The 44,159-nt window shown below is 65.2% G+C and carries 38 protein-coding genes and 2 pseudogenes (1 of these 40 running past the window's edge); 23 read left to right on the forward strand and 17 right to left on the reverse strand.

From position 1 onward, the window contains the following. Positions 1-111: the beginning of a nitrate/nitrite transporter gene (locus ACFVJ3_RS20920; RefSeq protein ID WP_378453835.1), read on the reverse strand. 1,161 nt of this gene lie to the left of the window's left edge; 111 of the gene's 1,272 nt are visible here — the first part of the coding sequence; it begins with the start codon at positions 109-111; its stop codon lies beyond the left edge, outside the window. A gap of 378 nt (positions 112-489) precedes the next feature. Between ACFVJ3_RS20920 and ACFVJ3_RS20925 the strand changes: the two genes are divergently transcribed. From ACFVJ3_RS20925 to ACFVJ3_RS20970, 10 genes are all read left to right on the forward strand, one after another. After that, positions 490-1,344 (forward strand): PaaX family transcriptional regulator C-terminal domain-containing protein, encoded by an 855-nt coding sequence (locus ACFVJ3_RS20925; protein ID WP_378453836.1) that lies wholly within the window; start codon positions 490-492, stop codon positions 1,342-1,344. 157 nt (positions 1,345-1,501) lie between these two features. Next, positions 1,502-2,383, forward strand: coding sequence for a hotdog domain-containing protein (locus ACFVJ3_RS20930; RefSeq protein WP_378453837.1), 882 nt, complete (start codon positions 1,502-1,504; stop codon positions 2,381-2,383). Beyond that, positions 2,380-2,832, forward strand: a complete 453-nt coding sequence (locus ACFVJ3_RS20935) for an acyl-CoA thioesterase (RefSeq protein WP_378453838.1) — start codon at positions 2,380-2,382, stop codon at positions 2,830-2,832. The genes ACFVJ3_RS20930 and ACFVJ3_RS20935 overlap by 4 nt, the downstream gene beginning before the upstream one ends. A 70-nt stretch (positions 2,833-2,902) precedes the next feature. Beyond that, positions 2,903-3,682 carry an IclR family transcriptional regulator gene (locus ACFVJ3_RS20940; protein WP_378453839.1) on the forward strand — a complete coding sequence of 260 codons (780 nt, stop codon included), beginning with the start codon at positions 2,903-2,905 and terminating at the stop codon, positions 3,680-3,682. A gap of 219 nt (positions 3,683-3,901) precedes the next feature. Next, positions 3,902-5,149: a cytochrome P450 gene (locus ACFVJ3_RS20945; protein WP_378453840.1), complete on the forward strand. Its 1,248-nt coding sequence runs from the start codon at positions 3,902-3,904 to the stop codon at positions 5,147-5,149. 24 nt (positions 5,150-5,173) lie between these two features. Next, complete coding sequence (locus ACFVJ3_RS20950) at positions 5,174-6,412, forward strand: NAD(P)/FAD-dependent oxidoreductase (protein WP_378453841.1); 1,239 nt, start codon at positions 5,174-5,176, stop codon at positions 6,410-6,412. Positions 6,413-6,423: 11 nt separating this feature from the next. Beyond that, a complete protein-coding gene (locus ACFVJ3_RS20955; RefSeq protein ID WP_378453842.1) occupies positions 6,424-6,744 on the forward strand; it encodes a 2Fe-2S iron-sulfur cluster-binding protein in 321 nt (106 codons plus the stop codon). 78 nt (positions 6,745-6,822) lie between these two features. Further along, the gene (locus ACFVJ3_RS20960) at positions 6,823-7,593 is read left to right on the forward strand and encodes an SDR family NAD(P)-dependent oxidoreductase (protein ID WP_378453843.1); all 771 of its coding nucleotides are present in this window, start codon (positions 6,823-6,825) and stop codon (positions 7,591-7,593) included. Positions 7,594-7,643: 50 nt separating this feature from the next. Further along, on the forward strand, positions 7,644-9,014 hold the full coding sequence (locus ACFVJ3_RS20965) for an MFS transporter (protein ID WP_378453844.1): 1,371 nt from the start codon (positions 7,644-7,646) through the stop codon (positions 9,012-9,014). Next, positions 9,014-10,420, forward strand: a complete 1,407-nt coding sequence (locus tag ACFVJ3_RS20970; RefSeq protein WP_378453845.1) for an aldehyde dehydrogenase family protein — start codon at positions 9,014-9,016, stop codon at positions 10,418-10,420. The genes ACFVJ3_RS20965 and ACFVJ3_RS20970 overlap by 1 nt, the downstream gene beginning before the upstream one ends. 69 nt (positions 10,421-10,489) lie before the next feature. Here ACFVJ3_RS20970 and ACFVJ3_RS20975 read toward each other — a convergent pair whose 3' ends face one another. The 4 genes from ACFVJ3_RS20975 to ACFVJ3_RS20990 form a co-directional block, all read right to left on the reverse strand. Next, complete coding sequence (locus ACFVJ3_RS20975; protein WP_378453846.1) at positions 10,490-11,611, reverse strand: CaiB/BaiF CoA transferase family protein; 1,122 nt, start codon at positions 11,609-11,611, stop codon at positions 10,490-10,492. Positions 11,612-11,639: 28 nt separating this feature from the next. After that, positions 11,640-13,292 carry a class I adenylate-forming enzyme family protein gene (locus tag ACFVJ3_RS20980; RefSeq protein ID WP_378453847.1) on the reverse strand — a complete coding sequence of 551 codons (1,653 nt, stop codon included), beginning with the start codon at positions 13,290-13,292 and terminating at the stop codon, positions 11,640-11,642. 51 nt (positions 13,293-13,343) lie between these two features. Next, a complete protein-coding gene (locus tag ACFVJ3_RS20985) occupies positions 13,344-14,210 on the reverse strand; it encodes an enoyl-CoA hydratase-related protein (protein WP_378453848.1) in 867 nt (288 codons plus the stop codon). 114 nt (positions 14,211-14,324) lie between these two features. Beyond that, positions 14,325-15,119, reverse strand: coding sequence for a FadR/GntR family transcriptional regulator (locus tag ACFVJ3_RS20990; protein WP_378453849.1), 795 nt, complete (start codon positions 15,117-15,119; stop codon positions 14,325-14,327). Between the two features lie 191 nt (positions 15,120-15,310). Here ACFVJ3_RS20990 and ACFVJ3_RS20995 point away from each other — a divergent pair, with 191 nt between their 5' ends. Genes ACFVJ3_RS20995 through ilvA form a run of 5 tightly spaced genes read left to right on the forward strand, consistent with a single transcriptional unit; the run spans position 15,311 to position 23,124 of the window. Continuing rightward, positions 15,311-16,558 carry a CaiB/BaiF CoA transferase family protein gene (locus tag ACFVJ3_RS20995; protein ID WP_378453850.1) on the forward strand — a complete coding sequence of 416 codons (1,248 nt, stop codon included), beginning with the start codon at positions 15,311-15,313 and terminating at the stop codon, positions 16,556-16,558. 11 nt (positions 16,559-16,569) lie between these two features. Beyond that, positions 16,570-17,757, forward strand: a complete 1,188-nt coding sequence (locus ACFVJ3_RS21000) for an acyl-CoA dehydrogenase family protein (RefSeq protein WP_378453851.1) — start codon at positions 16,570-16,572, stop codon at positions 17,755-17,757. Further along, positions 17,754-18,998, forward strand: coding sequence for an acyl-CoA dehydrogenase family protein (locus ACFVJ3_RS21005; protein WP_378453852.1), 1,245 nt, complete (start codon positions 17,754-17,756; stop codon positions 18,996-18,998). The genes ACFVJ3_RS21000 and ACFVJ3_RS21005 overlap by 4 nt, the downstream gene beginning before the upstream one ends. Further along, a complete protein-coding gene (locus tag ACFVJ3_RS21010; protein WP_378453853.1) occupies positions 18,995-21,724 on the forward strand; it encodes a LuxR C-terminal-related transcriptional regulator in 2,730 nt (909 codons plus the stop codon). Before ACFVJ3_RS21005 ends, ACFVJ3_RS21010 begins: the two co-directional genes overlap by 4 nt. Positions 21,725-21,750: 26 nt before the next feature. Beyond that, positions 21,751-23,124: a threonine ammonia-lyase IlvA gene (ilvA, locus tag ACFVJ3_RS21015; protein WP_378453854.1), complete on the forward strand. Its 1,374-nt coding sequence runs from the start codon at positions 21,751-21,753 to the stop codon at positions 23,122-23,124. Positions 23,125-23,187: 63 nt separating this feature from the next. Here the strand turns inward: ilvA and ACFVJ3_RS21020 are convergent, their stop codons facing one another. Further along, a complete protein-coding gene (locus tag ACFVJ3_RS21020; RefSeq protein WP_378453855.1) occupies positions 23,188-23,826 on the reverse strand; it encodes a TetR/AcrR family transcriptional regulator in 639 nt (212 codons plus the stop codon). Between the two features lie 83 nt (positions 23,827-23,909). Continuing rightward, on the reverse strand, positions 23,910-24,995 hold the full coding sequence (locus ACFVJ3_RS21025) for a zinc-binding dehydrogenase (RefSeq protein WP_378453856.1): 1,086 nt from the start codon (positions 24,993-24,995) through the stop codon (positions 23,910-23,912). A 292-nt stretch (positions 24,996-25,287) separates the two neighbouring features. Here ACFVJ3_RS21025 and ACFVJ3_RS21030 point away from each other — a divergent pair, with 292 nt between their 5' ends. After that, positions 25,288-26,748, forward strand: a complete 1,461-nt coding sequence (locus ACFVJ3_RS21030; protein WP_378453857.1) for an aldehyde dehydrogenase family protein — start codon at positions 25,288-25,290, stop codon at positions 26,746-26,748. A gap of 386 nt (positions 26,749-27,134) precedes the next feature. Here ACFVJ3_RS21030 and ACFVJ3_RS21035 read toward each other — a convergent pair whose 3' ends face one another. After that, on the reverse strand, positions 27,135-27,659 hold the full coding sequence (locus tag ACFVJ3_RS21035; RefSeq protein WP_378453875.1) for a hypothetical protein: 525 nt from the start codon (positions 27,657-27,659) through the stop codon (positions 27,135-27,137). A gap of 45 nt (positions 27,660-27,704) precedes the next feature. Further along, a pseudogene (locus ACFVJ3_RS21040) lies at positions 27,705-28,168 on the reverse strand (UbiD family decarboxylase domain-containing protein); the annotation flags it as partial. Between the two features lie 502 nt (positions 28,169-28,670). Here ACFVJ3_RS21040 and ACFVJ3_RS21045 point away from each other — a divergent pair. Continuing rightward, positions 28,671-29,078: a response regulator gene (locus ACFVJ3_RS21045; RefSeq protein ID WP_378453876.1), complete on the forward strand. Its 408-nt coding sequence runs from the start codon at positions 28,671-28,673 to the stop codon at positions 29,076-29,078. Positions 29,079-29,390: 312 nt separating this feature from the next. Here ACFVJ3_RS21045 and ACFVJ3_RS21050 read toward each other — a convergent pair whose 3' ends face one another. The 5 genes from ACFVJ3_RS21050 to ACFVJ3_RS21070 all read right to left on the reverse strand — a co-directional run bounded on the left by ACFVJ3_RS21050 (position 29,391) and on the right by ACFVJ3_RS21070 (position 35,530). Then, positions 29,391-31,040: an AMP-binding protein gene (locus ACFVJ3_RS21050; protein WP_378453858.1), complete on the reverse strand. Its 1,650-nt coding sequence runs from the start codon at positions 31,038-31,040 to the stop codon at positions 29,391-29,393. Between the two features lie 191 nt (positions 31,041-31,231). Continuing rightward, a complete protein-coding gene (locus ACFVJ3_RS21055) occupies positions 31,232-32,032 on the reverse strand; it encodes an SDR family NAD(P)-dependent oxidoreductase (protein ID WP_378453859.1) in 801 nt (266 codons plus the stop codon). Beyond that, positions 32,029-32,985 (reverse strand): acyl-CoA dehydratase activase, encoded by a 957-nt coding sequence (locus tag ACFVJ3_RS21060; RefSeq protein WP_378453860.1) that lies wholly within the window; start codon positions 32,983-32,985, stop codon positions 32,029-32,031. The genes ACFVJ3_RS21055 and ACFVJ3_RS21060 overlap by 4 nt, the downstream gene beginning before the upstream one ends. Before the next feature lie 3 nt (positions 32,986-32,988). Next, on the reverse strand, positions 32,989-34,329 hold the full coding sequence (locus tag ACFVJ3_RS21065) for a 2-hydroxyacyl-CoA dehydratase subunit D (RefSeq protein WP_378453861.1): 1,341 nt from the start codon (positions 34,327-34,329) through the stop codon (positions 32,989-32,991). A gap of 28 nt (positions 34,330-34,357) precedes the next feature. Further along, the gene (locus ACFVJ3_RS21070; protein WP_378453862.1) at positions 34,358-35,530 is read right to left on the reverse strand and encodes a 2-hydroxyacyl-CoA dehydratase subunit D; all 1,173 of its coding nucleotides are present in this window, start codon (positions 35,528-35,530) and stop codon (positions 34,358-34,360) included. 159 nt (positions 35,531-35,689) lie between these two features. Here ACFVJ3_RS21070 and ACFVJ3_RS21075 point away from each other — a divergent pair, with 159 nt between their 5' ends. From ACFVJ3_RS21075 to ACFVJ3_RS21085, 3 genes are all read left to right on the forward strand, one after another. Further along, complete coding sequence (locus ACFVJ3_RS21075; RefSeq protein ID WP_378453863.1) at positions 35,690-36,796, forward strand: CaiB/BaiF CoA transferase family protein; 1,107 nt, start codon at positions 35,690-35,692, stop codon at positions 36,794-36,796. A gap of 47 nt (positions 36,797-36,843) precedes the next feature. Then, entirely contained in the window at positions 36,844-37,713 is an 870-nt protein-coding gene (locus ACFVJ3_RS21080) for a PaaX family transcriptional regulator C-terminal domain-containing protein (protein ID WP_378453864.1), read from the forward strand. A 530-nt stretch (positions 37,714-38,243) separates the two neighbouring features. Further along, on the forward strand, positions 38,244-38,774 hold the full coding sequence (locus tag ACFVJ3_RS21085) for a pyridoxamine 5'-phosphate oxidase family protein (protein WP_378453865.1): 531 nt from the start codon (positions 38,244-38,246) through the stop codon (positions 38,772-38,774). A gap of 196 nt (positions 38,775-38,970) precedes the next feature. On the opposite strand, the gene ACFVJ3_RS21090 is transcribed toward ACFVJ3_RS21085, so the two are convergent. Both ACFVJ3_RS21090 and ACFVJ3_RS21095 read right to left on the reverse strand, forming a co-directional pair. After that, positions 38,971-39,351 carry a hypothetical protein gene (locus ACFVJ3_RS21090; protein ID WP_378453866.1) on the reverse strand — a complete coding sequence of 127 codons (381 nt, stop codon included), beginning with the start codon at positions 39,349-39,351 and terminating at the stop codon, positions 38,971-38,973. 326 nt (positions 39,352-39,677) lie between these two features. After that, a complete protein-coding gene (locus ACFVJ3_RS21095; protein ID WP_167344014.1) occupies positions 39,678-39,827 on the reverse strand; it encodes a hypothetical protein in 150 nt (49 codons plus the stop codon). 493 nt (positions 39,828-40,320) lie between these two features. Here ACFVJ3_RS21095 and ACFVJ3_RS21100 point away from each other — a divergent pair, with 493 nt between their 5' ends. Beyond that, positions 40,321-41,823, forward strand: a complete 1,503-nt coding sequence (locus tag ACFVJ3_RS21100; protein WP_378453867.1) for a carboxylesterase/lipase family protein — start codon at positions 40,321-40,323, stop codon at positions 41,821-41,823. A 278-nt stretch (positions 41,824-42,101) separates the two neighbouring features. On the opposite strand, the gene ACFVJ3_RS21105 is transcribed toward ACFVJ3_RS21100, so the two are convergent. Further along, positions 42,102-42,908 (reverse strand): hypothetical protein, encoded by an 807-nt coding sequence (locus ACFVJ3_RS21105; RefSeq protein WP_378453868.1) that lies wholly within the window; start codon positions 42,906-42,908, stop codon positions 42,102-42,104. A 95-nt stretch (positions 42,909-43,003) separates the two neighbouring features. Between ACFVJ3_RS21105 and ACFVJ3_RS21110 the strand changes: the two are divergent. Both ACFVJ3_RS21110 and ACFVJ3_RS21115 read left to right on the forward strand, forming a co-directional pair. Continuing rightward, positions 43,004-43,285 (forward strand): annotated as a pseudogene (locus ACFVJ3_RS21110) (VOC family protein); the annotation flags it as partial. Between the two features lie 201 nt (positions 43,286-43,486). After that, positions 43,487-44,068 carry a hypothetical protein gene (locus ACFVJ3_RS21115; RefSeq protein ID WP_378453869.1) on the forward strand — a complete coding sequence of 194 codons (582 nt, stop codon included), beginning with the start codon at positions 43,487-43,489 and terminating at the stop codon, positions 44,066-44,068. Positions 44,069-44,159 lie beyond the last annotated feature (91 nt).

The raw sequence follows: 44,159 nt of genomic DNA on the forward strand, positions 1-44,159 counted from the left end.
CAGGACCAGGGCCAGCCAGCACAGACCGAGGACGACCCACCGATACCGCGAGATCGCTGTCGAGGCGCCGGTCAATCGTTCAGCCATGTCGAGGGAGGTATCGCTTTTCACGGCGTTGATCCTTTCGGGACTGTCGAACCGGACTCGGCTCGGATACGGGAATCGATGCGGCGGGTCAGTGGATGCCGGCGCGTGCAGGGCCGTGACCGGACTCCGCTAGTTGTGTGAGTCACAGTAGGCCTGGAAAGTGAAATGGTCAACAATGAACTTGCGAAGCGCAAAGAATTCGTAGCATGTCGGCATTCGGCTGCGACACGGCGTCGGATGGTGACTGACAGCCGCCATGTCGTCGGGAGGTCGAACGGTTTGTAGATTGGGATCGGTAGGCGCCCACTCGTCGGGCCCGTCGAGACGGGCTCGGCCCGACGAGTGCGGGATGCGTGGGAAGGTGAGATACGACCGACGTCGACATCCAGTATCCGCAATCGCGTGCGGCGACCCTCGAGATCGCCGGAGGTACTCGCCCCGTTCGGCATTGGATCGGCCGGTGCGAGGTCCGCTCTCCTCACCATCCTCGGTGAGTTCGTCCGTCCCCGAGGGCACGCGGTCTGGACCTCGACGTTACTGCGGGCGCTCGCGGAAATCGGCGTGGAGCAGAAGGCGGCGCGACAGGCCATCTCACGGATGGCGCAGGAGGGTCTGCTGGTGTCCGAGCGTTCGGGCCGGCGGGTACGTTGGTCCCTGACCGAGGCGGGCGCCACGCTGCTTCGCGACGGCGCCGACAGAATCTATGGCTTTCTCCGCGCAGACCGGGAATGGGACGAGCGCTGGCTGGTCGTCACGGTCGCCGTTCCGGAGGCTCAGCGCAGTCTGCGGCATCGCCTGCGGACGCAACTCGCGTGGCTCGGTATGGGATCGCCGTCGCCGGGTCTCTGGGTAATTCCCGACGCGGGCAAGGAAGCCGCTGTCTTGGCTGTCCTCGAAGAACTGGGCCTGCGTGCCAAAGTATTTGCCTGGGTCGGAACGTGGGTTCCGGTCGATGATGTCCGGACCCTCATTTCTGCGGCGTGGGATCTCGACGAGCTGGCGGAGAAGTACCGTCACTTCACCGATTGGACCACGGAGATGGCACCGCTGACGTCGACCGAGGCCTTCGTCGCTCAGGTGGAGCTCGTGCACGAGTGGCGCCGCTTCCCGTTTCTGGATCCCGACCTGCCTGCGTCGCTCCTGCCCTCCGATTGGCCTGCGGTGCGCGCGGTGGACGCGTTCGACGCGAGCCACAAGCGCTGGCACGACACCGCGCAGGCCCAGTGGGACGTGTGGGCTGAGCAGGAAGGCGGCTGATTCGCGCGCTCTCCGAGAGTAACGGTCGACACTCGGGAAAAGTCTACAGGAAATTTGACTATCGCCAGAAATGTGTTGACTATTGAGGTGCGCCCTGGAGAGCGCGTCGTGTGGCGGGTCGAATCTGTCGAGTCTCAGCTTCTGAAAGGAGCCGGAAGTGGCACCGTTGTCCGTGAGTGCGCGTGGTTCCGAGATCGGTCGTCACCGCGCTCGCCACCCGGCCGAGGTGCTCACCGGTTGCCGTGTGACGGCCCGCGGCGACGACTGGGCCACGGCCGCGATGGTCCTTCCCCGCTTCGCCACGGGGCTGGACGTTCCGCTCGGGTGGTTGGGTGTGGCGGCGGACTCCGCGGCAGCCCAATCGCTCGGCGGCCTGTTTGCGCAGGGGCTCGACGTGCGCACGGTCGACCTGCGCCTCGATGCCGTCGGCCCGGTGCCCTCGCCCGGAACCGTGGTGACAGCGCGAGGGGATCTGATCTCGTCGGATCACCGAACCGGGTTGAGCCGTATCCGGATTCACGGACCCGACGACGCCGACATCGCCGTGGGAACCGCACGCTTCATCGTCGTTCCCGGACCGCCGCCCTCGACGCCCTCGACCCCGACAATGACGGGCTCGGCATCGGCTACCGGTGGTGTCCCGTTACTGCCGTCCCTCGACGAGATCTTCGGCATCACGGACACCGCCCGGCACGAAAATTCCTCGGTGCTGACCGCCGAACTCGACCCGGCGCTGTGCAACAGGCACGGAGTGGTGCACGGTGGACTGCACGTCAGCCTGATCGACCACGCGATGCGCGCGCTGGTCGGACATTCCGGAACCCACGGAGATCCGGGGGCTCCGGAACTGCTCGACCTCACGCTGGCATACCAGCGGCCCCTTGCGCCGGGAGTCGACGGCACGGTTCTGCTGTGTGCCACGGTCGAACGCCGGGGTCGACGGATCACCACAGTGAACGCCACGCTGCAGACCTCGACCGGCCGGGTCCTGACCTCGGCGCAAGGCACCTTCTTGTCCGCTACGGAGGATCGGCCATGACACACGACACCGATACGCAGTTCCCGCCACGATCGGCGACGATGTCCACTCTGGTGGAATGGTCCGACACCGATGCCGCAGGGCATCACCACAATTCATCGATCTTGCGGTGGGTGGAAGCGTGCGAGGTGCGGTTGTACCGCCAGTTGGGTCTGCTGGAGCATTTTCCGAGCATGCCCAGAGTCCAGCAAGTGGTGAACTACACGTCGAAGCTCTGGTTCGGCCAGGAGGTCACCACGACGGTCCGCATTCAAGCGGTCGGGCGAACCTCGATCACCTTCGAATTCGACGTCTACGGAGAAGAATTCGACGGCGCGGCCCGAGTTCGGGCCGCGCACGGGGCGTTCACCTCCGTGCATGTTCTCCCCGCCGAAACCCGTGCGACGCCCTGGCCGGACGACATTCTCGAGCTGGTGGACCCACATCGGGTCTCGCCGGTCGCCGTGTGACCAACACGGGCCGAACCTGAGGGGACACGCACTAGACTGCACGTGTATCGGTCGGAGAGGTGTTGCGATCATGCCGGACAGCGGTGGAGACTCGGTGATCGGACGTGTGGTGCGTTTGCTCAGTGCATTCGACCGCAATTCGCGCTCACTTCCGCTCACGACGCTCGCCAATCGTGCCGACCTTCCCCTCACGACGACGCACCGGTTGGTAAACGAGCTGGTCAAACACGGTTTACTCGAACGCGCTCCCAACAAGGAGATCAGCATCGGGTTGCGTCTGTGGGAAATTTCCGCGCGCGGCTCGCATACGATGACGTTGCGTGAGGCGGCGCTGCCGTTCATGGAGGACCTTCAGACGATCCTGCGCCAGCACGTCAGTCTGGCGGTCTTGGACGCCGGATCGGTGTTGTTTCTCGAACGTCTGGCGAGTCCCGACTCGACGCTCGATGCCGGCCGGATGGCCGAACGATACCCCTTGCATGGATGTTCGACCGGGCTTGTACTGCTGGCCTTTTCGCCTCCGGACTACCAGGGCAAGGTTCTGTCCGGGCCACTGGACAAGCTCACCGACCGCACCGTCACCGACCCGGTACTACTCCGTCGAATCCTGGCCGAGGTGCGTCAGCAACGCTTCTCCTACGCGGCAGGTTTCGGGATCGAGCGGTGGTCCGGACTTGCCGTGCCCATCATCGGCGAGCACGGTGCGGTGATCGCGGCGCTGAACGTGGTCTACCCACGGGGTGAGGAGAACGTGTTGACGGCAATCCCTGCCATGCAGACTGTCGCCACCAGTATCGCGCGCGCCGTCGCAGGCACCCCGGTTGCACGCGACGGTAACCGCAGCTCATAACACATTCTTGTACTAATTCTTCCGCCTAGCGGAAGTGCTATTTGTGGCGCGCTTCACTCCTGGGAATCTTAAATGCAGCAGAGCACAGAAACCGGAGCGAGAACAGGATCCACTCCCTCCCCGACGGCCAACTCCGTCGAGTGCTCACACCCAGACCGGACGCCGAGCGCTATCGATCCGGTGCCCCGTGTCCACGCCAGCTTCCACGAAAGGACGCCGATGTCTACCGTCACCGAGTCCACCGCGATCTTGCCTCCCTACTCCCACGAGTTGAATTGGCGGACAGACCTTCCCGCGTTCAAAGTGATCGACGAGAACGGCAGTCAAGGTGTGCCGTATGCGCACTACGCGTGGATGCGTGAGCATGCCCCGGTGCTCCGCGCACAGACGCCCGGCGAGGACGTCTGGTTCGTCAGCCGGTACCAAGACGTGCGCAAAGCTCTGCGCGCACCCAAGGTCTTCTCCTCCCAGGTGACCGAGCCGGTGCCGCTGACGTTCCTGACCCTGTTCGATGCGCCCAACCACACCCGCCTCCGGCAGGTGGTCGCCCGCGCCTTCACCCCGAAATCGGTGGCCATGGTCGAAGACCGCGTCCGCGAGAATGCCGCCCGGTATCTCGACGAGATGATCGCGGCCGGCGGCGGCGAGGTGGCGACGTCCTACTCGATGCCGCTGAGCATGTCGACCATCAGTGCCATCCTCGACGTTCCGGCCGCGGATATCGACAAGATGAAGTTCTGGTCGGACGAGATGTTCACGTACTTCGCACGCGTCGCGCGGAATGCGCCGGGATCGGGCGAGGACGAGAAGAACACCATGGAGTTCTTCGACTATCTCCAGGAGAACCTCGAGCGCCTCTACCGCGAGGACAGCGAGGCCGTCGGCGGTCACATCGCGCGGATGTGGAAAGAAGGACTGCTCTCCGACAAGGAGGCCCGCGAACTGTGCGGGTTCATGTTCGTTGCCGGCCACGACACCACCACACTGTTGATGACGATGGCCTTCCAGGAATTCGCACACCATCCGGATCTCCTGGGGCGGATCCGCACCAACCCGGACGAGGCCGACAAATTCGTCGAGGAACTTGCCCGTTTCCGCGGTTCGGTTCACCGCACCGTGCGACGCACCAAGGACGACGTCGAGATCGCCGGAACCATCATTCCGAAGGGTGCGGTCGTTCGGCTGCTCATCGCATCGGCCAACCGTGACGAGACGAAGTTCCCCGGCGCGCACGAGTTCGACATGGACCGGGACACCGAAGGGCACTTCGGGTTCGGATACGGCATCCACAGCTGCATCGGTTCGCCCCTCGCGCGCCTCGAGTTGCGGGTGACGACCAAACTCCTGTCGGCTCGGCTCGAGGCGATAGCGATCGATCCCGACCACGCGATCGAGTACATGCACGGCAACAATCTCACCGTCGGACCCGAGCGCATGCGCGTCCTGCTGCGTGCCGTGGGTGCCTGACCGGACCGCACGAGAGGCAGCACAATGTCCATACCCATCGTTGTCGTCGGCGCCGGGCACGCCGGTGTCCACACCACCTCGCGCCTGGTCGAACTCGGATACCGTGGCGAGCTGATCCTGATCGACGAGGAAGACGGTCTCCCCTACGAGCGGCCGCCTCTCTCGAAGGACGTGCTCGCCAGTGCGGAATCACATGAGCCGCCCGTGCTCCGGAAACAGGACTACTACGAGAACAAGGGAATCCGGCGAATCGCTGGGTCCGCGGTGACCGCTGTCGATCGATCCGCCCGGGAAGTCTGCCTTGCCGACGGATCCGCGATTCCCTACCACCGTCTCATCCTCGCCGCCGGGTCGCGGGCACGGACACTCGACGTTCCGGGCGCGGCACTCCCCGGCGTGCAGGTCTTGAAGACCCGCGCGGACGGCCACAACCTGAAGTCGATGCTGCGCCCCGGCGTGCGGTTCGTGATCGTCGGTGCCGGATACATCGGGATGGAAGTCGCAGCGGCGGCGGTGAAATCCGGCTGCAGCGCAACCGTACTCGAATACCAGAATCGATCGATGAGCCGCGTCACCTCGGAAGACGTGAGTCACTACTTCGAGGACCTCCATGTCGCGGAGGGAGTACGGTTCGCCTTCGGTAGCTCCCTCGCAAGGATCGAGGGGTCGGACCGGGTCGAAGGCATTGTCACCAGCGCCGGAGAGGCGATCCCCGCAGACGTCGTCGTGGTGGGAATCGGCGTGCTACCCAACCAGGAACTCGCCGAGGCGGCCGGACTCGACTGTTCCGACGGAATCGTCGTCGACGAGCACGCCCGCACCTCCGATCCCGAGATCTACGCCGTCGGCGACGTCACCCGCTTCACCTGCCCCCGGGAAGGTGTCAGCATGCGCCTCGAATGCGTTCAGAACGCAATGGCGCAGGCAGACAGCGCCGCTCGCCACATACTGGGTCTCGACGCCGCGGCCACGGAGGTGCCGTGGTTCTGGACCGTCCAACACGGTGTCCGACTGCAAACCGCCGGGGTGCGCTCGCCGGAAGACCAGATAGTTCGGCGCGGCGATCCTGCCGACGGCAAGTTCGCGGTTCTCTACCTGCGCGACGGTCGTCTGGCCGCACTGGACACGATCAATGCGCTCGGCGACTTCGCCGCGGGAAAGAAGCTCATCGCCGCCGGCGCCCGGCTCGATCCCGTACTCGCGGCAGACCGAGCGGTGAAGCTGGCGACCACCCGAACCGACGCTCTCGCTACATCACGTTAGGAATTCACGACATGTCCAACAACATCACCGTCATCGACCGTGCGGGATCACCCAGCCAGGTGGAGTGGGAACCCGAACAGACCCTCATGGAAGCTCTGCGGGACAATGATTTTCCACTCCTTGCTTCCTGCGGCGGAACCGCGTCCTGCGCCACCTGCCATGTGTACCTGGAATCGCAGGTCGTCGCGGGACTCGGCGAGCGCTCCGAAGACGAGATCGAACTCCTCGAGGAAGCGGAAGGATTCGACGCGGAGACGTCACGACTGTCCTGCCAGATCGCGCACGCGCAGTCGCTCGACGGAATCACCGTGACGCTTGCACCGGAGGAATGACCGGATCGGGGAAGGCCGACCGGCCCATCCGTGCGAAACGAACAACCGTGCGAAACGAACAACTTTGAGGAGATGACGATGAGACTGCAAGGCAAGCGCGTGGTCGTGACCGCGGCCGCGTCGGGAATGGGCCGAGCCGGGTGCGAACTGTTCGCGCAGGAAGGCGCCCGGATCGCGGCAGTCGACCGGGACGAGGTTCGGTTGAAGGAGGTGGTCGACGGAATCAACACGGCGGGCGGTAACGCACAGGGATTCGTCGCCGATCTGTCCGACGCCGACATCGCGGGGACCGTCGCCGACGACGCGATCGCATGGCTCGGCGGAATCGACGTCCTGTGGAGCCATGCGGGAATGCCCGCTCCCGGCGACGTGGAAACACTCGACCTCGACGAATTCCGTACCGCCACGGACGTGAACCTCACGCAGTCGACGGTGATCGCGGCACGTGCGATCACGCACATGCGACAGCAGGGGAGCGGCTCGATCATCTTCACTGCATCCACCTCCGGACTCGTCGGGTCTGCACTCAGCCCGATCTACTCCGCCCTGAAGGCGAGCATCATCGGTCTGGCCAAGGGATTGGCCGTGCGTTACGCGACCGACGGTGTCCGCGTGAACGCACTGTGCCCGGGGCCGGTGGCGACCCCGATGCTGTACAACGACTTCATGAAGGTCGATGCACGATTCTCCCAGGAAGAGAACGAGAAGCGTGTCGTCGCCGGTGTCCCACTCGGCCGCGCAGGTCAGCCCCGCGAGATCGCGGACGCCGCGCTGTGGCTGGCCTCGGACGAGTCGTCCTTCGTCACTGGGATCGCGCTGCCCGTCGACGGCGGCCTGACCGCACGATAGTCCGGCTGCGCCGTTCACTCTCCTCATTTCCCACTTCGATCGGACGATGTATGAGCACACTCGACGCTCCTGCGCACACGAGCGCTCCGGACAAGATCACCAAGGTCACCCGGGCCGGCGCGATCGGCAACTTCATCGAGTTCTACGACTTCACCCTGTACGGGTTCTTCGCAGTCACCATCGCCACGCTGTTCTTCCCGCAGTTCGACAGCGTGGCGGCTCTGCTCTCGACGTTCGCCCTGTTCGGCGTCGCGTTCGTGATTCGTCCGATCGGAGCGGTCGTCTTCGGACACGTCGGCGACCGCTGGGGACGCAAGCGCGCCTTGATGATCGCGGTTCTTCTGATGAGCGGGGCCACCGCGGCCATCGGCGTGCTGCCGACCTATGCGGCGGTCGGTGTGGCAGCACCGACACTCTTGCTCGTGTGCCGACTGCTACAGGGCTTCTCGGCGGGCGGGGAGCAGAGCGGAGCGTTCGTTCTCGTGGTCGAGCAGTCCGCGATCGGCGAACGCGGCAAGAACGCCTCCAAACTCGTGGTGTCGATCGTTGCGGGGGTCTGCTGCGCCGCCCTGGTCGTCCTGGTCGTCTCGGCCCTGACGACCGACCAGCAGATGGCCCAGTGGGGCTGGCGTCTGCCGTTCCTCCTGTCGGCCCCGCTCGGCGTCCTCGGCTTCTACCTCCGCATGAGCATCGAGGATTCACACGACTTCACCGCCGCCCGAGCGAACTCCGAGCCGGGAACGCCCGCGCCTCTCGCGCAGGCCTTCCGCACGGTTCGCCGCCAGATGTGCACCCTCCTCGGATGGGTCGCCATGCAATCCGTCGCCGGCTACATCCTGGTCGGATTCATGATGTCCTACCTCGTGAAGTTTCAGAATTACCCGATGTCGACGGCCCTGACGATCGTCGTCGTCGGACACCTCGTGGGGATCGGGCTGATCTTCGGCATCGGTCGGTGGGCAGACCGCATCCAACGCAAGACGTTGGCCGTGTCACTCGCCGCGGCCCTGGCGATCGCGGTGGTGCCGGCCTTCATTCTCCTGCGGCACGGCGTCGTCGCCGCGACGATCGGAATCTCCCTGTACGCCACCACCGCGTACTCCCTGCTGATCGTGTCGGCACTGGCAGTCGTCGAACTCTTTCCCGTCGAGGTTCGGTACTCGGCCAGCGCACTCCCGTTCCAGATCAGCTACGCGGTGTTCGGCGGTGCCGCACCATTCGTCTCCACCTGGCTGGTCGCGGAGGTCTCCACCATCGCACCCGCATACGCACTCGTGCTCTTCGGGATTCTCGGAATTGTCGTCGCGGCGATCGCCATTCCGAACCTGCCGCCCCGGCCGGACGACGGCGCCGATGGAACTGCGGCCGACTGCGAACCCGGTGCGGGCACAACCATTCACGCCAATCAGAGGAACCTTTGATGAACGACTTCGCACTGCTGATCGACGGCGCTCTCGTGCCGGGCTCCACGGAGCTTCCGGTCATCGACCCCGCCACCGAGCAGACCTTCAGCACGGTCCCTGCCGCCTCGCCCGAGCAGCTGGACCGGGCCGTGGCCGCGGCCGGAGCCGCACACCCGAGCTGGGCAGCTACCCCGGTCGACGAGCGGCGGCGGATCGTGTCGCAGATCGCCGACACCATCGCACAGCACCGTCAGGAACTAGCCGGCATCCTCGTCCGCGAACAGGGAAAACCGCTCGCCGCCGCGTTCGGGGAGGTCGACACAGCGGTCGAGTACATTCGCTACTTCGCCGGCCTCACCCTCGAACCGGAAGTGATCGACGACAGCGAACTGCGCCGCGTCGAGATCCACCGCGTTCCGGTGGGCGTGATCGGCATCATCGTGCCGTGGAATTTTCCCCTGCTCCTCCTGGCGTTCAAGCTCCCCGCCGCCCTGCTGGCCGGTAACACGATGGTCGTCAAACCCGCCCCGACGACCCCCGCGGCCACCCTCCACCTCGGTCGGCTCATCGCAGGCATCGTCCCCGCCGGTGTGGTGAACATCGTCTCGGGTGGCCCCGAGCTCGGCCCGCACCTCTCGGCGCATCCGGGACTGCAGAAGGTCAGCTTGACCGGCTCGACGGAAACGGGCAAGAAGGTCATGGCTGCGGCGGCGGAGCGCCTGACCCGGGTGACCCTCGAGCTCGGCGGCAACGACCCGGCGATCGTCCTGCCGGATGTCGACGTCGAGGAGGTCGCCGAGAAGGTCTTTCACGCCGCCTTCGGCAACAGTGGGCAGATCTGTCGCGCGATCAAGCGGATCTACGTGCACGCGGACATCTATGACCGATTCTGTGACGCTCTTGCAGCGCGTGCGGCAAACGCGATCGTCGGCAACGGCATGGAATCGGGAACACAGTTAGGGCCGGTCCAGAACCAGGCCCAGTTCAACCGCATCAAGGAAATCCTCGCGGACGCGGAGTCCGCCGGAAAGGTCATGCCCGGCGGAGGGGTCGTCGACGGTCCCGGCTACTTCGTGCGACCGACGATCGTCCGGGATGTCGACGAGTCGTCACGTCTGGTCGTCGAGGAACAATTCGGCCCCGTGGTCCCGGTGATGCCCTACACCGATATCGATGACGTCGTGACCCGCGCCAACGACAGCGAATTCGGCTTGGCCGCGTCGGTCTGGTCGACGGACATCGACGCCGCCACCGCGATTGCTCACCGAATCTCGGCGGGAACCGTGTGGGTGAACAAGCACAGCGATCGGACACCGGACGTACCCATCGCCGGCGCCAAGCAGTCCGGCATCGGTACCGAGCTCGGTGTCCTCGGGTTGCTCGAGTACACCCAGATCAAAGTGATCAACGTAGCGCGCCGGTAGTTATCCGACGCTGAGTGCTCGTCCGGTCAGGGACTGACGTCCTGGCCGGACGAGCTCGTTTCGGCGTGGCTACCGCACATCCCACGACGCGAGCACGCTGCGGGAATCATGGTCGCCCGGAGTGCACGGCGGTGTGATCGCGGCCGCGGGCGTTCGCGAGAACCGCGGCGCCGGAGCGGGCTGGCGGATTCCGGCGACGTCGACATATGTTCCGCGCGCGCGTAGGTGATCGTCGTCGAGGGATTCGGTGAGAGACAGAACGGGCTCGACGCAGGCGTCGGTGCCTCGGAACAGGGTGGTCCATTCGTCTCGGGTACGAGTGCGGAACCGTGCCGCGATGCGGTCGCGAAGTTCGGGCCATGCTGACCTGTCCCGCCGAGACGGCAGTTCCTCATCCGGCGCGAGAATCTCGACGAAAGCGTCGTAGAACTGCGGTTCGATCGCACCGACAGCCATGTGCTTGCCGTCGGCGGTCTCGTAGACCGAATAGAACGGGGTACCGCCGTCCATCAGGTTGGACCGCCGCCGGTCCGTCCACCTGCCGGCGTCGAGCATCCCGTACAGCAGAGTGCCCATGTGGGCGGCGCCGTCGACGATCGCGCCGTCGACGACCTGTCCCCGGCCGCTGCGCCGGGCCTCGGTTACGGCCGCGAGAATGCCGATCACGAGATACAGTGCACCACCACCGAAGTCGCCGACGAGAGCGAGAGGGATCTGAGGGCATTCCTCACCGCCGATGGCGTGGAGGAGCCCGGTCCCCGCCAGGTATCCGACATCGTGGCCGGCGGTCGCTGCCTTCGGGCCCTCCTGGCCCCAGCCGGTCATCCGGGCATAGACGATCCGCGGATTGACGGCGTGCAGGTCGTCGGGGCCGATGCCGAGCCGCTCGGCAACACCGGGACGCGAGGATTCGATCACCACGTCGGCACGGCCCGCGAGTTCCTTCAGGGTTCTACGGTCGGCGTCGTCCTTCACATCCAGGCAGATCGATCGTTTCCCGCGGTGGAGGATCTGCGACCCGTCCCGCGGCGGGCGGCCGCGCGATGCCGGTCGCTCGATGCGTACGACGTCGGCGCCGAGATCGGCGAGAGTCATTGCCGCGAAGGGCGCCGGTCCCATACCCCCGAGCTCGAGGACTCGGAGGCCGGCGAGGGGGCCGGTCGACCCGGCGTCTGGGGGAGGGGTCGTCATGGGGAGCGCCGATCTGTCGGATGGGCTGTCAGTTGTCGTTATCGATCAGGTCGGTGGCACCGCGTTCGAGCCACATGGCCTCCACATTGCGGCGGATCACCTTCCCGGACGCGCTGGTGGGAAGCATGTCGTTGCGCAACCACCAGCGGGTGGGGATTTGGAAGCGGCCGAGCGTTGTGGCTGCGTGTGCGCGCAAGTCGTCGGTGCTGACCGGCATGCCGCGCCGGATGGTGACGGCGGCCGCGACCTGTTCGCCGAGCTCCTCGTGCGGCAGGGCCACGACGATTGCTTCGGCGACAGCGGGATGGGTGGTCAGGGCCGCGGCCACGTACGCGCACGAAATGTTCTCTCCGCCGCGGATGATGATGTCCTTCGACCGGCCGCTCAGGTAGAGGTGGCCGTCGGCGTCGACGCGACCGAGATCACCGGTGTGCAGCCACCCGTCGGCGTCGACGAGCGATTCCAGGTCGGGGTCGACGTACCCACTCATCAGGCCGGGGCAGTTGACGAGAATCTCGCCGTTACCGTCGGCGTCCGGGGTCGCGATCGTCACCTCGATCGGCGGCAGCAGTTTGCCGACGCAGCCCGGGCGCTCGGAGATCTCACGGGATGTACCCATGGCGAGGAGGCCACCGGCCTCGGTCAGCCCGTACATCGACCCGGCACCGCCACCCTTGAGGTTCGGGAACCGCTCCTGAACGGTGCGCCGGAATGCCGGGGTCGACGCGGACCCGCCGAGGGGGATCGACCGGACACTGGACGTGTCTGCAGCGACGAAGTTTTCGTGTTCCATGACACGAGTGACCATGGCGGGCACAGCACCCCAGGTCGTCACCTGCTCTTGCTCGATGAGGCGGAGGACCTCCGCTGGATTGAACCGGCCGTCCTGGTACACCAACCGTGCCCCGGTGACCAGTGCGGCGGTCATGACCTGCACGCCGGCGAGGTGGAACAGCGGCACGGTCACCATGTTGACACTGGCGGAGCCGTCGCGGTCGAGTTCGCCGGGCAGCCGGTGGGTCGCCAGAAGGAGGTTGTGGATGTTGCCGACGACCGAGCGCTGGGACAGCAGCACACCCTTGGCCGCTCCGGTACTGCCGGAGGTGAACAAGACCAGGGCCGGGTCGTCCTCGGCCACCTCGGGCAGGGGTAGCTCGGGTGCGCAGTCGCCGTGCAGCATCGGGGCGAGGTCGGTGACGCTGACCCCGGTGATCCCGGCGGGAACACGGTCTTCGGTGTCGTCGTCGTGGACGATCAGGACCGGGCGGACGGTGTCGAGGGCACCTTCGAGTTCGGCGGCGCTCCACCAGGCGTTGCACAGGTCCACCACGGCGCCGAGGCAGTGCGCGGCCCAGAACGCCATCGTGCATTCCGCGTGATTGCGGGCGAACAGGGCGACGTGATCGCCCGCGCCCACGCCCAGCGTCCGGAAGTGTTCGGCGATCCGCGCGACCGCGCGTTCGTGCTCGGCGAAGGTCAGCCGGCGCTCACCTTGCACGACGTGGACCCTATCGCCCCAGTGCCGGGCGTCGAGCAACAGCTGCGCGACGGCGGTGCGCCGGTGGCGGTAGACACGACAGGTACGGCCCCGCACGATCGCGTCCGTGGTGTCGCGGCTCCACCGGAAGCCGTCCGCGGCGGGGCCGGTGTGTTCGTCAACTGTGGTCGAGGGTGTGTTCATCAGGTGTGGTCCGTTTCTTGCGGTCGCTCGCGGTGGATCGGGGAGGGGTGCTCATGCGGGAGGTGCGGGCAGCGTTTCGGGGGCGGGCGCCGCGAATTGCGGGGCGCGCCGTTCGGCCATGGCTGCCACGCCTTCCTTGAAGTCGGGCTGCTGCATGAACTGCTCGATGAGGTCTTTCGAATCCTCCACTGCAGTGCCGACATTCGAGTGGAGAAGCTCGGCGTAGATCTGGCGTTTGGCGCCGGTCGCGGAGGCCGGGGACACCTGGGTGGCGATGTAGTCGGCGACCTCGTAGACCTTGTCGAGGAAGTGCTCGTCCCGGGGATGTACGCCGTTCAGGAAACCCATGCGAAGGAGTTCTTCGGAGCGCAGGATGCGTCCGGTGATGAGGATGTCGGCGGTGTTCGCCAATCCGACGATGCGGGGCAGCAGCCAGGCCAGTCCGTACTCGGCGGGCAGTCCCAGGCGCGGGGTCGCGGTGGTGAACTTGGCGCCCTCCACGGCGTAGCGGAGGTCGCAGTAACCGGCCAGGGCGACCGCGATACCGGCGCACGGTCCGTTGATGGCGGCGATCAGCGGGACGCGCAGCCCCCACATCCACACCAGGTCGTGGTCGAACTGGGGATTCACCCCGTGGCCGGGGCGTGCGAAGTCGGGCTTGTTGACGGTGTCGGCATACTTTTCGTCGGTCTCGGTGTAGAAGTCGAGTGCCTTGGTATCGGCGCCGACACAGAACTGATTACCGCCGCCGGTGAGGACCACAGCCCGAACGGCGGGATCCGCATCGAGGGTTGCCATGGTCCAGCGGAGCTCAGCATTCATGCGGGACGTCCAGGAGTTGCCGCGGCCAGGGCGGTCGAGCCACACCGTGGCGACACCATTCTCGCGGATTTCGTAGCGGGTGACCTTCAGATCCATGGTGATTCCCTCTCGTGGTGCGAATGATCGATCCACGGCCCGGCATGGTGAAGGCGTGCCAGGTCCGCCCACGTCGCGAGGACGCCGGCCAGGTCGGGAGCGATCAGACGTGTCTTATTCTTCGGCGTCGGCGAGCCACATACGGTGGACCCGACGGGTGTTCTGAACGAGCTCGGCCACCGCGGCGTCGGCGTCGCGACGTCGAATGTGCTCGAGCAAGGTGCGCGGGCTGCGCAGGGCATCACCGGTCGGTACCTCGGCACCGAAGCGCAGGGTGAACTCGGTGAGCAGATCCATCAGCGAGCGCATCATCGTCGCGATGATCGGATTCTGAGTGGCTTCGCCGATGAGGCAATGAAATTCGATGATCACCTCCGTCTTGCCGTTCCAGTCTTCCCGGGCGGCGAGGTCGTCGGCCTTGTGGAGCAGATCCTCCATTCGCGCGAGATCGTCGTCGGTGCGTCGTGCGCAGGCTGTCGTGACCGCAACGGTCTCGATTTGCTCACGTGCCTCGGTCAGATCCGACAGCGAGTATCGCGTCAGGAGGAGATTGTCGGACAACGCCCTCGAGATGCTGACGGGGTCGGTGGGGGCGATGAACGCGCCGCCGGTAGCTCCCTTCTTGATGGTCACGACGCCCGTGACTTCGAGCATCCGAATGGCTTCGCGCACGGTGTTGCGGCTGACCTCGAATTGGGCGGCGAGAGTGCGCTCGGAGGGCAGACGGCTTCCGGGTGGCAGCTTGCCTTGCCGAACCTGGGCCCGCACCTGATCGATGATCTCGTCGAAGGCGCGGCGGGGCCGGGCCGGGCGGAACTGGATGTCGGCGGGTTCGGTCATGGTGCCAATCATTCCCGGTTTCGACGCGTCGGCTCCGCTCCGGTGCCCTTTCGCTACCAGTGCGGTCATGCGCTCTTACCTCCGATTTCATTGGTTGAGCCATTGAAACCCCATCATTGCCGGGAAGTCAAGGCCTGGTCAGGCCTTGACTTTCTGCTCCGGTTGTATCTGAATTGAGTCAATGGCCCTACCATTGAGGGACCGGAAGTGTCCGCGATGCTCCGCCGCGCACCCGCTCCCCACGGATCGAAGGACTTCGCATGCCGCACGATGACAACCTCCAGATGCTCGGTGATCGCCTTCCCCTGTCGGGCGTTCGTGTCGTCGACCTGTCGCAGGTCGGCGCAGGCCCGTATGCAGCGTCTCTGCTCGGTGACCTGGGCGCCGATGTGATCAAGATCGAGCCCCCGACGGGGGAGAGCTTTCGATATATCGACAATCTGTTCGGTGTCGGCGACAGCGCCTACTTCTACGGAGTCAACCGCAGCAAACGGTCACTGACCCTCGACCTGCACGAGCCCGACGGGATGGACGTGCTGCGGCGTCTGGTCGCCGACGCAGACGTCATGATCGTCGGATTCCGGCCGGACGCCGTCACCCGCCTCGGGATCGACTACGAGTCGATGGGCAAGCTCAACGACCAGCTGGTGTATTGCCAGCTGACCGCGTTCGGCGAGGACGGGCCTCGTGCCCACCAACCCGGCATGGACCTGCTGGGGCAGGCCATCGGCGGGATCATGGGCCTGACCGGTGAGACCGACGGCCCACCGATCAAGGCAGGTGTCCCGATGGCCGACTTCGTCGGCTCCTTCCTGCTCGGATTCTCGATCGTCTCCGCGCTGCGTGCCCGCGATCTCAACGGTCACGGCCAGAAGGTCAGCGTGAATCTGCTGGACGGCCAGATCGCGATGCTCGCCAACATCCTGACGCACTACGACCGCACGAAGGTTCCTGTGCGACCGCAGGGGGGAGGGCATCCGCAGATCGCTCCGTACCAGCCCTACCAGGGCGGCGACGGCAAGGACTTCATCGTTGCGTGCCTCAACGACCGGTTCTGGCTGCGGTTGACCAAGGTCATCGACCGTCCCGAGCTGGCGGACGATCCGCGCTTCGTCACCAACGCAGACCGCGTCGCGAACCGTGGGGCGCTCAACGACATTCTCGTCCCGATCTTCGTGGAGCACACCGCCGCGAGCTGGCTCGAACGCCTCGACCAGGTCGCGGTGCCATGCGGGCCCGTTCACCGGCTCGAGGACGTCTTCACCGAACCGCAGGTGGTGCACAACCATTCGATCACCGAACTCGAACACCCCATCCATGGGCGCTACCCGGTCCCCAATACGCCGTTCCGGCTCCACGGAACGCCTGCCCAGCCCCGAGGCTACGCACCGCTTCTCGGTGAGCACTCGGTCGAAATCCTGGGGGAGGCCGGTTTCACCCACGACGAAATCCGCGCACTGCTCGACAAGAGCGTGACCACGACATCCACTGTCAACGAGTCGGCATAGATGGTGCTCCGATGACCACCACGACTGCGGAGTACACCTGGCCCACCGAACTCACCGAACTGCGCGACGTCGTCGCGGCCTTCCGTGAGCGCCACGCCGGCGAGGCGGCGGTGCGCACGCTCGCCGAGACGAACGCACCACTCGATTCGCGAACCTGGCAGATCATGGCCGAACAACTCGGATTGGCCGGACTGACCGTCCCCGAGGAACTGGACGGTGCCGGGGCAGGCTACGAATACCTCGCGGTCGCGATGGAGGAACTCGGCAAGTCGCTCCTGCCGTCGCCGCTCCTGGCCACGACCGCACTCGCGATCGGCACGCTGATGCAGGTCGGCGACGCGTCAGCGCGCGAGCGTCTGGTTCCGGCCCTCGCGTCGGGGCAGATCACCGGCACGCTCGCCTACACCGCCGCCGACGGTCATTGGGATCGGACCCGGACGCCACAGGTGCGGGCGACACGGAACGGGGACGGTTGGCGGCTGGACGGCACCGTTCACCACGTTCTCGACGGTGCCTCGGCCGATCTCGTTCTCGTGGTCGCCGACACCGACGAGGGTCCGTCGGTGTTCGCCGCCGAAGGTCCGCTACCCGGCCTCGTCCGTTCACCGATGGCGAGTCTCGACGGCACCCGGAGCCAGGCCCGGCTCGACTTCCACGGCGTTCCGGCGACCGCGGTCGGGGTGCTCGGCGCCGCGGCGCCCACGGTGGAGGCCGTACTCACGCGCGCGGCCGTGCTGCTGGCGGCCGAACAGGTCGGGGGAGCGCAGTACTGCCTCGACACCGCGGTGGCATACGCCGGTGCCCGCACCCAGTTCGGTCGGGCAATCGGCTCGTATCAGGCGATTAAGCACAAGTGTGTCGACATGTACCTCGAGATCGAATCAGCCCGTGCAGCAGTGTATTACGCTGCGTCCTGTCTGACGGTGAACTCGGTCGATGCAGAATCGGCCGCGTCCATTGCCAAGGCACTCGCGTCGGCGGCGTTCGACCGCGCCTCCGCCGACAGCATCCAGATCCACGGCGGAATCGGATTCACGTGGGAGCACCCGGCGCACTTGTACTTCCGGCGGGCGATCTCCACCCGCGCGCTATTCGGAGACCCGCGCAGGCACCACGAAGTCGTGGCCGCCTCTCTACTGGACCGAACAACACGCAGCGACGCCTCGACGTCGCCTCCCGATTCCCGGAGGGTGCAATGAAGGTCGACGATGAATGTTTCGTCCTGTCGGACGACGGACTCGAGCGCAGAGCCCTGTCGTTTCTAGCCGATCACCGCCGACGCAGTCGCACGCAGGGTCCACTCGTGTGGGGCGAGGGGGATGACGGTGCGGTAGCGATCTGGGACGACCCCGATCCCGACGCCGAGCGTGCCGAACTCGACGTCGCGCGCACCTACCGCCGCGCGCGCTTCGATGCCGGTTTGGGCTGGCTCGACGGCCCCGTCGAGCACGGGGGCGCGGGACTGGACGCCGTATCCCAGCGCCGGTTTGCGGCACTCGAGGCACAGTTCGACACCCCCTCACAGGCATTCTTCAAGCTCGACCGGGTGCTGACACCGATCTTGCTCCGCTACGCGGAACCGAAGATCGCCCGGCAACACGTCCGAGGTCTGTTTCGCGGCGATGTCATCGGATGTGAATTGTTCAGCGAACCCGGAGCCGGCTCCGACCTCGCGAGCCTCACGACGAAGGCCGTGCTGGACGGTGACATGTGGGTCATCGACGGCCAGAAGGTATGGACGTCGGACGCCCACTACGCCGATATCGGGCTCGCACTGTGCCGCACCGAATCCCAGGTTCCTGGGCGCAAAGGTGTGACCGCGTTCCTGGTGGACATGCGTGTACCCGGCGTCGAAGTGCGGCCATTGCGACAGATCACCGGAGGCTCCTCCTTCAACGAGGTGTTCCTCACCGGTGTCCGGGTTCCCGACTCCCACCGAATCGGGGCCCGCGGACAGGGGTGGGAGGTGGCGCAGGAAACCTTGACGATCGAACGCACTGCAATCGGTGTGGGCATGGGCCGGGGCGGTGCCGGTGTGGCCAACGGGGAGCGCCTGGTGGCGTTGGTCCGGTCCCTCGGCCTGGAGAACGACCCCGTCGTGCGGCAGCAATTGGCCGAAGTATTCATGGCGTTTCGGGCGGCGAAGCATCTACAGCACGTCACCACCGCACGGCACCGGGCAGGTGACAACCCGACGGCGTCTCCACTACTCGCGAAGCTGACACTGTCGAACAACCTGCGCCTCGCATCCCGATTCGTCACCGATCTGCTCGGTCCGCGGCTCGCTGCTGATACCGGTGAATGGGGCACGTTCGCGTGGAATCAGTTCGTCCTCGGAGAGCCGGGTATGCACATCATGGCGGGCACCGATGAGGTAGTCCACAACATGATCGGTGAGCACGTTCTCGGGCTGCCACGAGAACCGCGACCACAGCCGTGATTTCTGAGACGGTGCCCTGCCACCACGCCCCTGAACGCGCCGAACTCGATCAGCTGCTCGAGCGTGCGCGATCGGGGACGGCTGTCGTCGCCCTTGTCGAAGGAGTACCCGGAGTCGGGAAGAGCACTCTGGTCTCCGGACTGTTCCAACGATGGCCGGAGTGGTGCGTCCGCATCGCCACGGCCGCCGAATGGAGACACTCTCGCACCTGGGACGTGACCGGACAACTCCTGCGCGCGCCAGTCTCGTACACCGACCCGGTCGACGCGGCCGCCAGCTTCTCGGCGCTTGCCTCACGGCCGACGGTCCTCGTGATCGATGATGCGCACTGGGCCGATATCGAGTCCCTGCGGGCACTCACGGTGGCCGTGCAACATCCGGGATGCCCGCTGGTCGTGCTAATGGTCGTCTCAGATCCCCTTCCCGACGGCGTACCGCCGGAGACCGTCGCCCTGTTCGCGCAGTATCGGCCACGTACAGTACGAGTCCGTTCCCTCACCCCGGACAACATCGCACGACTGGCGTTGTCTCACATCGGCGTCGAGCTGTCACCCTTCACGGCGCGGCAGCTCTACGATCACACCTTGGGGCAGCCCCGGCCGGTACTCCAACTGCTCGCGGAGATTCCCCGCGACCGGTGGCATCGATGGCAAGGTCGGTTCCCGGCGACGCGTGAGCATGCAGCTGCGGTACGGCGGGCGTTGGCCCGGTGTTCGGCCGATGCCCGCGCTCTGGCGCAGGCAAGCGCTGTTCTCGGTACCGAATGCCCACTTCCGACCGCCGCCGAACTTGCTCGGCTTCGCGACCCCACTTCAGCGATGGAAGCCCTCCACAATGCCGGTCTGCTGAGAATGCGGGCGCAACCAGGGGTCATCACCCTCGTCTTCCCCGATCCGATGACACAGGCCGCAGTGGCCGACGAACTCGGACCCGCCCGGTGGCGCACGTTGCACGAGCGCGCCGTGACCCTCGTCGACAACGAGGGCGCTGCGCTGCATCACGCGGCCAGTGCGGCGCCCCTACCCGACGAAGACCTCGCTGCGCGTCTCGACCGGTACGCCGAAGTCCGCGCCGGCGTCGGCGCATGGTCGGACGCGGCCACATCCCTGATCACCGCCAGCCGGATCAGCCCCGGCGCGGACAACCGAGCAGACCGCTTGATTCGGGGAGTCGACGCGCTGATCGGTGCCGCACTACTTCCTCGAGCTCTGACCTTCCTCTCCGATGTCGAGGCCGCCCCACCCGGACCGATGCGCAGCGCAGTCCTGGGCTACCTCGCCATCCAACGCGGGCGCCGGGCGGAGGCGAACCAGACACTCATCTGTGCATGGGATGCGCTCGGCGATCCGGCCGACGATACGGCCACCGCCGCGATGATCTGCCAGCGAATGGTTCTGCACTCGCTGGCAGCACTACGCAGCGATGACATAGTGATGTGGGCGGACCGCGCCGCATCGCTCGTCGACTCCAGCACTCCGGCTGCGATCGAATCCGAAGCGATTCGCGGGTTGGGACTGGCGATGTCGGGGAGGGTTGGTGAGGCCAAGCCCGCGTACGCTCGATTGGCGCAGCGGATTCGGCTCGGAGAGCAGCGCCAACGCGTCGGAATGGCCGAAGGTTGGCTCGCCCTCGCCCTCGATGATCCCGAGTCCGCCCGCGCCGAACTCGAACGAGCCGAATGTACGAACCATCGCGGCGGATCGCTTCGGATCTCGCTGTGGGCGCAAGCGTGGCTGGCCCGCACGTATTTTGTGCTCGGCGATTGGGACGATGCATTGCGTACTGTCGACCGCGCGGCAATGCAACTCGACACCGCGGGCGTGGATCTGCTCCGACCACTTGTTCATTGGACGGGAGCGCAGATTCACGCCCTGCGCGGAAACTGGCCTGCCTCCCGGGAGCACCTGCGCCGTGGCCGTGCCGGCAATAATGACTACGCGATCATGCTCGTCCCAGCGCGAATCGCGATGGCGCAGTATGCCGAAGCGTCCGCTGATTATGTCAGCGTCCTCCGCCATCTGCAGGCACTGGAACAGGTCGATCAACGGCATGCTCTCAACGAACCCGGCTTCTGGCCGTGGGTCGACATGTATGCCAATGCCCTGATCATGACCGGCCGCGTCGACGAGGCCGACGCGTTCCTGCAACCTCACGAACGGCTCGCAACCGAGAGGAATCACCGCTCCACAACTGCTCGTCTGCGCACCATGCGCGGTCGCATCGCCGGCGCACGAGGCGAGATCGACACCGCAATAGATGCGTTCGACGCGGCACTCGAAAATCTCGCGGCACTGTCGATGCCGTACGAGCAGGCCCGGGTGAACTTCGTGTACGGGCAGACACTGCGCCGCGCCGGACGCCGCCGCGATGCAGATGCGGTGATGCGCAGCGCCCGTGAGCTCTACATCCTTCTCGGTGCAACGGAATACGCGAGAAGATGTGATCGCGAACTCTTAGCGGGAGGTCTCGGGGGCGGCACGCGAAGAGGCGAAATAGTTTCCTCCCGCATGGTCCTGACGCCTCAAGAGGGTGCGGTGGCCAGACTGGTCGCGAGTGGAAAACGAAACAAGGAGGTCGCGGACGAAATGTTCGTATCCGTCAAGACAGTGCAGTACCACCTGACTCGCATCTATGCGAAGCTCGGCATTCGCTCACGCAGCGAACTCGCAGCCCATCTGCCGCTCCACCCCCTCGCAGTCGCCGACTACGCGCTGCCCCGGTCGTGAATCCGGTCGAGCCGGCAATGGCGCAGATGAACGCTGTACATAGGGCTCTCACCACCACTTCGCCACCTGCCGATCCGGCGCACCTGCCCGCGCTCTGTGTGGCCGACGTCGAGGCGGCGGCGGAGCGGATCTCGGCGGTAGTGCCGCCGACGCCGCTCGAATATTGTGAGCGACTGTCAGCCCTCACCGGTGCCGACGTCTACCTCAAACGTGAGGACCTCACCCGCGTCCGCTCGTACAAGCTGCGCGGTGCATACAACGTCATGGCACAGCTTTCCGCTCGCGAACGTGAGGCAGGCGTAGTCACAGCGAGTGCAGGCAACCATGCCCAGGGCGTGGCTTATGCGTGCCGGGACATGGGTGTGACGGGGCGGATCTACGTGCCCACGCGAACTCCGAAGCAGAAGCGGGATCGCATCCGTGCTCACGGTGGGGCCTTCGTCGAGCTCATTGCGGTAGGCGACACGTTCGACGCGGCGGCAGAGGCCGCGGCTGACGATGTCGCACGCACTGGGGCCACGATGGTTGCGCCGTTCGACGATGCCCGTACCGCGGCGGGGCAGGGAACCATCGCCCGCGAGCTACTCGCCCAGTTGCCCTCGGCGCCGGACCTGGTTCTGGTTCCCGTGGGTGGTGGTGGTTGCCTTGCCGGAATCGCTGCATACCTGCAGACCACGTCGCCGCGCACGTCGATCGTGGGGGTGGAACCGACCGGCGCGGCGTCGATGGCCGCCGCGCTCGCCGCGGGCGGTCCGGTGACCCTGCCGGACGTGGATCCGTTCGTCGACGGGACAGCCGTCAAGCGCGTCGGAGACCTCCCGTACGCGGTGGTATCCCGCCTCGCCCGCGATATCTCCCTCGACTCGACTTCACCGGTCATCGTGGAGCGGCACAACGACTGCCGCGTCACCGGACAGATCACGATGACTCAGGTGGACGAGGGTGCCGTATGCACGGCGATGCTCGACCTATATCAAAACGAGGGCATCATCGCCGAACCGGCTGCCGCGCTCTCCGTAGCCGCACTTGCGGGCCTGCCCCTCGTGTCGGGAACGACTGTCGTGTGCGTGATTTCGGGCGGCAACAACGACGTTTCGCGCTACAACGAGGTCATCGAGCGATCACTCGTGCACCGCGGTCTCAAGCACTACTTTCTGGTGGACTTCCCGCAACAGCCCGGAGCGCTGCGCCGGTTTCTCGATCAAGTGCTCGGTCCCGACGACGACATCACCATGTTCGAGTACATCAAGCGCAACGACCGTGAGTTCGGTGCCGCACTGGTGGGGATTGAACTGCACGCGGCCGACACCCTGCAGCTGATCCTCGCGCGGCTGGACGCCTCACCACTGGAAGTACAGCGTATTGCGCCGGGCACACCGGTCTTTCGGTACCTCATCTGATTGATGCAGGTGATCTTTCGTGCGCAGTGGATCACGCTGGTCGATCGGGTCCACCAGGCGGTATCAGCTGCGAGATTCGCAGTCCCGGCCGGTGTACCAGGCGGGTAGTAGTTCCATGAGGTGTTCGACGAGTTCCTCGGGGGTGGCGTCGAAGTCGTCTTCGAGCCATTCGTCGAGGAACCCGACCACTGCGCTCGCGATCATGCTGGCCGCGAGGTGAGGTCGCAGTCCCGGGGGCAGTCGAGGGTTGTCGACGATCCCGGGTTCGATGTCGGCGGCCATCGAGCGGACCGCTCTCGTGTGAACCTTCCGCGAAAGGGGTAATGCGAGAACGGCGACATAGAGGGAGCGGTGCTCGACATAGTGGCTGACGAGCTGCGCATGCGATTCGCGCACCTGTGCGGGCCACTCGAGGGTGGAATCGGAGCGCACAGCCTGGTTGATCACGGCCAGTTGCAGGTACGCCCGCTCGACGACCTGGAGAGCGAGTTCGTCGAAGCTCGCGAAATGGGAATAGAATGAGGTCTTCGAGATCCCCGCTTCGCGGACGATCGCGGGGACCGATATCGGTTCCTCCCGGCGCGCGACGAGGCTTTCGACTGCGTCAAAGATCTTCGCTCGCGTACGAGGCACGCGGGGGTCCCGCGATTCGCCGTGAGTTTTGCGCACGATCTGGATCTGCGACATATCGGCGGACTCCATCTCCATCTCATCAGAGTACGACCCGCCGGCGACGTAACCGGCGGGCCGGGTTCTCGAATGATCACCCCACCGAATGGCTGTCTCTAGAACTTTGTGATCACCACGCGCGTGATCGACGGATCCTCGAGCGAGGCGTAGCCCTCCGCGACCTCTTCCAGTGAGATCTCCTTGGAGACGAGGCTGTCGAGTTGGATTCTGCCCGAAAGGTACATGTCGACGTACCGGGGGACATCACGCTGCAGCACGCCCGAACCCATGTAGATACCGGTGATCGTCTTCTGTCCTTGGAGCAGGTCGTATCCGTCGACGGTCATGGTCTGTCCGGGCGTGACGCCGACGACGTACAGTCCTCCGCCTTTTGCCAGCATCGCGATTCCTTGCTCCTGCACGGCACCGATGCCGACGAAGTCGAACACGTAGTCGGCACCTGTTCCGGTGATCTCCTGCACCGCCGCGACGGCATCCGTCCGGGTTGAGTTGATCAGGTGCGTCGCCCCGAACTGCTTCGCCTTGTCGAGCTTGGTGTCATTGACGTCGATCACGATGATCGGAGAGGCTCCGGCGATGACCGCGCCATTGATGGCATGCAGGCCGACTCCTCCCGCCCCGACGATGACGACGCTCTCGCCTACCTGGACTTCTGCCGTGTTCAGTACCGCTCCCGTGCCGGTGAGCCCGCCGCAGCCGAGCAGTGCAGCTTGGGGGAAGGGCATCTCGCGCGAGATCTTCACGAGTTGGTTCGAGTGGACGAGCGCTTGCTGTGCGAATCCGCCGAGGCCGAACCCCTGGGTGACGTCTGCTCCGGTGCGAGTGAGCCGCGGCGCCTGCCCTGCGGCGCGAAGGGTGGCTTCGGGATGCAGACACTGGTGGCTGCGGCCGTCCAGGCAATTCATGCAGTGACCGCAGTACTGGATGAGGGAGCCGACCACGTGGTCACCGGCCGAGAAGTCGGACACGTCGGCTCCGACCTTGGTTACCACACCGGCGACCTCGTGGCCGAAGACTGCGGGAACGGGGTAGCCGAGGTCGTAATTGGCCACACTCATGTCGCTGTGGCACAGCCCCGAGGCCTTGACGTCGAGCAGGACCTCCATGCCGATCGGGTCGTCGATGGTCACCTCCTCGGTGTGGAATCCACCGCCGAACTCGTTGACGACAACTGCTTTCATGTCTGAATCTCCTTGGGGTTCGGAAGCGCTCGCAGCTGTGGGTAGCTGGGGGTGTGCTCACCGTACATCTTCTGAACTTCAGTTCGGAAGATTTTGAACTCAAGTCCGGAAAGTCTGGTGCAAACGAAGTGCGCCGGGTTACTGTCGTGACGTAATTTGAATGTGGCGAAGACCACGTTCTGCCGGAGTCGAGGGCATCGATGTCAATCGACGACACGTGCGTCGCACAACGATGTCGCCTCGCAGTGCATCCGCTCGAGCATCGGAGCTCGTGCTGTGAAATGGAGACGAAGTGACCGTAGAAGCTCCCACCCCCCACGTCGCGAAGGAAGAGCTAGAGAGGATTCTTCGAACCCAGCGCGACGCATTCCTTCGAGAAGGTCACGTCAGCGCGGCAGTTCGGCGCGACCGAGTCAGCCGGGTGGCTGTGACGATTCTCGACAACATCGACGCAATCTCCGAGGCCCTGAGCCTCGACTACGGATTTCGGCCACCCGAGCTGACGAAAGCTTTCGAGGCCACGTCCTGGGTCTCCGACGTGCAAGCTACCCTGGCGTCGCTCGAGGATTGGATGGAACCGACCGACGTTCCCGGCGGATTCGTGCAGCACAAGCCCAAGGGCGTGGTGGGCGTCATCGGCGCGTGGAACTTCCCGATCATCCTTGCTTTCGAGCCGGCAATGGCCGCTCTCGCCGCAGGAAACCGCGTGATGCTGAACTTCTCCGAATTCCACTCCCGGACAGGATGCCTCATCAAGGATGTCTTCTCCGAGAGCCTCGACGAGACCGAGTTCGCGGTGATCAGCGGCGATCTTGCCACCGCCCAGGCATTCGCAGAACTCGAGCTGGACCACCTGTTCTTCACCGGGTCTCCGGGCGTCGGCAGCCTCGTCGCTCAATCGGCGGCAAAGAACCTGGTTCCGGTCACCCTGGAACTGGGTGGAAAGAATCCCGTCGTCGTCGCGCGAGACGCAGATCTGGAACTCGCGGCGCATCGAATCGCCGGAACCCGCGCCCTCAACAGCGGCCAGATCTGCCTTTGCCCCGACTACGTTTTCGTGCCCCGGGAACGCAGGGACGACCTCGTCGCGGCACTCCGTCAAGAATTCGAGGTGCTGTTCCCCGACTTCCTCCACAATCCCGGCGTGGTTTCGATCGTCAACGACCGAAACTACGACCGCGTGGTCGGCCTCGTCGAGGACGCGGTGGCAAAGGGCGCGACCAAGATCGTCGTCGCCCCCGAGACCGAGCTGGGCAACCTGCCCGACCGCGCATCACGACGAATTCCACCGACGATCCTGCTCGACGTCCCAGAGGCGGCAACGATTTCCCGCGAGGAGATCTTCGGACCGATTCTCCCCATTTACGTCTACGACACCATCCAAGAAGTGGTCGACTACCTGCAGGAACGGCCCACCCCGCTGGGATCGTACTGGTACGGAGAGGACACAGAGGAATTTCGCACATTCCTCGACCGGACGAACAGCGGCGGAGTGACCCGCAACGACGGCATTTCCCACGCCTTCCTTCCAGGTGCCCCGTTCGGGGGGTTCGGCAACTCAGGCACAGGGGCCTACCACGGCAAGAAGGGTTTCGAGACCTTCACCCACCAACGCACCGTGGCGAACGTGACCCAGGAACGCGGGATCTCCGACGGTCTCAACGGGCGAGCCCTGCTCGAAGAGGAATTCCAATTCGCGATCAACCAGGCAGTCACCGGCGCTGCCAAAGCGTTCCGTGACTACCTGAAGTAGCGAGACCAAGGGAAGGGCAGGAAAACGATCCGCAGCATTTGTCCAAGAACGCCAACCGGCACCGCCGAACCACCCAGTCGGACACCACCCCAGCAGGACCACTGTCCGCGGACGACCTTGCCGGCTCATCGAAGCCCTCACCGGGGAACAAGTGGGCCCCGGGGCCCACGCCAGAGAGCGCCGAAGGTCCTGCTCGGCGAGCAAGAGACTGAGTTGCGGGACTGGCAACCCGCATAGGGCGGTGCTCAGGTTTTCGACTTCAGATTCGAGACCGGCACAAGGAGTGTGCTCATCGATGTTCGCGTTCCCGACTCTCACCGAAGCGGGGACGCGGACAGGGGTCTGGAGAACGATTCTCAGGCTGCCGCGTCAGCCCGGCCAGTTGGTCAGCACGCGCTGCTCGAGCTTTCCGGGATAACCCTGCTCGAACGACAGTGAAGGTTACGGCCCTTCTCCGAAGTCGGCTGAAAGCGTGTCGTAGACGATCTTCGGACCTCGTCCGAAAGCGTACTCACCCTCTTCGTAGCGCTGTGGCAACCGAACGATCCGTTGATCTTCGGAAACCGCGTGCCGACCCGGGGGTGCACGCGAGTGGAGATAGCCCACACGACATCCGACAAGTTTGCCGGATCGATATCGTCGTCGACGAGGAACACCTTGGGGATGAACAGCATGGTATCGGTCTCGAACAGAACCTCGCCCACCTGTTTCGCGAATTCTTCACTCGAGACGCCCGGCAGCTTGTCACGCCAGTCTTCCGGCACGACGACGAGGAGCCAGTGCACCGCGGCGCCCTCCGGTGCCCACACCGCCTTCACCGGGAGCTTGGCGGCCCGCAAGTGGGTCAGCGCGTCAGCGGCGATCCCCATTGCCCAGATCGTGTGTGACTCGTCCGTCGGACGACCGGCCACAACGAGGGGCCAGATCGGATCATCGCGGTGAGTGATCGTCTCGACATGGAACGTGGGCTGCAGCGACGAGCCGGTGCCGAGGTATCCGCCGTACTCGCCGTACGGACCTTCCATGCAATCGCGGGCAAGGGAATCCCCGACACGCACGAGATTGCCGGTGCCGGTCCTTGAACCATCGCATAGCGCATCGGCTCGCTTAGCTCGACCCACTCTGCCCACACTTGACCGATGTGCTGGCTCGGCACGACGAGGCCGACCATTCTCTGACCATCGACCTTCATGACACGGGCGATTGACCAACTCACCCACCTGCCGTCGGGCGTCTTCACGATCAGGGTTCCCCAGGTGTTGGCGTAACGTCCGCCATCCTTCCCGTGACCGAATGGGATTGAGAACAGGCCGAGGGTCGCATCCTTGCCGCGGAGAATGTTTTGATGACAGGGGCGCCTCGGACGAGTCGACGAGGTCGGGCGGCTCGACCGGGATATCGCGAGCTTCCGCAAGGGCATCGACAATGTCGGGGCCAGTCGACTGCGGGAGGCAGGCCCAGTGACAGAGCGACTCGTGCGTGCGGCATGTCCGGCCGAGAGGGCAGCGCGGCCGGTGCACCGAGGATTCGAAAAACCCGTCGCGGTGCCCTCGATGTTCTCTAACAGTGTTGCACCAGAATCTATTTCACAATTGCGGCGCGTGATTGCGCCGGGCTCGAGATCGCCGTCGACCTGCCGAGTGATGGGAAGCCGTCTTCAACGCCGAAAATCATTCGAAGGGAGACCGATGTTCGATTTCTTTCGAGGTCCACCCCCGTGGTGTGCGCCATGTCGGTGAACGATGACGGTCGATCCTTCGACGCACACGATCCTCTCGAGGGCTCTACGGAATGAAGTTCATGAAACGTGAAGTCCGCAAGGTCGGCGGCGATGTGAGGTTCGATCGCACCCCGTCGGGAGGTTTGTCCGTCACGGCCAGTTTCCCGATCGGCTCCGATAAGGCGGTATCGAGTTGAGCGAGGTGTCGGAACCGCGCCGGATCGGTGTCTTCTCGATCGACGACCACGAGATAGTCCATGCAGGCCTCGAGCGGCTGGCCCAGCGGGAACCCGACTTCGTCTTCCTCGGAGCGGCAGCGAGCGTCGCGAGTGCGGAGAAGGACGCCCTGCGCGGCTCCCCGGACATCGTCATGCTGAATCTCTTCATCGGCGATGAGCAGGGGTGGTCGTTGTGTCGCGACCTACTCGCCGCCTCGCCCACCACCAAGGTGGTCTTCTACACCGGGTACGGCAATGCCCAACTCGTGGACCGGGTAATGCTGTTGGGGCGGATCGGGATACATTCTCACAGCGGCGAGCATGGCCACGCCTCCGGACATGCTGAGAACAGTCGTCCGCTCCGGCCAGTACATCGATCCCCGTACTCCTGAAGGAGTGGGCGGACGCGCGCCGGGTAGCCGCCGAGAAACCGGCGTTCAACGAGCGTGAGCTCTCGATCGTGTCCATTATCGCCGCCGGCGTCGACAACTACGCCATCGCGGAGCGCATGAACCTCACGTCCACACGGTGAAATTTCGCATCGGGAAGATGCTCGAGAAGACGGGAGAATCCAATCGCGCCGGGCTGGTTCGCTATGCAGAGGGAGCGATTCCTCATCGAGTAGGGGCTGTACAGGAAGGCGTCAGTTGACCGGATCGTTGGTCGACTGTTGATCGATCCGTTGCGTAGTAGGTGTGAAGGCATCAGCTGTTTGACAGTGGCTCCGGAGCCGGCTGGGCAACTAGGTGTGCGGCGGTGAGCGCTCCGGACGCAATCGCCTGCTGCACACGGAACTTCTGAATCTTGCCGGTGGGAGTCATGGGGAGTCTGTCGGTGAAATACCACAGCGAGGGCGTCTTGTGCGCCGCGATTCGGTCGCGACACCAGGTCTTCAATGCGGTCGCGTCCGGCGGATTGGCCGGGTCCGTCGGTCGCACGACGGCGCCGATCTGCTCGCCCCACTTTTCATCCGGAACCCCGACGATCGCCACCTCGGCCACGTCCGAGTGCTGGAAAAGCAGCTCTTCGATCTCGCGCGGATAGATGTTGAGTCCGCCCCGGATGATCATGTCCTTGAGGCGTCCGGTGATCCGCAGAAATCCTCGTTCGTCCATCGTGGCGAGATCACCCATGTACAACCATCCGTCGGCGTCGATGGTCGCGGCCGTTTCGTCCGGCATGTCGGAGTAGCCGAGCATCGTCTGGTAACCGCGACAGCAGATTTCGCCCTGCTCGCCGATCGGCAGAACCTCACCGGTCACGGGGTCGATGATCTTCACTTCCAGCTCCGGCAGTGGCTGTCCCACGGTAGTGGCCTGATCGGCGGGGTCGTCCTTGACCCGGGTCTGGCTGATCACTCCGTGCATCTCGCTCTGCCCGAACAGAATCGTGAACTGGCAGTCGAGTTCCTCGATGACCCGTTCGACCAGCGACTGGGGAACTGCGGCGGCACCCGACAGGACGGTATGGAGGCTCGACAGGTCACGACGTCGGCGATCAGGATGCTCGAGAAGCGAGATGAGCATCGTCGGGACCATCAGTGAGTGTGTTCCGCGGCAGGTTTCGAGCATCTCGAGCATCAGCGCGGCGTCGAAGCCGGGCAGGACGACATAGGTTCCGTGCGCGGCGAACGTTCCGAGTTCGGTGACGGCGCCGCCTCCGATGTGGTACATCGGCATCGCGTTGACGCAGACGACATGGTCCACCAGCCCTGCCCTCTCGAACACGAAGGTGGCTTCGTTGACGATGCCTTTGTGATGCAGCAGTGCACCTTTGGGGAATCCGGTGGTTCCGGACGTGTACTGGATCTGCACCGGGGCGGTGGATGCGACCACGGGGAACTCCGCTGCCGGATCGCCGGTCGCGACGAACGCTCGCCACTCGCTCGTCGGAACGACCTTGCGGAGGGTGGGCAGCGATGGCCGGACCTCCGTCAGAACTTTCGTGAGGTCCGCGCCGCGATAGGTCTCCCGGTAGAAGAGTCCGACACTGCGGGACTGGCGCAGGATGTATTCGAGTTCGTGGGCGCGGTAGGCGGGATTCACACCCACCACCACCATCCCGGCCATCGCGATCGCTTGTTGCAGGATCACCCAGTCGGCGCTGTTGGGTGCCCATATCGCGATCCGGTCGCCGGGTGCGAAGTGGGCGAGCAGTGCCCTGGCCGCATCCTCGGCGTCGGCGAGGAGTTCGCGGTACGTCCATTCTCGCCGATCGGCCGCATCGGGCGTTCCGTCGACGAGGGCGAGGCGGTCGGGTTCTGCTGTCGCGGCCTCGCGCAGCAGGCCGCCGACGGTGATGTCGCGGACGCCTGAGCTCGGTGTCGCCGGCCAGAGAGACTTTTCGAGGGGCATGATGCAATCCTGCCTTCGGGCTGTGCGGTGTGCTGGGGAGTTGGAGGTGGGCGAGTGAGCGCCCGCTACCGGGAAGCCGGAATCGGCTGTGAAGTGCTGTCTCGGTCAGAAGCAATGTAATACATATCTGGAGCCGATAGCTGCGAATCGGTCAAATAGTTTGGATTGGGCTGCCGGCGGCCACCGAACCCTCATCCCGCCGAGATGCCGCCGTTCGGACTCACCGCTTGACCGGTGATCCGACGGGCCTGCGGACTGCACAGGAACAACACGAGGTCGGCCACGTCGGCCGGCTCGGCGACCCCCAGCGACGCCAGTCGAACAGCCTTCTCGAAGAGCTTTGCGCTGAACGGCTCGGCCATGACGCGGTCGTAGGCACCCGTGTCCCGGATGAGCGACGGTGTCACGGCGTTGACGCGGATACCGTCGCGTTTGGCTTCCATCGCAAGTGTTTTGGAGAACATCACGATGGCGGCCATCGCGGCGCCGATGACGGACTCACCGGGGGTGGGATGCTTGGCGGCGTCGGAGGCTATGTTCACGATCACGCCGCCGTGCTTCGCCCGCATGTGCGGAAGTACGGCGCGGCACATGTTGAGGGGACCGAGTGCCTGCTGCAGCAGGATGGCGGGAACGTCCTCGGGCGGCGTCTCGTGAAAGAGGTTCGGCGTGAACGCGCTCACCGTGCTGTTGATCAAGATGTCGGCAGGTCCAAGCGAAGCACCCAGTTCCTCGGTCACCCTGGTCGCTTCCGCCGGGTCGTTGACATCGCCTGAGGCGAAGAAGGCCCAGACACCCGAGGCGAGTGATCGGACCTCCGTCGCCGCCTTCTCTCCGCGCTCGACATTGCGGCCGACCAGACCGATGCGCTGGGTGCCCGCCCGGACGCACTGACGGGCCACCTGCAGGCCGACTCCACTCGTCCCGCCCACGATGTAGACGGTGGCCTCCGACAGGTCCGGCACCCAGACTTCGTGTGTGTCTGTACTCATCGGATGTTCCTTTGCAGTTCGAGGGGCACCGGTTCGCCGGTGCCGGGATGGGGATGGCCGGGGCTGCTGTCGCAGTCCTGGCAGTGGGGCGTTCCGGCCGACAGACTCACCTGGAATTGTTCCTCCGTCGCGGCGTCGGATGGTGCGGGTGAGACGGTTCCGCCGGCGTAGTCGTCACGCGCCAGCAGTCCGGCACCGTACGCGCCCGCGATCTGGGGCTGATCGAGTACTTCCACCGGGTGTCCCAGCGCGCGCGACACGTGCAGACGCGCGGCCGGGTTCTTCGCCACTCCGCCCGTCATCACCGTCGGCGTTGCCTTACCCACCTGCGCCACCAGTCCGAGTGTGCGCGCCGCGACCGCTTTGTGCACCGACGCCGCGATGTCGGCCTTCTCGCGGCCCTGTGCCAGCAGTGAGATCACCTCGGTTTCCGCGAACGTGGCACACATGCTGCTGACTTCGAGGCTCTCGGAACCGGCGAGGGCGAGTTCGCCGACTGCGCTGACGTCCACCTCCAGTGCCCGGGCGAGCACGTCGAAGAAGCGCCCGGTCCCGCTCGCGCACCTGTCGTTCATGGCGAACCGTTCCACGAGGCCGTCGTCGTCGACGATGATCGCCTTACTGTCCTGTCCGCCGATATCTATCACCAGTCGCACACCCGGGTGCAGGGCTGCGGCACCGCGTGCATGGCAGGTGATTTCGGTGAACGTGCGGTCCGTGCCGGGAACCAACTTGCGCCCGTAGCCGGTACTGATGGTGCGCCGGATGTCGGCCTGCGAGACGCCCGCAGCGGCCATCGCACCGTCCATTGCACGGGCGACCGCCTCGCGGCTCACCGCGCCCATCTGGATGACACTCGATCCAACCAGGGCGCCACTCTCGCCGACCACGGCGGCCTTCGCCGTCGTCGACCCGAGGTCGACGCCCATGACGAACCAACTTCCGGTAGTCATGCGCTAGACCACTGACTTCATCCGTTGTACGTCGATGGCCTCGAGCATGGCCTCCAGACGACTGTCGAACAGTTCGTCGTTGTAGAACGACGCGTCGGCGACGTCGCCCTCGAAGAAGAACGACTTGACACCACGCTCCTTCTCGGCCGCCCGGGCCAGCATCGTCTGCGGATTGGTCATCGCCCGGCACGTCCGGGTCGAGTGGAACGCGATCCCGTCGATGGAGTACTCGTCCAGGCGCTTGAGTAACAGTTCCTGCAGGTTCTTCAATCCGTGGTTCAGCGGGCAGAGCAGGTAGTGCTGCGCCATGCCCCGGAGGGGATTGTCCACGTCGATGAGCTGAGGTTCCTGCCAGAACGACTCGTGGGTGTAGCGACCGGCGACGACGGCGACGTCGTACTCGGCGAATTTCCGGGTGAGGAAGCCGAGCTTGTTCCAGTTCATGATGCCGTCGAAGTACACGCGGTAGCGTTCGTCCGCCACCGCGCTGACCCCGTCGGCGACCCGCTGTTCGAGTTCGGCCTTCACTCCGGCGAAGTAGTCGACGAGCCCCTGGTTGCCGGGCAGGAAGTTGATCGGTGCGATGCTCGCGACCCAGTCCCAGTAGGTCGCCGGAGTGGGGGCCTGCGTGCAGAGTGCCATTCCCTCGAGACGCAACTCGGACGCGCGTTTGATGTAGGACATGCTCTCGCTGAGCGCATCCCAGTCGAACGGCCGCCCGGTCTGGTGCTCGAGGAAGGCGATCAGCTCGCGCAACTGCCCCTCGACGTACTTGCCGACCTCGTCCCACTCCTCGCCCCGCATGTAGCCGGCGTCGGGCTTGTTGCCCCACAGCATGGGAATGGAGACGTTGAACAGCGGGAGCTTTCGATCGAAGACCCGGTACGTCATGGCGTCCCACTGCTGGCCGGTGCTGCATCCGGCGTAGCCGTTGACGAAGAAGTCCGGGGCCGGCAGTTTGCTTGCCAACTCCTGCTGGTCGACCATGCCGACCACCCCGGTCTCCCGTTCGGCGGCGGATTGGTGGGTGAGCACGGCGCAGCCCAGATGTGTCCGCGCATAGGAGCAGAGCTCGCCGATGTAACCGTACTCGGCACCTGCTGCCTGGGCGGGTCCTTCGAGGTGCTGGGCGGCCAGGCGTGCGGCGAACGCTTCGCCGTGACACCACTCCAGGCCTGCGGCCTGGAACAACGGGTTCAGTGCGGCGCCGTTGTACCAGACGACATGCTTGCCGCGCTCCTTGGCGGTGAAGATGTTGTCCCAGTAATCGGCCACCATCTTGCCGCCGACCCGCGTACTCGACAAACGGCGGGCCTTTTCCTTGCTGGTCTGTTCGATCGGCATTGCGAACTCCTCTGAGGGTGAGTCGAATTCAGGACGGGACGGGTACGCGCTGGCGGCGAATGCGCTCCACGAAGGTCTCGATCTTCGTGCGGAGTGTCTCGACGGGGTTGCCTTCGTGCTCGGTCTCGAGGAGCAGCAGCGGTATCCCGTGCGCGTCGAGCGCCTTGCGTAGCTCCGGGTAGTAGAGCATGTGGGGTTCGCAGAACTTCGCCATCAAGACGACGACGCCGTTGGAGCGGCTCTTCTCGAGTGAGTCGATCAGGTAGGTGTCCCAATCGACCCCGACGGTGACTCGTGTGGGGCATGGGGCGTTGTCGTTGCGCTCCAGGTACCACTCCGACAGCGCCGCCAGCGGGTCGCCGTGCTCGGGCACGTCGGTCGAGATGTACCGGAATCCGGTGTACAGGTCGTCGTCGACGACGATCACTCCGGATTCCTCGATCACATCGAGAACTTCGGGGCGCGGGGCGTGGCAGAAGTGCCCGGAGAGGTGCAATCGCACCAGATCGTCGGGTGCGTCGGCATTGAAATCGAGCCGATCGAGAAGGCGGCCCAGCGCGGCGTTGTGTTCTTCGATATCCATCACCATGCTCGACTTCACGAGTACCTGCATGTCGCTTGCGGTGATGCGCGCACTGCCGGTGCGCCGCAGGTCGTAGAGTTTCCGGAGCAGGCGTCGATTCGTGTTGAACACCCGGATGCTGTGGGCAAGAGCCTCGTCCGTGATCGTGGTACCGACGACCTCTTCGATCTCGTCCTTCAGTTCGTGCACTCGGCCCGCTACCCGCGGCTTGGTCCACGGATCGTCCATCGCGCTGGTGAATTGCGCGAAGTGCACGGGTTTCTCGGGTCGTGCCCAGCGGATCACGTCGACCGCGCCGAGGAGTTGCACACAGTGGTCGGCGGCGACGAAGCCGTCGAAGACGTCGAGTTCACCGACCGCGGCTTGGTCGGCGACGCTACGCGTGTAGCCGCAGTAGAACTCGGCAAGCAGGTTGCGCCCCTCCGTGATCGGGGTGCGGCTCTCCTGCACGATCACCGGCAGCGCACCTGCTGCGTGCACGATCTCGGACGGAAAGTTCATCGGAAAAGAACCGATCACCTGCTTCCCGCGCTTCGCTTTCCACGCCTGGGCGTAGGCGACCGGGTCATCGGCAGTGGCTCGCAGCGACGACATGACGGTCGGATCCAGTTCGTTCACATCTAGCCTCTCGACTTCGTGGACGGTGACACCGCGACGACTGACGAACTGCGTCGCGGCGACCTGACTTGAGATATTACGTTATTGGATAGATAGTAGCCAGAGTTGTCAAACATTAGCCGCTGAGAGAGTCGCGGCGTCCCCCCTTCGGAGGTTCCTGTGAAACGTGTGCTGGATGGACTGAAGATCGTCGAACTCGCCGGGATCGGCCCGTCGCCTCACGCTGCGATGCTGCTCGCGGACCTCGGTGCCGAGGTGGTGCGAGTCGAGCGTCCCGGGGGCGTGACGCAGTTGCTGCCCGTGGACAAGGACGCGGGACTGCGGAATCGCCGCTCCGTGAGTGCGGACCTCAAGGTTCCCGCCGACCTCGCGAAGGTGCTGAAGCTGGTCGACAAGGCCGACGTCCTCATCGAGGGTTACCGACCGGGTGCGGCGGAGCGTCTCGGCATCGGACCCGACGTGTGCCGCGAGCGGAACCCTCGGCTCGTATACGCCAGGATCACCGGGTGGGGCCAGGACGGCCCCCTCGCGCCCTACGCCGGCCACGACATCAACTACCTCGCACTCAGTGGTGCGTTGAACGCCATCGGACGGGAGGGCGAACGGCCGCTCGCGCCGCTCAACCTGGTCGCCGACCTGGGCGGCGGTTCGATGCAGGCCGTCATGGGAATTCTCGGTGCCCTGTACGCACGGGCGCAGTCCGGCATCGGAGATGTTGTCGACATCGCGATGGTCGACGGGGTGAGTGCGCTAATGACGATGTTCTGGACACTCACCGAGAACGGGCTGTGGTCCGATCGGCGGGGCACCAATGTCATCGACGGCGGAGCGCCATTCTACGACACCTACGAGTGTGCCGACGGGCGGTACATCGCGGTCGGTGCAGTCGAACCGGTCTTCTATGCGCAGCTACTGGAGGGACTGGGACTCGACCCGGCGGGTCTGCCGGACCAGTACGACGAGTCGGCGTGGCCGACGCTGCGGAAAACCTTCGCCGAGGTTTTCGCCACGCGGGACCGGGACTCGTGGGTGCAGGCGTTCGCCCGGCTCGATGCCTGCGTGACACCGGTGCTGGCCCTCGACGAAGTGCCGGATCACCCGCACATCGCGGCGCGCAACACGATCGTGAGTGCGTTCGGACAGCGTCAGCCGGCCGCAGCACCGCGGTTCGCGAGCGCGCATGACGCAACATACGACGCGCCCCGGACGCCCGGCTCCGATACCGAGGCCGTCTTCCGCGACTGGGGTGTCGATGACGATCGATGACCGGCCCGGAGGGGTGTCGTGGCAAGGGGGCGACCCGATGCGCGACGATGACACTCATGTCTGACTCGAAACCGTCCGACTCGAAACAGGTGCCCGCACCCGACAAGGAGGCGGCGTCGACCGGCAGTGCGCGGTCCGTCCTCGTCACCGTGCTCGGTGAGCTCGTCGAACCCTACGGGCAACCGGTGCGGACAGCTGCGCTTCTCTACGTCCTCAAAGGACTCGGGTACGGGGAGCATGCCGCCCGGCAGGCTGTCGCGCGGACGGGTTCCGCGGGCCTCATCGCCGCCGACCGGAACGGTCGCGAGACGCTGTGGACGTTGACGGACAAGGCCCATCGGCTCTTCAGCGAAGGCGAACTCCGGGTGTTCTCCACCGACGTGGACACCACGCAGTGGGACGGTCGGTGGCTCGTCGTGAATGTGCCGATCCCGGAGTCACACCGCTCGACCCGCAAGAAACTGTATGCCGCGCTGCGGTGGGCCGGCTTCGGGAATCCGACGCCCGGCGTCTGGGTCACCCCCCACGTCGACCGCGCCGCGGAAGCGGCGAGGACCATCGAGGCCCTCGGATTGGCTCCCAACACGGTCTCGTTCGTCGGGGCGCTCGCCGTTCCTGGAATCCCCGAAGACGAACTCGTCCGCCGCTCATGGGATCTGGACGCCGCCGAGAAGGAGTACGACCGACTCCTCGACCGATTCGACGCTCGCACATTCGAGCCGGGCGACGAGCTGCTGTTCGCGCACCTGGAACTCGCGGACGCGCTGCGGCGCATGCCCTACATGGATCCCCGACTGCCCGAGGTGCTGCTGCCCGACTGGCGCGGTCTGAAGGCCGCGCGGCGCCTGCGAGACCTGCGCGCGGAGTGGACCCCCACCGCGCACGCGCAGTGGCGTCGCATCGCCGGTCTCGACTGACCGCGACAGTGTGGGGCCGGCGGCACAAACATCGGCCGCTCGAACGAGACGCGGGCCGCCCGGTCTCGATCGGATAGCACCCACCACCAGGGGCGGCGAAGGACCGTGCGGACTCGGAGGATCTCGCTGGAGGATCGTGTGTAGGTCGTCTTCCGGGGCTACGAGGCTCGTGCCATCGGCGCGCCGTTGCACGACCACGCGGGAACGCTCGAGTACGAGTCGGATGGGGTCCCCCGGGTCATCGTCTGCATTCATGTGTCACCAGTTCCATCCTGCCTGCTCGCGGTCCCCGGGTGGGTTGACGGCCGACACGAATCGGTAGGCGTTGTCAGGGACACTGTCGTCGTGGTCGGTGAAGGCGCACTGGAAATATTCGAACCGTCGGCCAGCTGACCGCGGATGAGTTCTGGCGCCCCGCAAGACGGACGAACATCCCTGACACAGGATGTCAGGGTATTGGTGCGAGCATGGTTCCACCGTTCGGCGCCGAACGTGAACGCGGATCGACGTAACCACAGACAAGGACCTCCATGCGCGAAACACCAGAAGAGCTCAAAGAACTCCAGGCCCTCCTCGACGCCTCCCTGTCCCACTCCACCACCCATCTGCGTTCGATCATCAACACCGAGCGCACACTGACCGCAGAGCAGCTCACCGAGGTCGTCACCGGCATGTGCACCCTCGCCCTGTCCACCGTCACAGCCAAGGGCGAGCCTCGAATCAGCGGTGTGGACGGGCACTTCCTGCACGGAAAGTGGCACTTCGGCACGGCGCGGGGGGCGGCCAAGGCCCGCCACCTCGCCGCCCGGCCCGCCGTCAGCGTCGCGCACATGCGCGGGGAGGACCTGGGCGTGTTCACACACGGCACGGTGGAAATCCTCAACCCCCAGGACGGCGAACCGGCCGCGGACTGGCCAGATCTGCTCACCTACTTCAAAACCTTGTACGGCGAAGACTTCTTCGACTGGGACAACGAGGTGGTCTACTACCGGCTGCATCCGCACTGGATCACCGTTTACGCCCCCGACATAGCGAAGCTTGCTGCGGAGTCCCGGTCCTGATTCAGCACGGAACGCACCGGGACCAGCCTGCGAGTCCTGTTTGACGATCCCTGTTCGGTCAGATCTGTGCACGGTCGTTGGCGCTACAGAGCCCCCGCCTTGGTGATGCACCTGGCCGGCGATGTCGAAGCCGGGATGTGTCTCGTCACCCGAGTGCACGGGTTCGGCGGACACGCGGGCGCGTCCCTGGTACCTGCTACTGGCGATAGATCTCCACGTGGGCGTTGGTGATCACGCCGGCATCCAAAGAGGGGGCACCCCAATTCGTGCTGCAAGCCCCCGTGGCCTGGCCTGTCGGCACGAATGAGGGACTGGACTGGCTAAACGGCCCGATCGCATAGAGCGGAAAGGCGTTGGGGATGCCGTGAAGGCCCCAACAGTCGACGATCAGCGCGTACTCCCTACCCGGGGGCGCATCGGTGTCATGGCAGGTCGCCGTCGCGCTGAAGGCATCCCGCTGGATGACGCAGTCCTGGGGGTCCGCCTGGGCGGCGCCGGAGCCGATGGTCGCGGCGAAGGCCAGCCCCGATACGACGGCGGTCGTGACGCGTGCCGCAGCGATAATTGTGTTTCTCATTGAGATCCTTTCAGTAGCAGGACGTCTGGTGTCGGGCAACCCCGCGGGCCCGTCCGATGACCGACGGCCCGCTCATCGTGCAAGGTGACGAAACGTTGCTGTTCTTTTGCGAATCCGCCAGGCACAGAAGAGGTCCGATGCGAAGAGTGGGTACGGCTATGCCACGGATGTTGTCCGGCGTCGAGTGGCCTGGTTCGGAAGGTCTCGGGTCGAGGAGCGGGCAGCCTGATCGGGGTGTCACCGACCATCGGCCACAGCCGGGCTCAGCCCACAGATGGACATTCTCTGGCAAGTACCGTAGCTACGTGGCCGAGCGTCTGGCCGGTTCAGATGACGATGGGTGCACCCGTGACGAGGTCCCAGAGTCCCAGGCCCAGGAACAGCACAGCACCCACTGCTGACTGCACCGGATTTCCGTTCAGAAAGCCCTCGGCACCCCAGGCGACCAAATCAGTGAAGATTTCGGACGAACCCATAGTTCTCGCTCCTTGTTGTCGGCATATAACCTTGACACCTTGATCGTCCAGACCGAATGGTCTGTTACGGGTTCAAATCCCTCAGCCGAGCACAGACGCGGAGTGCCACACGTCGGCGAGCAGGCGTAGGACTTCAGCCAGGATTCGGTGTTCTCGGCGTGCGAGGCGACGATCAGCTCGTCGGCCTGCGCGTGTTCGGCGAACTCGTCGAGGTACGCCTTGGCCTCCCCGGCCATGCCCACCCCAGGTATTCGCTGTGGCGTTCCGAACCCCAGAGTCGGAACATTGCTCGAGCAGGACATGATGGACTTGTTCGAGACAGCAGATTGGTCTCGGGCCCCTGTGCGTGGCCCGGTGTGAATGTGACGACCTGGACCACTGCTTTCAGTCCCGATCGTCATCCGGTGCTCCGATAGGCTTTGACCAACGGATCCGCGGCACCTCGGGCAGTGTCGCACATACGAAGGGGGCGTCGCGGATGACTGTCCGTACCGTGAACACAGAGGCAGGGCGACTCTCCGGTGACCACACCGACGGGGTCGCCCGATTCCTGGGAATCCCCTACGCGGCAGCTCCAGCGGGCGAACGCCGATTCGCACCCCCTGGCCCTACCGAACGGTGGGCAGGAACCAGGAACGCCACCGGTTGCGGCGCTACCGCACCCCAGCCGCCTTTGCACCCCGCTCACGCGAATCTGGCGCCGCTGATCGGGCCTGGATGGGTCACCGGAGACGGCGACTACCTCAATCTCAACGTCTGGACACCCGACCCCGGCACGAGTGGGCTTCCGGTGATCGTCTACGTCCACGGCGGCGGGTTCATGATCGGCTCGGGCGCCGCCCCCGCCTTCGACGGCACCTCGTTCGCGCGCGACGGCGTCGTCCTGGTCACCGTCAACTACCGACTCGGAGCGGAAGGCTTCCTCGCACTGTCCGGTGGGATCACGAACATTGGATTGCGCGATCAGATCGCAGCACTGCGCTGGGTTCGCGACAACATCGCCGGGTTCGGCGGGAACCCGGACAACGTCACCGTCTTCGGCGAATCGGCCGGCGGCACGTCGGTCGCGTTGCTGCTGCACTCCCCGCTGGCCGCCGGACTGTTCCAGCGAGCGATCGTCGCGAGCGGACACGACGAGATGGCCCGCCGGCTCGAGCTCACCGAAGAACTCACGAAGGCACTCGCCGCCCGGCTCGGAACCTCCCCGACAACAGACGCCTTCCGAGCATTCTCTTCCCCCGACCTGCTGCGCGCGCAGGGAGCTCTGCTCAGAAACGAACCCCGCCCAGACCTGCGCGACGACAGCGGTGTCGACCCGGGCCACCGTCGTGCACTGTTCCTCCCCACCACGGGTGACGACGTCCTTCCCGACCCGGTCGGAGTCCCGAGCACACACTCGCGCGGCGTCGACCTGTTGATCGGCACAACACTCGAGGAAGCCAACCTCGGTTTCGGTGCCGACGAGTTCGCCGCCTTCGACGCGCATGACGCCGTAGCCGAGCTGGCCGCCACCTACCCCGATGCCGAAGCGCTCCTCGAACGACACGGTCTCCACGACCCGGCCGTCACCCCCGCGCACGCACTCACAGCCGCCTACACGGACCTGATGTTCCGATCACCGAGCCGCCGCACCGCGCGCCGCCACCCAGGCCCCACCTACGTCTACGAATTCGCATGGCGATCACCACTGCACGGCGCCGCACACGGCCTCGACGTCCCCTTCGTCTTCGACACCACACAGGCATGCCGCGGACTCATCGGCGACGACGCACCCGGCGCCCTCACCCACGCGATGCACCAAACCTGGCTCGACTTCGCAACCCACGGAAATCCCGGCTGGCCCACCTACGACGACGCCAGAAAAGCGATGAGGTTCGATACCAGCCCCCACCTCTGCGAGGACACCGCTCCCGACGACACCGGTCCCGACGACACCGGCGCCGAATACCTGCCGTACACCTCCACAACCCGAAGCGCCGCGCACGGGCGAGCATGAGAAACCCGCCCCCACTTTGGCGCTTGACGAAAATAGGACCGTCGCACGAGGTGCGCAGCTTGTGCTGATGGGCAACGTAGTTCATTGCACCCAGGCCCTGGCGACTCGCGACTGCGTGGCGGCGGCGGGCTATGCCAGGGTCGAGGCCGCAGATGGCGAGTTCGACTTCGTCCCGTTACCAGCATTGTGTGCAGTTGCACGTCGAACGATCTTCCCGATTGACGAACCGCCAGCGGAACATCCGGTTGCGGACGAGTCGGAGTTCGACGTTCGGTGGGTTACTGCCCGTACGGGCGCGGCGGTAGTGGGTTTACGTCGTCGCTGTCCCAAGTGACCTTACGGAGGGAGCTGGCGTCGATCAGCTCCGATTCGGGGTGCGCGGGTAGGGCCAGGGCGCACGCAGTGGAGGAGCCGATGTAGGTCGACATCAGGTCGATGTCGGAGGAGACGAACCATGCCTGATCTTGGGGCCACCACAAATTCGGCCCGCACGAGCCCAGCGTGCGCACGGCATCGCGCACTGCGCCGCGCACCAGGTAGTTGTCCCGGAAAGGGATGTGGACGCGCGCCCCGGGATAGGGAAGGTTCATGCCATGACCGGCGCGGCCTTCCCAGAAGCCGAACCAGCAGTCGTCCGGAGTGGTGGTGTGTTGCATGAGGACATCGGCCAGCGCCGCGAACTGCTCTTCCGGCATGTCCCCTTCGTCGGGTTCTTGATTCCAGACGATGTCGCGGCCGTCACCGACACCGTGATGTATGCCGGCCTGCAGCAACGAACCCCACTCGACGGTCTGGTGGATCACGCCGCCGCTATGGGCGGCCACCTCGGCCCATCGCACCGGGACTCGCTCGCCGGTATCGGGGTCTATCCGGGCGGCGGGATGCAGTACGCGCGAATACCGGGTGTAGATCGGCGGCACGAGCGATCCGACCGTGTACTCGAACCGCGGCAGCGCCTCGGCAATCCAGTCACCCGGCGAGGTATCTTCCAGCACGTCGTCGACTCGCCACACCACCGATTCAGAGTTCGGGTCGACGTGTCGATCCACGTGCTGAGGATCGCCGGGGGTGTCGTGGTCGCTCACAGATCCGACACTGCCACACCTGTTCTCTCCTGGAGTCCGCTAGGCGATCCGGGTGCGGCACTTCGATGCGCATCGGCATCCCCGACTCCCGCACCGAGATCGTCATGCTGCGGCCGCCCGACGGAGGTACCCGGCTAGAGCTCTCGAGCTTCGTCCGGCCCGACCACCAGCCCGGATCGCCCGCCGCTATGGCCAACGAGCTGGGGCTGCGCAACGTGGCCTTCGAGATCGACGACCTCTGGGCGGCGGTCGACCGGCTGGCCGCGGACGGCTACGGATTGGTCGGCGACATCGGCAAGTACGAGCACATCTGGCGCATGGCCTATGTGCGCGGCCCGGAGGGGATCATCGTGTCCCTGGCCGAGCGGATCCACTGACCTGTCTTCCGCCGCGCCGACCTCACCGGTGAAACCCGCCTCGGCTACGTCACGACGGTCCTCGAATACTGCGTTCTCGAACAGAATTCGCCCGTCGACCACCAGCGGGAGGTCCGGCCGCCGCGCCGGCGGACAGGTGGTTCCCGCAAGCGGATCCCCTGTCGGAACGTCGAGTTGGGTGTCGCTGTAGACAATGGTCAGGTGAGCTTTGAACTGTGCAACGATTCGTCCGCCGCGGATTGGCTGATCAAGCAGGGTCTTCCGTGGTGCCGACTAGCGGGGCGCGGTCCGCTCGGATATCCGAAGTATGCGCGGGTGAGATTCATACCCGATCCGAGTTTCCCAGGCCAGAAGACGAACGACGTCGAGTTCGACCAGAAGGAACTGACCGAAAAAGAGCAGGTCGGCCTCGCACTGGACCTCCTGTCGCAATACACAACTAGGCCGAATGAGTGCTACTTCTGCATGTGGAACGGATGGGGTACTGCCATCCACGTCGCGCCCAACTTCGTGATCCCTAACCGCGACTATTGGCTGTTCCGCGGCACACTCGCGGACTATGCAGACTGGAACGACAGCGACCCTGTGCGGTGGCCGTACGGTTACTCGCCTGACCCCGCGTTCATTTGGCCAGCAGATCGCGCCTGGTGCGTGACCAACGATGTCGATCCGCACTTCGCAACCATCGGCGCCGATATAGAAGCAATAGATCAGATCGTGGCCGACCAACGAATCGACGCAGTGCTCGACGACCCAGAGCAGGAGCCACCGTACTGGGACTAGTAGCGTGTCGCTGCTTACTTCTGTCCTGTTTCGGTTAGGTTGGGGGCGGCAGACTTCCCCTTCCCCTCTGCCGGTCAGGACTGTTGCCATG

It is taken from the genome of Rhodococcus sp. NPDC127593, from assembly GCF_042671975.1.
Lineage (GTDB): Bacteria > Actinomycetota > Actinomycetes > Mycobacteriales > Mycobacteriaceae > Rhodococcus_F.

What these genes read in the sequence shown, in the direction of transcription:
- ACFVJ3_RS20980 (WP_378453847.1), bottom strand. Translation starts at nt 13,292, where the DNA reads ATGAACACACCCTCGACCACAGTTGACGAACACACCGGCCCCGCCGCG.
- ilvA (WP_378453854.1), top strand. Translation starts at nt 21,751, where the DNA reads ATGAACGCTGTACATAGGGCTCTCACCACCACTTCGCCACCTGCCGAT.
- ACFVJ3_RS20935 (WP_378453838.1), top strand. Translation starts at nt 2,380, where the DNA reads ATGACACACGACACCGATACGCAGTTCCCGCCACGATCGGCGACGATG.
- ACFVJ3_RS21050 (WP_378453858.1), bottom strand. Translation starts at nt 31,040, where the DNA reads ATGCCCCTCGAAAAGTCTCTCTGGCCGGCGACACCGAGCTCAGGCGTC.
- ACFVJ3_RS21000 (WP_378453851.1), top strand. Translation starts at nt 16,570, where the DNA reads ATGACCACCACGACTGCGGAGTACACCTGGCCCACCGAACTCACCGAA.
- ACFVJ3_RS21085 (WP_378453865.1), top strand. Translation starts at nt 38,244, where the DNA reads ATGCGCGAAACACCAGAAGAGCTCAAAGAACTCCAGGCCCTCCTCGAC.
- ACFVJ3_RS20940 (WP_378453839.1), top strand. Translation starts at nt 2,903, where the DNA reads ATGCCGGACAGCGGTGGAGACTCGGTGATCGGACGTGTGGTGCGTTTG.
- ACFVJ3_RS20990 (WP_378453849.1), bottom strand. Translation starts at nt 15,119, where the DNA reads ATGACCGCACTGGTAGCGAAAGGGCACCGGAGCGGAGCCGACGCGTCG.
- ACFVJ3_RS21080 (WP_378453864.1), top strand. Translation starts at nt 36,844, where the DNA reads ATGACACTCATGTCTGACTCGAAACCGTCCGACTCGAAACAGGTGCCC.
- ACFVJ3_RS20950 (WP_378453841.1), top strand. Translation starts at nt 5,174, where the DNA reads ATGTCCATACCCATCGTTGTCGTCGGCGCCGGGCACGCCGGTGTCCAC.
- ACFVJ3_RS21025 (WP_378453856.1), bottom strand. Translation starts at nt 24,995, where the DNA reads ATGAAAGCAGTTGTCGTCAACGAGTTCGGCGGTGGATTCCACACCGAG.
- ACFVJ3_RS21090 (WP_378453866.1), bottom strand. Translation starts at nt 39,351, where the DNA reads ATGAGAAACACAATTATCGCTGCGGCACGCGTCACGACCGCCGTCGTA.
- ACFVJ3_RS21065 (WP_378453861.1), bottom strand. Translation starts at nt 34,329, where the DNA reads ATGCCGATCGAACAGACCAGCAAGGAAAAGGCCCGCCGTTTGTCGAGT.
- ACFVJ3_RS20960 (WP_378453843.1), top strand. Translation starts at nt 6,823, where the DNA reads ATGAGACTGCAAGGCAAGCGCGTGGTCGTGACCGCGGCCGCGTCGGGA.
- ACFVJ3_RS21095 (WP_167344014.1), bottom strand. Translation starts at nt 39,827, where the DNA reads ATGGGTTCGTCCGAAATCTTCACTGATTTGGTCGCCTGGGGTGCCGAG.
- ACFVJ3_RS20975 (WP_378453846.1), bottom strand. Translation starts at nt 11,611, where the DNA reads ATGACGACCCCTCCCCCAGACGCCGGGTCGACCGGCCCCCTCGCCGGC.
- ACFVJ3_RS20970 (WP_378453845.1), top strand. Translation starts at nt 9,014, where the DNA reads ATGAACGACTTCGCACTGCTGATCGACGGCGCTCTCGTGCCGGGCTCC.
- ACFVJ3_RS20945 (WP_378453840.1), top strand. Translation starts at nt 3,902, where the DNA reads ATGTCTACCGTCACCGAGTCCACCGCGATCTTGCCTCCCTACTCCCAC.
- ACFVJ3_RS20995 (WP_378453850.1), top strand. Translation starts at nt 15,311, where the DNA reads ATGCCGCACGATGACAACCTCCAGATGCTCGGTGATCGCCTTCCCCTG.
- ACFVJ3_RS20965 (WP_378453844.1), top strand. Translation starts at nt 7,644, where the DNA reads ATGAGCACACTCGACGCTCCTGCGCACACGAGCGCTCCGGACAAGATC.
- ACFVJ3_RS20955 (WP_378453842.1), top strand. Translation starts at nt 6,424, where the DNA reads ATGTCCAACAACATCACCGTCATCGACCGTGCGGGATCACCCAGCCAG.
- ACFVJ3_RS21060 (WP_378453860.1), bottom strand. Translation starts at nt 32,985, where the DNA reads ATGACTACCGGAAGTTGGTTCGTCATGGGCGTCGACCTCGGGTCGACG.
- ACFVJ3_RS20985 (WP_378453848.1), bottom strand. Translation starts at nt 14,210, where the DNA reads ATGGATCTGAAGGTCACCCGCTACGAAATCCGCGAGAATGGTGTCGCC.
- ACFVJ3_RS21005 (WP_378453852.1), top strand. Translation starts at nt 17,754, where the DNA reads ATGAAGGTCGACGATGAATGTTTCGTCCTGTCGGACGACGGACTCGAG.
- ACFVJ3_RS21055 (WP_378453859.1), bottom strand. Translation starts at nt 32,032, where the DNA reads ATGAGTACAGACACACACGAAGTCTGGGTGCCGGACCTGTCGGAGGCC.
- ACFVJ3_RS21020 (WP_378453855.1), bottom strand. Translation starts at nt 23,826, where the DNA reads ATGGAGTCCGCCGATATGTCGCAGATCCAGATCGTGCGCAAAACTCAC.